52 protein-coding genes and 3 pseudogenes (1 of these 55 only partly in view) are annotated in these 55,413 nt (G+C 72.8%); 27 read left to right on the top strand and 28 right to left on the bottom strand.

The annotated features are described in order from the left end of the window. From hisD to ACZ63F_RS24220, 4 genes are all read left to right on the top strand, one after another. On the top strand, positions 1–1,272 hold the 3' portion of the coding sequence (gene hisD, locus ACZ63F_RS24235) for a histidinol dehydrogenase (RefSeq protein ID WP_469713648.1). It extends 81 nt beyond the left edge of the window; 1,272 of the gene's 1,353 nt are visible here — the last part of the coding sequence; its start codon lies off the left edge, out of view; the stop codon is at positions 1,270–1,272. Beyond that, entirely contained in the window at positions 1,257–2,030 is a 774-nt protein-coding gene (locus ACZ63F_RS24230) for an SDR family NAD(P)-dependent oxidoreductase (RefSeq protein ID WP_469713647.1), read from the top strand. Before hisD ends, ACZ63F_RS24230 begins: the two co-directional genes overlap by 16 nt. A gap of 280 nt (positions 2,031–2,310) precedes the next feature. Further along, positions 2,311–4,224: a hypothetical protein gene (locus tag ACZ63F_RS24225; protein WP_469713645.1), complete on the top strand. Its 1,914-nt coding sequence runs from the start codon at positions 2,311–2,313 to the stop codon at positions 4,222–4,224. A 68-nt stretch (positions 4,225–4,292) separates the two neighbouring features. Then, a complete protein-coding gene (locus ACZ63F_RS24220; RefSeq protein ID WP_469713644.1) occupies positions 4,293–5,042 on the top strand; it encodes a class I SAM-dependent methyltransferase in 750 nt (249 codons plus the stop codon). On the opposite strand, the gene ACZ63F_RS24215 is transcribed toward ACZ63F_RS24220, so the two are convergent. From ACZ63F_RS24215 to ACZ63F_RS24185, 7 genes are all read right to left on the bottom strand, one after another. Then, positions 5,012–5,755 (bottom strand): GntR family transcriptional regulator, encoded by a 744-nt coding sequence (locus ACZ63F_RS24215; protein ID WP_469713642.1) that lies wholly within the window; start codon positions 5,753–5,755, stop codon positions 5,012–5,014. The genes ACZ63F_RS24220 and ACZ63F_RS24215 overlap by 31 nt on opposite strands. A 182-nt stretch (positions 5,756–5,937) precedes the next feature. Further along, positions 5,938–7,128, bottom strand: a complete 1,191-nt coding sequence (locus tag ACZ63F_RS24210) for a serine hydrolase domain-containing protein (protein ID WP_469713640.1) — start codon at positions 7,126–7,128, stop codon at positions 5,938–5,940. A gap of 87 nt (positions 7,129–7,215) precedes the next feature. Further along, a complete protein-coding gene (locus ACZ63F_RS24205; protein ID WP_469713638.1) occupies positions 7,216–7,620 on the bottom strand; it encodes a nuclear transport factor 2 family protein in 405 nt (134 codons plus the stop codon). Positions 7,621–7,633: 13 nt separating this feature from the next. Then, complete coding sequence (locus ACZ63F_RS24200) at positions 7,634–8,602, bottom strand: acetylxylan esterase (RefSeq protein ID WP_469713636.1); 969 nt, start codon at positions 8,600–8,602, stop codon at positions 7,634–7,636. Positions 8,603–8,939: 337 nt separating this feature from the next. Next, positions 8,940–9,527, bottom strand: a complete 588-nt coding sequence (locus ACZ63F_RS24195; RefSeq protein WP_352360604.1) for an Rv1733c family protein — start codon at positions 9,525–9,527, stop codon at positions 8,940–8,942. A 210-nt stretch (positions 9,528–9,737) separates the two neighbouring features. After that, a complete protein-coding gene (locus tag ACZ63F_RS24190; RefSeq protein ID WP_469713635.1) occupies positions 9,738–10,511 on the bottom strand; it encodes a ferredoxin reductase in 774 nt (257 codons plus the stop codon). Then, positions 10,504–11,109, bottom strand: coding sequence for a sulfite oxidase-like oxidoreductase (locus ACZ63F_RS24185; protein ID WP_469713633.1), 606 nt, complete (start codon positions 11,107–11,109; stop codon positions 10,504–10,506). The genes ACZ63F_RS24190 and ACZ63F_RS24185 overlap by 8 nt, the downstream gene beginning before the upstream one ends. A gap of 170 nt (positions 11,110–11,279) precedes the next feature. On the opposite strand from ACZ63F_RS24185, the gene ACZ63F_RS24180 reads away from it, so the two are divergent. Further along, positions 11,280–12,203, top strand: coding sequence for an NADP-dependent oxidoreductase (locus ACZ63F_RS24180; protein ID WP_469713632.1), 924 nt, complete (start codon positions 11,280–11,282; stop codon positions 12,201–12,203). Next, the gene (locus ACZ63F_RS24175; protein WP_469713630.1) at positions 12,200–12,949 is read left to right on the top strand and encodes a GNAT family N-acetyltransferase; all 750 of its coding nucleotides are present in this window, start codon (positions 12,200–12,202) and stop codon (positions 12,947–12,949) included. Before ACZ63F_RS24180 ends, ACZ63F_RS24175 begins: the two co-directional genes overlap by 4 nt. Here ACZ63F_RS24175 and ACZ63F_RS24170 read toward each other — a convergent pair. Then, positions 12,910–13,311 carry a MarR family winged helix-turn-helix transcriptional regulator gene (locus ACZ63F_RS24170; protein WP_469713970.1) on the bottom strand — a complete coding sequence of 134 codons (402 nt, stop codon included), beginning with the start codon at positions 13,309–13,311 and terminating at the stop codon, positions 12,910–12,912. The genes ACZ63F_RS24175 and ACZ63F_RS24170 overlap by 40 nt on opposite strands. 140 nt (positions 13,312–13,451) lie before the next feature. On the opposite strand from ACZ63F_RS24170, the gene ACZ63F_RS24165 reads away from it, so the two are divergent. Both ACZ63F_RS24165 and ACZ63F_RS24160 read left to right on the top strand, forming a co-directional pair. Next, positions 13,452–14,534: an ABC-2 transporter permease gene (locus tag ACZ63F_RS24165; RefSeq protein WP_469713629.1), complete on the top strand. Its 1,083-nt coding sequence runs from the start codon at positions 13,452–13,454 to the stop codon at positions 14,532–14,534. A gap of 34 nt (positions 14,535–14,568) precedes the next feature. Next, positions 14,569–15,360, top strand: a complete 792-nt coding sequence (locus ACZ63F_RS24160; RefSeq protein ID WP_469713627.1) for a putative protein N(5)-glutamine methyltransferase — start codon at positions 14,569–14,571, stop codon at positions 15,358–15,360. A gap of 322 nt (positions 15,361–15,682) precedes the next feature. Here the strand turns inward: ACZ63F_RS24160 and ACZ63F_RS24155 are convergent, their stop codons facing one another. After that, positions 15,683–16,429: a hypothetical protein gene (locus ACZ63F_RS24155; RefSeq protein ID WP_469713626.1), complete on the bottom strand. Its 747-nt coding sequence runs from the start codon at positions 16,427–16,429 to the stop codon at positions 15,683–15,685. A 162-nt stretch (positions 16,430–16,591) separates the two neighbouring features. Then, on the bottom strand, positions 16,592–18,670 hold the full coding sequence (locus ACZ63F_RS24150) for a SpoIIE family protein phosphatase (RefSeq protein WP_469713625.1): 2,079 nt from the start codon (positions 18,668–18,670) through the stop codon (positions 16,592–16,594). A gap of 273 nt (positions 18,671–18,943) precedes the next feature. On the opposite strand from ACZ63F_RS24150, the gene ACZ63F_RS24145 reads away from it, so the two are divergent. The 4 genes from ACZ63F_RS24145 (at position 18,944) to ACZ63F_RS24130 (ending at position 22,998) form a co-directional block, all read left to right on the top strand. Then, positions 18,944–19,816: a hypothetical protein gene (locus ACZ63F_RS24145; RefSeq protein ID WP_469713624.1), complete on the top strand. Its 873-nt coding sequence runs from the start codon at positions 18,944–18,946 to the stop codon at positions 19,814–19,816. A gap of 118 nt (positions 19,817–19,934) precedes the next feature. Beyond that, a complete protein-coding gene (locus ACZ63F_RS24140) occupies positions 19,935–20,303 on the top strand; it encodes a hypothetical protein (RefSeq protein WP_469713623.1) in 369 nt (122 codons plus the stop codon). Positions 20,304–20,408: 105 nt separating this feature from the next. Next, positions 20,409–22,424 carry an NADPH-dependent 2,4-dienoyl-CoA reductase gene (locus ACZ63F_RS24135; protein WP_469713622.1) on the top strand — a complete coding sequence of 672 codons (2,016 nt, stop codon included), beginning with the start codon at positions 20,409–20,411 and terminating at the stop codon, positions 22,422–22,424. Positions 22,425–22,446: 22 nt separating this feature from the next. After that, positions 22,447–22,998, top strand: coding sequence for a PadR family transcriptional regulator (locus tag ACZ63F_RS24130; protein ID WP_351956358.1), 552 nt, complete (start codon positions 22,447–22,449; stop codon positions 22,996–22,998). Positions 22,999–23,040: 42 nt separating this feature from the next. Here ACZ63F_RS24130 and ACZ63F_RS24125 read toward each other — a convergent pair whose 3' ends face one another. Both ACZ63F_RS24125 and ACZ63F_RS24120 read right to left on the bottom strand, forming a co-directional pair. Beyond that, positions 23,041–23,616, bottom strand: a complete 576-nt coding sequence (locus tag ACZ63F_RS24125) for a hypothetical protein (protein WP_469713620.1) — start codon at positions 23,614–23,616, stop codon at positions 23,041–23,043. Positions 23,617–23,796: 180 nt separating this feature from the next. Continuing rightward, a complete protein-coding gene (locus ACZ63F_RS24120) occupies positions 23,797–24,759 on the bottom strand; it encodes a fibronectin type III domain-containing protein (RefSeq protein WP_469713618.1) in 963 nt (320 codons plus the stop codon). Positions 24,760–25,145: 386 nt separating this feature from the next. On the opposite strand from ACZ63F_RS24120, the gene ACZ63F_RS24115 reads away from it, so the two are divergent. Continuing rightward, complete coding sequence (locus tag ACZ63F_RS24115; protein WP_469713616.1) at positions 25,146–25,832, top strand: glycoside hydrolase family 75 protein; 687 nt, start codon at positions 25,146–25,148, stop codon at positions 25,830–25,832. A gap of 31 nt (positions 25,833–25,863) precedes the next feature. On the opposite strand, the gene ACZ63F_RS24110 is transcribed toward ACZ63F_RS24115, so the two are convergent. Beyond that, positions 25,864–26,625 carry an SDR family NAD(P)-dependent oxidoreductase gene (locus ACZ63F_RS24110; RefSeq protein WP_469713614.1) on the bottom strand — a complete coding sequence of 254 codons (762 nt, stop codon included), beginning with the start codon at positions 26,623–26,625 and terminating at the stop codon, positions 25,864–25,866. A gap of 164 nt (positions 26,626–26,789) precedes the next feature. Here ACZ63F_RS24110 and ACZ63F_RS24105 point away from each other — a divergent pair, with 164 nt between their 5' ends. Further along, positions 26,790–27,425, top strand: coding sequence for a TetR/AcrR family transcriptional regulator (locus ACZ63F_RS24105; protein ID WP_352367308.1), 636 nt, complete (start codon positions 26,790–26,792; stop codon positions 27,423–27,425). Here ACZ63F_RS24105 and ACZ63F_RS24100 read toward each other — a convergent pair. Continuing rightward, complete coding sequence (locus tag ACZ63F_RS24100) at positions 27,422–31,492, bottom strand: discoidin domain-containing protein (RefSeq protein WP_469713613.1); 4,071 nt, start codon at positions 31,490–31,492, stop codon at positions 27,422–27,424. The two genes, ACZ63F_RS24105 and ACZ63F_RS24100, sit on opposite strands and share 4 nt — an antisense overlap. 468 nt (positions 31,493–31,960) lie before the next feature. Between ACZ63F_RS24100 and ACZ63F_RS24095 the strand changes: the two genes are divergently transcribed. Next, positions 31,961–33,391, top strand: coding sequence for a cytochrome ubiquinol oxidase subunit I (locus tag ACZ63F_RS24095; protein ID WP_469713612.1), 1,431 nt, complete (start codon positions 31,961–31,963; stop codon positions 33,389–33,391). Continuing rightward, positions 33,391–34,425, top strand: a complete 1,035-nt coding sequence (locus tag ACZ63F_RS24090; protein ID WP_469713968.1) for a cytochrome d ubiquinol oxidase subunit II — start codon at positions 33,391–33,393, stop codon at positions 34,423–34,425. The genes ACZ63F_RS24095 and ACZ63F_RS24090 overlap by 1 nt, the downstream gene beginning before the upstream one ends. Before the next feature lie 55 nt (positions 34,426–34,480). Here ACZ63F_RS24090 and ACZ63F_RS24085 read toward each other — a convergent pair whose 3' ends face one another. From ACZ63F_RS24085 to dhaK, 3 genes are read right to left on the bottom strand one after another with little or no spacing between them, the layout of a single operon-like run. Then, the gene (locus ACZ63F_RS24085) at positions 34,481–34,891 is read right to left on the bottom strand and encodes a PTS-dependent dihydroxyacetone kinase phosphotransferase subunit DhaM (protein WP_382718618.1); all 411 of its coding nucleotides are present in this window, start codon (positions 34,889–34,891) and stop codon (positions 34,481–34,483) included. After that, positions 34,884–35,483, bottom strand: a complete 600-nt coding sequence (gene dhaL / locus ACZ63F_RS24080; RefSeq protein WP_457687166.1) for a dihydroxyacetone kinase subunit DhaL — start codon at positions 35,481–35,483, stop codon at positions 34,884–34,886. Before dhaL ends, ACZ63F_RS24085 begins: the two co-directional genes overlap by 8 nt. Before the next feature lie 59 nt (positions 35,484–35,542). Beyond that, positions 35,543–36,535: a dihydroxyacetone kinase subunit DhaK gene (dhaK, locus tag ACZ63F_RS24075; protein ID WP_469713610.1), complete on the bottom strand. Its 993-nt coding sequence runs from the start codon at positions 36,533–36,535 to the stop codon at positions 35,543–35,545. Between the two features lie 605 nt (positions 36,536–37,140). Here dhaK and ACZ63F_RS24070 point away from each other — a divergent pair. Continuing rightward, a pseudogene (locus ACZ63F_RS24070) lies at positions 37,141–37,376 on the top strand (aminotransferase class V-fold PLP-dependent enzyme); the annotation flags it as partial. A gap of 24 nt (positions 37,377–37,400) precedes the next feature. Here the strand turns inward: ACZ63F_RS24070 and ACZ63F_RS24065 are convergent. Continuing rightward, a complete protein-coding gene (locus ACZ63F_RS24065) occupies positions 37,401–38,141 on the bottom strand; it encodes a dienelactone hydrolase family protein (RefSeq protein WP_469713609.1) in 741 nt (246 codons plus the stop codon). 319 nt (positions 38,142–38,460) lie between these two features. On the opposite strand from ACZ63F_RS24065, the gene ACZ63F_RS24060 reads away from it, so the two are divergent. From ACZ63F_RS24060 to ACZ63F_RS24050, 3 genes are all read left to right on the top strand, one after another. Then, positions 38,461–39,654: an amidohydrolase gene (locus ACZ63F_RS24060; RefSeq protein WP_469713608.1), complete on the top strand. Its 1,194-nt coding sequence runs from the start codon at positions 38,461–38,463 to the stop codon at positions 39,652–39,654. 135 nt (positions 39,655–39,789) lie between these two features. Next, the gene (locus ACZ63F_RS24055; protein WP_469713607.1) at positions 39,790–41,253 is read left to right on the top strand and encodes an aminotransferase class I/II-fold pyridoxal phosphate-dependent enzyme; all 1,464 of its coding nucleotides are present in this window, start codon (positions 39,790–39,792) and stop codon (positions 41,251–41,253) included. Between the two features lie 516 nt (positions 41,254–41,769). Continuing rightward, a complete protein-coding gene (locus ACZ63F_RS24050) occupies positions 41,770–42,174 on the top strand; it encodes a hypothetical protein (RefSeq protein WP_469713606.1) in 405 nt (134 codons plus the stop codon). A 96-nt stretch (positions 42,175–42,270) separates the two neighbouring features. On the opposite strand, the gene ACZ63F_RS24045 is transcribed toward ACZ63F_RS24050, so the two are convergent. After that, positions 42,271–42,924 carry a response regulator gene (locus tag ACZ63F_RS24045; RefSeq protein ID WP_469713604.1) on the bottom strand — a complete coding sequence of 218 codons (654 nt, stop codon included), beginning with the start codon at positions 42,922–42,924 and terminating at the stop codon, positions 42,271–42,273. Further along, the gene (locus tag ACZ63F_RS24040) at positions 42,912–44,099 is read right to left on the bottom strand and encodes a sensor histidine kinase (protein WP_469713602.1); all 1,188 of its coding nucleotides are present in this window, start codon (positions 44,097–44,099) and stop codon (positions 42,912–42,914) included. The genes ACZ63F_RS24045 and ACZ63F_RS24040 overlap by 13 nt, the downstream gene beginning before the upstream one ends. A gap of 144 nt (positions 44,100–44,243) precedes the next feature. On the opposite strand from ACZ63F_RS24040, the gene ACZ63F_RS24035 reads away from it, so the two are divergent. Next, positions 44,244–44,552, top strand: coding sequence for a hypothetical protein (locus tag ACZ63F_RS24035; protein ID WP_469713601.1), 309 nt, complete (start codon positions 44,244–44,246; stop codon positions 44,550–44,552). A 30-nt stretch (positions 44,553–44,582) separates the two neighbouring features. On the opposite strand, the gene ACZ63F_RS24030 is transcribed toward ACZ63F_RS24035, so the two are convergent. Then, positions 44,583–44,786 carry a cold-shock protein gene (locus ACZ63F_RS24030; protein WP_469713599.1) on the bottom strand — a complete coding sequence of 68 codons (204 nt, stop codon included), beginning with the start codon at positions 44,784–44,786 and terminating at the stop codon, positions 44,583–44,585. Between the two features lie 255 nt (positions 44,787–45,041). Between ACZ63F_RS24030 and ACZ63F_RS24025 the strand changes: the two genes are divergently transcribed. Beyond that, positions 45,042–45,440 carry a hypothetical protein gene (locus ACZ63F_RS24025; RefSeq protein ID WP_469713598.1) on the top strand — a complete coding sequence of 133 codons (399 nt, stop codon included), beginning with the start codon at positions 45,042–45,044 and terminating at the stop codon, positions 45,438–45,440. Between the two features lie 30 nt (positions 45,441–45,470). On the opposite strand, the gene ACZ63F_RS24020 is transcribed toward ACZ63F_RS24025, so the two are convergent. Continuing rightward, positions 45,471–46,316: a helix-turn-helix domain-containing protein gene (locus ACZ63F_RS24020; protein ID WP_469713596.1), complete on the bottom strand. Its 846-nt coding sequence runs from the start codon at positions 46,314–46,316 to the stop codon at positions 45,471–45,473. Positions 46,317–46,429: 113 nt separating this feature from the next. Then, positions 46,430–47,035, bottom strand: coding sequence for a TetR/AcrR family transcriptional regulator (locus ACZ63F_RS24015; protein ID WP_469713595.1), 606 nt, complete (start codon positions 47,033–47,035; stop codon positions 46,430–46,432). Positions 47,036–47,104: 69 nt separating this feature from the next. Here ACZ63F_RS24015 and ACZ63F_RS24010 point away from each other — a divergent pair, with 69 nt between their 5' ends. Continuing rightward, positions 47,105–47,998: an NADP-dependent oxidoreductase gene (locus ACZ63F_RS24010; RefSeq protein ID WP_469713594.1), complete on the top strand. Its 894-nt coding sequence runs from the start codon at positions 47,105–47,107 to the stop codon at positions 47,996–47,998. 121 nt (positions 47,999–48,119) lie between these two features. Here the strand turns inward: ACZ63F_RS24010 and ACZ63F_RS24005 are convergent, their stop codons facing one another. Beyond that, entirely contained in the window at positions 48,120–49,049 is a 930-nt protein-coding gene (locus tag ACZ63F_RS24005; protein WP_469713593.1) for an SMI1/KNR4 family protein, read from the bottom strand. A 69-nt stretch (positions 49,050–49,118) separates the two neighbouring features. Further along, complete coding sequence (locus tag ACZ63F_RS24000; protein ID WP_469713591.1) at positions 49,119–49,544, bottom strand: HIT family protein; 426 nt, start codon at positions 49,542–49,544, stop codon at positions 49,119–49,121. Between the two features lie 267 nt (positions 49,545–49,811). Between ACZ63F_RS24000 and ACZ63F_RS23995 the strand changes: the two genes are divergently transcribed. Further along, complete coding sequence (locus ACZ63F_RS23995; RefSeq protein WP_469713590.1) at positions 49,812–50,519, top strand: SDR family oxidoreductase; 708 nt, start codon at positions 49,812–49,814, stop codon at positions 50,517–50,519. Between the two features lie 58 nt (positions 50,520–50,577). On the opposite strand, the gene ACZ63F_RS23990 is transcribed toward ACZ63F_RS23995, so the two are convergent. Further along, a complete protein-coding gene (locus ACZ63F_RS23990; RefSeq protein WP_469713588.1) occupies positions 50,578–51,459 on the bottom strand; it encodes an SCO2400 family protein in 882 nt (293 codons plus the stop codon). Between the two features lie 288 nt (positions 51,460–51,747). Between ACZ63F_RS23990 and ACZ63F_RS23985 the strand changes: the two are divergent. Together ACZ63F_RS23985 and ACZ63F_RS23980 are read left to right on the top strand one after the other, a co-directional pair. Continuing rightward, a pseudogene (locus ACZ63F_RS23985) lies at positions 51,748–51,933 on the top strand (MMPL family transporter); the annotation flags it as partial. A gap of 239 nt (positions 51,934–52,172) precedes the next feature. Beyond that, positions 52,173–53,621, top strand: coding sequence for a Fic family protein (locus ACZ63F_RS23980; RefSeq protein ID WP_469713966.1), 1,449 nt, complete (start codon positions 52,173–52,175; stop codon positions 53,619–53,621). A gap of 15 nt (positions 53,622–53,636) precedes the next feature. On the opposite strand, the gene ACZ63F_RS23975 is transcribed toward ACZ63F_RS23980, so the two are convergent. After that, positions 53,637–54,458 (bottom strand): class I SAM-dependent methyltransferase, encoded by an 822-nt coding sequence (locus ACZ63F_RS23975; RefSeq protein ID WP_469713587.1) that lies wholly within the window; start codon positions 54,456–54,458, stop codon positions 53,637–53,639. Positions 54,459–54,905: 447 nt separating this feature from the next. Between ACZ63F_RS23975 and ACZ63F_RS23970 the strand changes: the two genes are divergently transcribed. Next, on the top strand, positions 54,906–55,262 hold the full coding sequence (locus ACZ63F_RS23970; RefSeq protein ID WP_469713586.1) for a 5-carboxymethyl-2-hydroxymuconate Delta-isomerase: 357 nt from the start codon (positions 54,906–54,908) through the stop codon (positions 55,260–55,262). 40 nt (positions 55,263–55,302) lie between these two features. Here ACZ63F_RS23970 and ACZ63F_RS23965 read toward each other — a convergent pair. Beyond that, a pseudogene (locus tag ACZ63F_RS23965) lies at positions 55,303–55,413 on the bottom strand (esterase); the annotation flags it as partial.

Raw genomic sequence — 55,413 nt, 5'->3', positions numbered from 1 at the left:
GTCATCGCCGACATCCGCGAGCGCGGTGACGCGGCCGTCCGTGAGTACTCCGAGAAGTTCGACAAGTGGAGCCCCGGCTCCTTCCGGCTGAGCACGGAGGAGGTCGAGAAGATCGTCGCCTCGGTGCCGCAGCAGGTCATCGACGACATCACGTTCGTGCAGGAGCAGGTCCGGAACTTCGCCCGCCACCAGTACGACTCGATGGGCGAGTTCGAGGTGGAGACGCTGCCGGGCGTCAAGCTGGGCCAGAAGCACATCCCCGTGCAGGCGGCCGGTGCCTACATCCCGGGCGGCCGCTACCCGCTCACCGCCTCCGCCCACATGACCGTCGTCACCGCCAAGGTGGCGGGCGTGCCCCGGGTGGTCGCCTGCACCCCTCCCACCCGCCGCCCGACCGCCGCCCCTCAAGGACGCGCTACGCGCGGCTGGCTGGATTCCGGCGAGATCCCCGCCGCCACCGTCGCGGCCATGCACCTGGCCGGCGCCGACGAGATCTGGCTGCTCGGCGGCGTCCAGGCGGTGGCCGCGATGGCCGTGGGCACCGCCACCATGGAACCCGTCAACCTCATCGCGGGCCCGGGCAACGCCTACGTCGCCGAGGCCAAGCGCCAGCTGTTCGGCGAGATCGGCATCGACCTGTTCGCCGGGCCGACCGAGATCCTGGTCCTCGCCGACGACCAGGCCGACCCGTTCGTGTGCGCGGTCGACCTGCTCTCGCAGGCCGAGCACGGCCCGGACTCTCCGGCCGTCCTGATCACCACCTCCCGCGAGGTCGCCGAGCAGACCATCGCGGAGGTCGAGCGCCTTCTCCCCGGCATGCCCACCCGCGACTACGCGGAGCCCGCCTGGCGCCACCACGGCCAGGTGCACGTCGTCGGCTCCATCGACGAACTGTACGAACTCGCCGACACGTTCGCCTTCGAACACGTCGAGGTGCTGACCGCCGAACCGCGCCTCGCGCTGGAGCGGATGACCCAGTACGGCGCACTGTTCCTCGGCGAGGGCACCTGTGTGTCGTTCGGCGACAAGGTCATCGGCACGAACCATGTGCTGCCCACACGTGGTGCCGCCCGCTACACCGGTGGCCTGTGGGTGGGGAAGTACCTCAGGACAGTCACCTACCAGGAGGTCACCGACACCGCCTCGCAGGCCCTGCTCGGGCGGCTGTGCGGGCGCGCGTCGCGGGTCGAGCTGTTCGAGGGCCACGCCCGCTCGGGTGACGTACGGGCCGCGCGGGCCGCGGGCGACGCGCTGCCGTGGCACGAGGCGTGAGCCTGGAGGGCCGTACGGCCCTGGTCACCGGCGGGGGCGGTCCGCTCGGCCGGGCCTTCGCGCTGGCGCTCGCCGACGCCGGGGCCCGGGTGATCCTCGCCGGCCGCGACGAGCGGGCCCTCGCCAAGGCCGCGGCCAAGGCCGGCGCGGCGGCCCGTACGGCCGTGTGCGACGTCTGCGACCCCGACTCCGTGCGCGCGCTCGCCGCCGGACTCGCCGACGAGGACGTGTCGTTGCTCGTCAACAACGCCGGCGTCGCGGGACCGGTGCGACCCCTCGTCGACATCGAACCGGGCGAGTGGGACGACGTGTTCGCCGCCAACGTCCGGGGCGTCTACCTCATGTGCCGGGCGTTCCTGCCGCCCATGCTCGCCGCCGGCCGGGGCGACATCGTCAACGTCGCCTCCGTCAGCGGCAAACGGCCGCTGCTCAACCGCACGCCGTACACCGCCTCCAAGATGGCGCTGATCGGCCTCACCCGGACGCTGGCGGGCGAGGTGGGCCCGCGGGGCGTCGCGGTCAACTCCCTCTCCCCGGGCCCGGTCCGCGGACCCCGCATGGACCGCAACTTCCGGCTCACCGCCGAACTCACCGGCTGCACCGTCGAGGAGGCGGAACGGGACTTCGCCTCCCGGGCGGCCCTCGGCCGGCTGGTGGAGGAGGACGAGGTCGCGCGGGCCCTGCTCGCCATGCTGGCGATGCCCGGACTGTGCGGGGCGGACATCGACCTGTCGGCGGGGATGATCGCCCCGGCGTAGGCGAACGGCGCACCAGGCGGGCGGACGGCGCGCGGGCCGTCCGCCCCGCCGGCGTGCGCGCCCGCCGCCGGGGACTGTGGCCACTCTGTGTGAGTGCCATGAAGTGGGCCGCCCGATCCGAGGCATCGGGTTCCGGGATGCGTGTGTGCAAGGCCTGTCCCGGTTCTACCGGGACTGATTCACTCCACCCTGCGCACCCCCGGTGCCTTCGTCGCCCTGGTTCCGACCGGCGGCCCATTACTCTGCGCGACGGCGCACTCCCTCCGTGGAAAGGCCTGCAATGACGCTGACATCCCGACGCTCGTTCCTGATCGCCGGTTCCGCCGCGACCGCGGCCGTGCTCGTTCCGGTCGCCTCCGGCACCGCCACCGCCACCGCCGCGCCGAAGGCGGCGGGCAGGACGATCTCCGTCGCCGCGGGGGAGACCTACGAGCTCGCCGCCACCACCCGGGTGAGCCGGCTGACCATCGGCGACGGCGGCAGGATCGTCGCCCCGGACGGGTACGACATCAGCCTCACCGTGGACGGCGTGGAGACCGGCCAGCTGCTCACCGCGACCGGCGCCACCGGCACCCTCATCCAAGCCGGCACCTACGACGGTGACGTCGTCCTCACGGTCGCCGAGTCCCACGACGTCACCTACCAGACGCTGACCTTCCCGTTCCGGCAGGCCCTGTACGTCGGTTCGGACGGAGTCGACTCCGCGAAGTCCGTGCTCTCCGCCGTGCGCGGCGGCAAGGTCACCGACACCGCCGCGCGCCACGTGTCGATCGCGTCCACCGGCGAGTGCTTCAACGGCGTCTACGTCGAGAGCGGCGACTACACCCTCCAGAGCCCCACCATCACCCTCGACGGCAACGGCCGCTCGGACTTCGCCGGGTACGGAGCGGCCGTGGTCGGCGACGGCTCCGCGACCAGGCTGGTCGTGGACGGCGCCCGGATCAGCAACAAGGGCGTGGTCCGCACCACCGTCATAGCCGACGGCGGCGCCAACGTCCTCGTCAAGGACTCCTTCCTGCGCGCCCGCAACGGCGTCCTGCCGGCCGACTACCAGGCCACCGTCGAGACCCCGTACATGGAGTCGGTGCCCTGGATGCTGGGCCTGGACGGCAACGTCCGCGCCACCAACCTGATCGGCGCGGGCAGCATCGCCACCTACCTCAACTCGACCGTGTTCTCCGAGACCTGGGGTGCCCTGTCGGTCGAGGGCGGCAGCGGCCTGAAGCTGACCGCGATCAACAGCCACGTCGGCAACACCGGCGACTACGGCTACGGCACCTACGCCATCGGCGACGCCACCGTCCGCGTCCTCGGCTCCCGCTTCGACGTCGGCTCCTACGCGACGATCATCGCCGGGCCGGCCGCCGTCGTGCACTACGGCGACAGCACCCGCGACGCCGTCGCCGCCCTCAACGCCGAGCTGGAACTCGGCCTGTCCGAAAGCGAGGTGCGGAGCATCCCGGAGCGCAGCACGGTGGTGAACTCCGGCCGCTTCGGCTACATGTTCTTCGGTGCCGGACAACTCACCCTGGACGGCGGCACCGTCGTCAACTCAGAGCGGGCCACCTTCCTCAACAAGGGCCAGCAGACCGCCATTTCGGTGGACGGCTCGCACGGCGCCCGGCTCAACCCGCGGGACGGCGTCATCCTCCAGATGATCGAGCTGGACGACCCGGGCCCGGTCAACGTCAATGGCAGGATGATGAACATCGGCGTCTACACCGAGCCCACCACCGACCCGGTGAAGAACACCTCGTTCGACGTCACCGCCGTCCACTCCACCGACGGCGCCGCCACCTTCAGCGCCATCGGGCTGAAGGGTGACTTCTACAACGGCATGCGGAGCGGCAAGAACATGGTCCTCACCTTCGAGGACTCGTCCGTCGAGGGCGTCATCTCGGCGACCAGGGCCAGGCACCGGGTCTCCTCGATCGACTCGTCCACCTTCTACGAGCTGGGCATCGTCACCAACACCGTGCAGGCGGCCGTCAACAACGGCGTGGTGGTGAAGCTGAACAGCGGCTCCACCTGGACGGTCACCGGGACGTCGTACCTGACCAGCCTCACCCTCGCGGCGGACGCGGCCGTGCGGGCGCCGCGCGGCCGGACCGTGAAGCTGACGGTCGACGGCACCGAGACGGCGATCACCGCGGGCTCCACCTACACGGGCGCCCTCACGCTCACCGTGGCGTGACACCGCACGGCACGGGCGCGGCCCCCGACGGGCCGCGCCCGCGCCGTGCGCTCCCGTAAGCTGGCCGGATGTTCAGCCCCGAAGGCCCGAGCCTCCGTGAACTCGCCGTCCAGGCCCTGTCCTCGGTCGAGCGCGGCTACGACCTGCTGGCCCCGAAGTTCGACCACACCCCGTTCCGGACGCCCGACCCGGTGCTGGACGCGGTCGCGAAGGCGCTCACCCCACTCGGCCCCTTCGAGGACGGCCTCGACCTGTGCTGCGGGACGGGAGCCGGCACCGGCGTCCTGGCCCGGGTGTGCCGGCACGGCGTCACCGGTGTCGACTTCAGCGCCGGCATGCTGGAGATCGCCCGCCGGCAGCCCCCGCCCGAGGGCCCGGACATCACCTACGTGCGCGCCGACGCCCGGGCCCTGCCGTTCGGGCCCGACTTCGACCTGGTCGTCAGCTTCGGGGCGTTCGGCCACTTCCTGCCCCGCGAGCTGCCCGGCCTCTTCGGCCAGGTCCACGCGGTGCTGCGGCCGGGCGGTGCCTTCGCCTTCCCGGTGCTCGCGCCGCCGCGGCCCAGCAGCCCCGGATACTGGATGCTGCTGGGCTTCGACGCCGTGATGCGGGTCCGCAACGCCCTGTGGCGGCCCCCGTTCGTCATGTACTACCGGGCCTTCCGGCTCGGCGCCGTACTGGCGGAGCTGGCGCGGGCCGGATTCACCGTCGAACTGTCCGCGCTGCCCGAGTTCGGCCAGCGCGGCGACGGCAGCCCGCGTGCCCGGCTGGTCGTGGCCCGGAGCGGTCAGCTCGCGGCGGGCACCGTGAACTCGTAGACCAGCGCGTCCAGCTGGGCGTCCACCACCAGGTCGGTGATCTCCAGCGGGCGGGCGTACTGGTCGTGCACCCGGCGGGTCACCCGAACCGAGGACGCGTCCGCGACCTGCGTGATGGAGTCCCGGTGGTGCAGGGTGAGGCCCGCCTTGCGCATCCAGTCGTAGGCCCGGCGCAGCTGCGCGGCGGCACAGCCGTCGGCCCGGTCCCGGTAGCGGCCCAGTTCCTCGACCTCGGTCAGGGCCACCACCGAGAACGAGGTCACGGCGGTGCGCAGAGCGTGACCGTCGGGGGAGGCGGACTCGTAGCGGTGCACCAGGGTCGGCCGGTGCGGGGCCAGCCCCAGCGCCGCCGCGTGTTCGGGCGGCGGCTCCTCCCAGGTCACCGTGGCCCGGTCGACCGCGCCGTGTTCCGTGGGCCCGGCACCCACCGGGAAGGCCAGGGAGACCGGGCTCTCCACCGGACGGCCGTGCAGCGTGGCGTGGCTGCCGCGCCGGTCGGTGGCCACCAGCCCGCTGTGCCGCAGCACCTCCAGCGCCTGCCGGACGGTCTCCCGGCTGACCCCGAAGTGCCGCGCCAACTGCCGTTCCGCCGGCAGCCGTTCCCCGGGCGGCAGGGTGCCGTCGCGCAGTTCGCCGAGGAGTTGTGTCGCGATCCGCCAGTACAGGGGCTGTCCTTCGCTCTCGGAGTGGTCGTGGGGGGTGGTGCGGGCCATGCCGCGCCTCCTGAAGGTGACAGGGCTTGGTCACCGGGGCCCGGGGGCGAGCAGGCTGGGGCTCGCCGCCGGGCCATGATGACAAGACGTAGCCGTGCGGGTTCGTTCCGCGACCACATCTAGCATTGGTCTAAACCATCAGGGAAGAGCGGCCGACGGGTTCGGCCGAAACCGTGCGGGCCTCACAGACACGCGTAAACGGCGTTGACCAGGGCGGTCTTCCTCGGGTCGTCCGCGATCCGCGGCCCCATGCGGTTCATGACATATCCGAGGGAGACCCCCGCTTCCGGGTCGGCCAACCCGCAGGAGCCACCGAACCCGTCGTGCCCGAAAGCCCGCGGGTTCGGCCCGTACGAGCCGTTCGGCCCGCTCAGCCAGAGCCCCAGCCCGACCTCGGTCTCGTGCTCGAAGCCCGCCCCCAGCACCAGGTCACGGCAGCTTCCCTGGCCCTCCCGCACCCGCTCGGCCGCCTCCGGCGACAGCACCCGAAGGCCGCCGTACGCCCCGCGGCCCGCGAACACCCCGTACAGCGCCGCGACCGCCCGGGCCGTGCCGTGCCCGTTGGCCGCCGGGATCTCGGCCGCCCGCCAGGCGGGGGTGTTCGCCGCGGCCGCGCCCACTCCCGGGTTGGCCAGGGCGGCGACCGCGGCGGGCGCCAACTGGCTGAAGATCGCAGCCTGTTCGCTGTCCGACACGACCCGGGGATGCACCAGCTCGGCCGCCCGCCCGGACTCCTTCTCCGGCAGCCCGACCGTGAAGTCGATCCCCAGCGGCCCGGTGACCTCCCGCTCCAGGAACGCCCCCGGCAGCAGCCCCGACACCCGCCGCACCACCTCGCCGACCAGGAAGCCGTAGGTCAGCGCGTGGTAGCCGGACCTGGTCCCCGGCTCCCACCAGGGCTCCGTCGCCGCCAGCCGGGCGGTCGTCAGCTCCCAGTCGTACAGGTCCTCGAGCGAGTGCGGCTCGCGCAGCCCGGACAGCCCGGCCCGGTGCGAGAGCAGGTGGCGGACCAGGACCCGCTCCTTGCCGGCCGCCGCGAACTCGGGCCAGTAGTCGGCCACCGGGGCGTCGAGATCGAGCAGCCCCCGGTCGGCAAGGACGTGGGCACACAGGGCCACCGGGCCCTTGGTGGTGGACCAGACGTTGACCACGGTGTCCCGCTCCCACGCCCGGCTGCGCGCCGGATCCGCCCAGCCGCCCCACAGATCCACCACCGTCTCACCGTCGGCCGTCACCGCGACGGCGGCGCCCAGCTCCTCCCGGTCCCGGAAGTTCTCCTCGAACGCCTTCCGCACCGCCGCGAACCGCGGATCGCAGTGGCCGTGGACCTGGACTTGGGGCTGTGACTGCGGCTGTGGCTCGTGCTGGGACATGCGCCCTCCGTCGTACGCCGGAAACCGGACCGCGACGCTGCGGCCCGGGCACCCCGAACGTACCGACTGGTCGGACTGGAGGGAAGGTCAGAGGAGGAAGAGCCGCCCGGCCGGTTCCTGGTGCCCGTCCGCGGTGTGCCAGTAGTCCCGGGTCTCCACCGCGAGCCCCCGCCCGTCGAAGCGCACGAAGACGCACCCCGCCAGCGTGACCGCCGCACTCTCCTCCTCGGACCGCACCCAAAACTCCGCCGCCGCGGTCCCGTCCGGGCCCACCAGCGGTGCCGAGAACCTGACGTCCGTCACCCGCTCCGCCTCGAACGACCAGCGCAGATAGGCGGCGAGTTCGTCCCGGCCCCGGTGCGGGGCGCGAAACGGCATCGAGCGGTGCACACAGTCCTCGGCGTACAGGGCGAGCAGCGCGTCCACGTCGTGCGCGGCCCAGCCCCGCTCCCAGACCCTGACGAACCGCTCCGCGGCCTCCCGCGTGTCCAATTCCGCCGCCTGCTCAGACGTACGAGCGCAGCCAGCGCGCCTTGGCCGCCTCGTGGTACGGGCCGCCGCCCTCGTGGTCGTTGAAGTCGTACACCTCGATGGTCTTGTCCCCGTGCGCCCAGGAGTTGAAGGCGGCGAAGACCGTGGAGGGCGGACAGGTCTGGTCCTCCAGGGCCGCTGAGAACAGTGCCGGGGCCCGGCCGCGCGCCGCGAAGTGCACCCCGTCGAAGTAGGACAGGGTGTGCTGCACGTCCGCCGAGCGGCCGCGGTGCGTCTTCAGGAACAGGGCGATCTCGCGGTACGGGTGACGGTCGGTCAGCGTGGTGGCGCGCGGGAAGTCGCACAGGAACGGCACGTCCGGCGCGACCGCGACCAGGTCGGGCACCAGACCGCCGACGGCGATGGTGATCCCGCCGCCCTGGCTGGCGCCGAGCGCCACGGTCCGCGCGGCGTCGGTCAGCGGATGCGAGCGGGCCGCCTCCACCGCGCGGACCGCGTCCGTGTACACCCGGCGGTAGTAGTAGTTCTCGGGCGCGTCGATGCCCCGCGTCATGAACCCGGGGTAGGCCGGCCCGCCGCCGACCGGGTCGGGGGTGCCGCCCCCGCCGCCCCAGGCGCTGCCCTGCCCGCGGGTGTCCATCGTGAAGTGCGCCCGCCCCGTCGACGCCCACAGCAGGTTCTCGTGCGCCAGCCCGCGCCCGCCGCCGTACCCGACGAACTCCACCACCAGCGGCAGCGGTTCGGTGGTGCCGGCTGGCAGCCGCAGCCACCCCTTGACCGGATGGCCGCCGAACCCGGCGAAGGTCACGTCGTAGACGTCGACCGTGGACAGCCCGGCGTCGACCGGCTCGAAACGGGCGCCGAGATCGTGTGCGCGGGCTTCCTGGAGCGTCTTGGACCAGAAGGCGTCGAAGTCGTCGGGCGCCACGGACGTGCTGCGGTACTCGCTCAGCTCGTCGAGGGGCAGGTCGAACAGGGCCATCAACAACCGCCTTGGAGAAGGGTAGGTGCGGATGATCACACCGTACGTGGGTGATCCGATGAATCGCCAGGCCTCTGCGCCGTCCGAAAACTGCGAAAAAGATCCTGCCGTCAGCTCTTCAGCCGCTGGTCAGGTACGCCGGGCCGGCAAGCGTGGACGGGGGGCGGAGGAGTTCCGCACCGCCGGGCGGCGAGGGCCGGTGGTCGGGTCACCTCGTGGTCGGGTCACCTCGATCGCAGGGGCGGCCACAGAGTCCGGCGCCCGGACGCGGACGAGGGCGGTGGCGGGACGGGGAGGGACGCGGATCGGTCCACGCGGGCGGCACGGGCGGGGTGTCTCAGGCCCGGCCGCGGGTCCAGTCCGGTCCGGTGCGCGCCCACTCCTGCTCCCACTCGGCGAGCCGGTGGCGCAGCGCCACCCGGCGCACGATGCCGTGCCCGAGCAGCACCACGGCCGCCGCCCCGCTCGCCCCGCACAGGCCCACGGTGACCGTGTGCTGCCACACGGCGACGTCGTCGGGCGGCGGGGCGACCGCGTGCCCCTGCCGGTCGAACCACACGTCCACCGCGTCACCGGTCCGCGTGCCCGCCGGCACCCGGGCCAGGGCGGTCTGCGTGCCCTCGCCGGGCACGGTCCAGCGGACATTCGTCTGGTAGGCGTGCGCCTGGTCGCCGCCCTGCACCGACGGCAGCTGCTCCGGGGTGCCGCCGACGACCACGGCCCGGACCATGTGCCGCTCGGAGCGCTGCACCGCCGCCACCGACTGCGCCTGCCCATGGGCCCAGAGCCCCGCCAACGCACCCACCAGCGGCCCACCCACGCACAGGAGGACGGCCACGGCCAGCGCGATCCACGCTTCCACCACGTCTGACCTGCGCCGCAGCGGGTTGTACCGCCAGCGCCAGCCACGCACCCGGGTACGCATGTCGACCTCCTCGCCGCCACAAGAGCCGGAGGGCCGGACAGCCGGTCCGCAGCTCCCAGCGTGCCCCCGCTCGCATGCGAGCGTCCACAGGGGACTGGTACCCCGTACGGAGCACCTCGCCCACCGCCGGAGGGACGGATGCGGCACCGGCTGAAGCACGGGTTCCGGCGCGCGCCGCCCACCCGTGCCGGCGCCCCGGCACGCCGCCGCTCAGCCGAAGCGCTCGATGCGGATCCGGTCCACCGGCTGCCCGGCGGCCACGAGCAGTCGTGAGGCATCCTCGGCGAACCCGTTGGAGCCGCACACATAGGCCTCCCACCCGCCCTCGGGCTGCTCGGCCAGGAGCGGGGCCACATGGGCGGCGGACACACGTCCCACCGGCACACCCCGGGGTGCGGCGCGGGTGAACACGGTCGTGGTCTCCGCGCCGAGCTCCCGCGCGTAGATCAGCTCCTCGGGGGAGCGTGCCGACACCACCATGCGCAGCGGCACGTCCAGGGCCCGGTTCCGGTGGTGCCGGACCATCGACATCAGCGGTACGACCCCGGAACCGGCGCCGAACAGCAGCGCGGGCCGGTCGCCTGGCCAGGCGAAGAAGCCGCTCAGCGGGCCGCGCACCTCGACGGTGTCGCCGGGCCTGGCCACCGTGTGGAACCAGCCGGAGACCTCGCCGCCCGGGACGTGGTCCAGGGTCAGCTCGATGTGCCCGGAGCCGTCCGGCGCCGAGGCGAGGGAGTAGTGACGCTGGGCCGTGTAGCCGTCGGCGGCGGTCAGCCGCAGCATCAGGTGCTGCCCCGGCAGATGCCCCGCCCAGGCCGGCACCGCGAACCGGAAGGTCGCCGCGTGCGGGGTCTCGCGCCGTATCCCGGTGAGGGTGGCCGGCTGCCACTCCGCGGCGGCCTGCCCGCCGACCTCGATGCGGCCGGGGACCGCGAAGCGCGTCGGGGGAGCGAAGGCGGCCCTGGTGGTCCTCGTCTCAGTCACCGGCGTACCTCTGCTCCTGCCACGGGTTGCCCCGCGCGTGGTAGCCGTTGCGCTCCCAGAAACCGGGTTCGTCGTGGTCGAGGAGGGTGAGGCCGGCGATCCACTTGGCGCTCTTCCAGAAGTACAGGTGGGGCACCAGCAGCCGTGCCGGGCCGCCGTGCTCGGCGGGCAGCGGCTCGCCCTCGTACTCGAAGGCGATCCAGGCCCGCCCGCCGGTGAGGTCCGCGAGCGGCAGGTTGGCGGTGTAACCCGTGTGCGAGTAGGCGACGGCATGTGTGGCGGACCCATGGGGGCGCACCACATCGAAGAACGCGTCCAGCGAGACGCCGCCGAACCGCACCCCGAACTTCGACCAGCTCGTCACGCAGTGGATGTCACCCTCGTAGGCCGACGCGGGCAGCGCGTGCGCCGCGTCCCAGTCCCAGGTACGGGGCTCGGCCACCAGACCGTCGATCCGCAACGACCAGTCGCCAGGCGCCAGTTCCGGCGTCACCTCGGCGGACAGCACGGGCCAGTCGTCGCCCGTGTCGTACTGGCCGGGCGGCAGTCCGGCGTTGTGGACTCGGGGGCGGCCTGCGAAGCCTCGGGTGACGTTCATGCTTCAACCGTACGGTGTCCGGCCGGGTGCTCCCGCCCAGGTCAGGCCGCCGATCATTGCGGCCGTATGAACGATCCGCGGATGCGGGAATAGCCGTCGTGCGCTGATCCTTGCCGCTGAGTGCCGCTGCCGGGGACACCGGCGACAGCACCAGAGAGCGAGGAAACAGGATGCCCAAGGCGTACGTCTACACCAGGCACGGCGGGCCCGAGGCCGAGGCATTCGCCGAGCTGGACCGGCCCGTTCCCGGCCCCGGCGAACTGCTGATCGCGGTCCGTGCGGCGGGGGTCAACCCCGTCGACTGGAAGCTGCGGGGCGGTTTCCGCCGCCCCGGCGAGGGGGAGCCGCGCTTCCCGGTCGTCCTCGGCAGCGAGGCAGCCGGTGTGGTCGTGGAGACCGGTGAGGGCGTCACCGGCTTCGCGGCCGGCGACGCGGTCTTCGGCAACACGTCCGGCGGCGCGTTCGCCGAGTACGCCCTGCTGACGGCGTCCGTGACGGCGCACAAGCCCGCCGCGCTGTCCTTCGCCGACGCCGCGACCCTGCCGGTCGCCGCGGCCACCGCCTACGACGGCGTGCGCCAGCTCGACCTGCCCGAGGGCGCGACCCTGCTGGTCACCGGCGCGGGCGGCGGGGTCGGCGCGGCCGTCCTGCAGATCGCGCACGCCTGGGGCCTGCGGGTGGTCGGTGTGGCGAGCGAGGCCAAGAAGGATCTCGTCGAGTCGCTGGGCGCCGTGCACGTGGCCTCCGGCCCCGACCTGGCCGACCGGGTGCGGGCCGTCGCACCCGACGGCGTGGACGGCGTCTACGACCTGGTCGGCGGGGAGGTGCTCGCCGAGGCGGCCGGTCTGCTCGCCGACCGCACCAAGCTGATCACCGCGGGCGCCGCGCCCGAGACCGTGGCCGCACTGGGCGGTTCCCGGGTGGCACGCGCCCGGACCGCCGCCGTCCTGGACGAGGTGGCCGAGCTCGTCGTGGCCGGTGAACTCGACCCGCACGTCTCGCGGACCTTCCCGCTGGACCGGGCCGACGAGGCGCTGCGCGCCGTCGAGGAGGGGCACGCCCTCGGCAAGATCGTGATCGAGGTCGGCGTATGAGCGTCCCGCAGGCCCGCGAGGACGCTCCGCACGTCCTGGACAACCCGGCCCGCGCCTCGCTCACGGGCCCGCACGCCCGCTTCGCCGAGCGGCGCGGGCGGATCCTGCGCTATCCGGTCGACGTCTCCCCGTGGCTGGCGCTGCCCGACGATCCCGACGCCGACGACTGGGCGGACCTCGCCGCCCTGGCCGGCCCCGGCGCGGAGGTCCCGCTGCCCGGCTACCGCGGCGCACTCCCCGAGGGCTGGGAGCTCACGATGAACATCGCGGGCGTCCAGCTGGTGGACGAGGGCATGGCCGCCGTCCCGGAGCCGGCCGCGGTCCGGCTCGGGCCGGCCGACGTACCCGAGATCCTCGACCTGATCGAGCGCACCCGCCCCGGCCCGTTCCTGCCCCGCACCATCGAACTGGGCACCTACCTGGGCATCCGCCGCGACGGCAGGCTGATCGCGATGGCGGGGGAGCGGCTGCACCCGCCGGGCTGGACCGAGATCAGCGCGGTCTGCACCGACCCGGCACACCGCGGCGAGGGCCTCGCGACCCGGCTGATCCGCGCCGTCGCGCACGGCATCCGGGAACGCGGCGAGACACCCTTCCTGCACACCGGAGCCCAGAACACCACCGCGATCCGGCTGTACGAGTCGCTCGGCTTCCGCCTGCGCCGCCGTACCGCCTTCGTCGCGGCCAGGGTGCCGGAGCCGCTCGGTCAGCCGTCGGCGGAACCGGCCGGGGTACCGGCGTTGTAGCGCTCCAGGTATCCGGCGAACCTGACCAGGTCCGCCTCCGGCCAGTCCGCCAGCCGCTCCCGGAAGGCGGCCCGGCGGCTGTGCGTGACCTGGGCCAGGATCTCCTCGCCCGCATCCGTCAGATGCAGCACCTGGACCCGGTGGTCCTCCGGGTCCAGGCGCCGCTCGATCAGCCCCGCCCGTTCCAGTGCCGCCACCTGCCGGCTGACCGTCGACTTGTCCAGCGCGTAGTGCGTGGCCAGGTCGGTCGCCCGGCAGCCGCCGCGCTCCTCCAGGTGTCCGAGCAGCGTGTACGACACCAGCGACAGCTCGGGGTGCATGCGCCCGGCCGAGGCCCGGGCCCGGCGCGCGAACGCCGTCATCTCTCGCTGGATGGTCTCCACTGCCGTCTCCGCCGTTGTCACGGGAATACCTCCTCCGACGGTCTAGTTGTATAGTACAACTTGACAGTGAGCTGTATAAGCCAACCAGTTTGGCCGGAAGGTTCTGGAGGTCGTACGCGATGAGGTCGCCGGCGCTGCGCCATGTACTCACGCACCTGATCACCCCGCTGCTGATGTGCCTGGGCATGGGGCTCGCCTATATGGGCGCGTTCGTCCACCCGGAGCCGAACCACATGCCGGTGGCCGTGGTCGGTGCCGGACCGCAGGCGAAGGTGTTGGCGCAGACCATCAAGGACGCCGCCGGTGACAAGCTCGACGTCCGAACCGTTCCCACCCGTGCCGCGGCCGTCGACCTGCTCAGGTCCCGTACCGTGACCGGCGCCTACGTGCCGAGTGCCAAGGCCCCGGAGCTGATCGTGGCGACCGCCGCCTCCGACACGGGCGCCACGGCCGTCGAGCAGGTCTTCACTCCGGTCGCCGGCAAGGAGGGCGCCGTCCTCAAGGTCACCGACGTCGCCAAGCCGGTCGCCGACGACCCCACGGGACAGGGCCTCTTCTTCCTGCTCATCGCCGTGAGCATCGGCTCCTACGCCTCCGTCGCAGCCCTCGGCGCGGCCGGAGCCGCGCTCCCCATGCGGATACGCGCCCTGCTCGCGCTCGGCGTCTCGGCCGTCGTCAGCGGCATCGGCGCGTTCCTCGCCGGACCGGTGTTCCACCTCGCCCAGCACGACCTGGCGGGCGTCTGGGGCATGGCCTGGCTCTACTCCGCGGGCATCCTGCTCATCGGCGTCGGCCTGCACACCTTCCTCAAGCGGTGGACCACGCTGACCATGATGGTGCTGTTCGTGATGCTCAACTTCACCAGCTCCGGCGGGTTGTTCCGCCCCGAACTGCAGAACGGCTTCTTCGGCACCCTGCACGCCTTCTGGAACGGCGCCGGTTTCGTCGAGGGCGTGCGCAGCCTGCTCTACTTCGGCAGCGACGGCCTCGGCCGCAACGTCTGGACCCTCGCGGTCTGGCTGCTGGCCGGCCTCGCGGTCACGGTGATCGCGGCGGCCTACGAGCGGACCAAGGCGGCGGCCGCCCCCGCGGTCGTACCGCAGGTCCCTGCCGGACGGGCCGTCGAGGCGGCGGAGGCCGACACGGGGGCCGAGGCCGAGACGGAGGCCGAAGAGGAGGCGGAGGAGACGGTCGGCGTCTGACCGGTGGGCCGGCGCCCGGATAGGCTCGCCCGTGATGACCTCACTCTCCGATTCCGACACCACCACCGCCGTCGTCTCCGCGCTGCGCGCAGCCGGCTGCGTCTTCGCCGAGGACGAGGCGGAGCTGATCCTCACGACCGCCGGCACCCCGGACGAACTGGCCGCCATGGTGGCCCGGCGCGCCGCCGGACAGCCCCTCGAACACGTCCTCGGCTGGGCGGAGTTCCACGGGCTGCGCATCCTGGTGGAACCAGGCGTGTTCGTACCCCGCCGCCGTACCGAGTTCCTGGTCGACCAGGCCCTCGCCCAGGCGCCCGGGGCGGCCGTCGTCGTCGACCTGTGCTGCGGCTCCGGCGCGGTCGGCGCGGCCCTCGCCGCCGCCCTCGGGGACGCCGAGCTGTACGCCGCCGACATCGACCCGGCCGCCGTCGCCTGCGCCCGCCGCAACATCGCCGCCTACGGCGGCCACGCCCACACCGGCGACCTGTTCGACGCCCTGCCCGCCGCGCTGCGCGGCCGGACCGGCATCCTCGCGGCCAACGTGCCCTACGTCCCCAGCGGCGAGGTGGGACTGCTGCCCGCCGAGGCCCGCGAGCACGAGCCGCTGGTCGCCCTCGACGGTGGTGGCGACGGACTCGACGTGCTGCGCAGGGTCGCCGCGGGAGCCCGCGAGTGGCTCGCGCCGGGCGGCTGCGTCCTGGTCGAGACGAGCGAGCACCAGGCCGAGGACGCCGTGCGAACGTTCCGGCGCGCCGGGCTGACCACCCGGCTCGCGGTCTCGGAGGAGCTGTACGCGAACGTCGTGATCGGGGTGCGCGCCGACTAGACGCTGCGCTGGGCCGCGATCTGCTCGAAGGGCCTTGATCTGCCGTCTGCCGTCTGCCGTCTGCCGTCTGGCGTGCGCCGTCCGTCGTCTGCGGCGCCGTCGTGGCTGGTCGCGCAGTTCCCCGCGCCCCTTTGGGGCGCTTCCCAGCCGTAGCGGCCCAAGGGGGCGCGGTCCGACGGCAGCCGGCAGGGGGCGCGGCCCCGCCGTAGCGGCTCAGGGGGGCGCGGTCCGATGGCAGCGGCCAGGGGGTGTGCCCCGCCGTAGCGGTTCAGGGGGCGTGGCCCGGTCGTCGCGGCTCTGGGGGTTGTTCGGCCGTGGTGGGTCAGGTGGTGGCTCCGTTGCCCGAGGGGCTCGGGGATGGTGAGCGGTCGCCGGGGTGGTGCCAGGGGCCGCCGTGGTCGTGCACGCGGGAGCCGGGGCCCATGCCGGTGAGGTCGCCCGAGAACGCGGCGGACGCGGTCCGCCTGCCGTCGGCGCCGCGGGTGCCGACCAGGAACGCCTTCGCGTGCTTCTTCAGCGTGTCGGAATCGCCCCGCACCGTGACGTCCGAGCCCACGGTCCATGTCCACGCCGTGCCGTCGTCGCTCTGCACGGTGACCTGGTCGCCGTCCACGTTCTCGACCGTGCCCCGCTGCCAGATCCGTACCACGTACTTGCCGGTGTCCGGGTCCTTGACGGTCGCCTCGCCGTGCACGCCGATGCCGCCCATGCCGAACCAGCCGTGCCCGGGCCCGCGCCCGTCCGGCGCGGAGGGCGCCGGCGAGGCACCGGAGGCGGCCGGGGACGCGGCGGAGCCGCTGCTGCCGGAGCCTGCGGCGAACGCCACCGTGCCGCCCAGGGCCAGTGCCCCGGCGGCCAGCGCCACGGTCACCGCGCGCACGCGGAAGGACTGGCGGCGCCACCGGTCGCGCAGCGGCGCGCCCGGCTCCCGGTCCGGTCCCGCCAGGACTTCCGGCGGGGTACCCCACTCCGGGGCGGCGCCCTGCGGGGGGCGGTCGGGCATCGGCGGGATCGGCGGTTCGGTTCCGTCGACGTCACGGCGGTTTTCCTGCTCCGGTTCGTGCGTCACGGCTCGCTCCCATCGGCGAACGGCGGCACGCGGCATCGCGCGACGCATGCCTCTCTGTGAATTGTGGGAGGTTGCCGATAAGAACCCGGTAATCAGTTCCTGTGAATTCGATGAATCCGCATCGGGGCAGGAGCTGCGTCCCGCGCCCCGGCAGCCTCCCGGCTACGGCAGTTCCCGGGCCCGCGCGATGAGCAGTGCCACGTCGTCGTGGTTGTCGGGGTGGTGCAGCTCCCGCAGCAGCAGGTCGCAGACCTCCTCCAGCGGGCGGGCCGGTCCGTCGAGCAGGGCCAGCAGTTCGTCGAGGCGTTCGTCCAGGGAGTGGCTGCGCGTCTCCACCAGGCCGTCGGTGTAGAACACCAGCTCGTCGCCGGGCTCGAAGTCGACGGACGTGGTGGCGAAGGCGACCCCGCCGACGCCCAGCGGGACCCCGGTGGGCAGGTCGAGGAGCTCCGGCGGACGGCCGGGCCGGATCCGCGCCGGGGGCAGGTGGCCGGCGTTGGCGATCCGGCACCGGCGCAGTTGCGGGTCGTAGACGGCGTAGACGCAGGTCGCGATGGAGTGGTCGAGGCCAGACGTGGTCTTGTCCAGGTTTTCCAGGAGGACCGCCGGGTCGAGGCCCAGCGCGGCCAGGGTGGTCGTCGCGGTGCGCAGTCTGCCCATCGTCGCGGCAGCGTTGATGCCGCTGCCCATCACGTCGCCCACCACGAGTGCCGTTCGCCCGCCGTCCAGCGGAATGACGTCGAACCAGTCGCCGCCCACCTCGACGGTGGCGCCCGCCGGCTGGTAGCGGGAGGAGACCTCCAGGCCGGGGGTGACCCGGGGGTGGGCGGGCAGCAGGCTGCGCTGGAGGGTCAGCGCGGTGGTGCGGGCGTTCTCGTACCAGCGGGCGTTGTCGATCTGGACGGCCGCGCGCGCCGCCAGTTCCCGGGCCAGCAGCAGATCGTCGTCGTCGAAGGACGCCGGATTGCGGGTGCGCTTGAGGTCGAGCGCGCCCAGAACCTCGCCGCGCGCGATGAGCGGCACCGCCAGATACGAGTGCACTCCGGACCGGCCCAGCAGCACCGAGGCCTCGGGGGAGGGGGCGATCCGCGCCAGGTCCTCGTCCTTGGCCTGCGGGACGACGACGGCCTCCCCGGTCCGTACGCACGCCGTGATCAGGCGGTCCGGCGCGTACCGGGCGACCGTCCCCGGCGCGTCCGCGGCCTGGACCGCGTCCGCCTTCTGCTCCGCGCGCACGGCGAGGGCCCGCAGCACGGCGGGCTCGGCCGGGCCGAGGGTGCCGCTGCGGCCCTCGACCACCGCGTCCAGCAGCTGCACGGCCGCCACGTCGGCCAGCTCCGGCACGGCGACGTCGGCGAGCTCCCGGGCGGTGCGCTCCAGGTCCAGGGTGGTGCCGATACGGGTGGAGGCGTCCGCGATCACGGCCAGCCGGCGGCGCGCGTTCTCGGCCTCGACACCGGCCCGGTACGGCTCGGTGATGTCCACCACCGAGGTGGCCACGCCCAGCACGTTGTCCAGCGCGTCGTCGAGCCGGTAGACCGACACCGACCAGATGTGCTCCACGTCCGGATCGGCCGGCGTACGGCCCACCGCGGACTGGTCGATGACCGGCTCACCGGTCCGCAGTACCCGCAGGTAGGCAGCCTCCAGCGCGTCGGCGTCCAGCGAGGGCAGTACCTCGCGGATGGTCCGCCCCACGTGCTCCTCGGCCGGGACCCCGTTCATCCGCTCCATCGCCGGGTTGACCGACACGAAGCGCAGGTCCGTGTCGAAGACGGCAAGACCGATCGGCGACTGCTGCACGATCCGTTCGGACAGCGCCACGTCCTGCTCCAGCCGGCGCACCGTCGACTGGTCGGCCGCCAGGCCCAGCGCGAACACGTCGCCCTTGTCGTCCATGAGCCGCATGTTGCGGAACTCGACCACATGGGTGGAGCCGTCCTTGTGGCGGATCGGGAAGCCGCCGGCCCAGCTCCGCCCGGTGCTCATCACGTCCGCGAACAGCTTGCCGACCAGTTCGATGTGGCGTTCGTGCACCATCAGCCGGGCCGCGTACTGGCCGAGCGCCTCCTGTGCCGAGTAGCCGAACAGCTCCTCGGCCTGCGGGCTCCACAGCGCGATCCGGCCCTTGGCGTCCAGCACGACCGAGGCCACGTTCAGGACGTCCAGCAGCCCGCCCGGCCGCACGGGCCCGCGCACGGGCTCCCGGCCCCCCGGCACCGCGGCCTCGGCTGGACTCATCGCAGGCACCGCCTTCGGACTTCCGCACGGCACGCCGTCCCCCGTGCGGACTCTCCTCGTTCTATCGCGCTCACCCCCGACTCTCCGATGCCACCGCCGACCTTTCCACCATCTCTCACCACGACGGCATCCGTACCGCGAAACGACCACAGGGACGGCAGAGGCGTGAGTTCACCTTCCCGACCCGTCATTGGTCTGTACATGCCCATCAGGTCGGCGCCAGACTGGCCGGCGCACGCGCGTCCCACCCCCGATACCGAGGAGTAGGCTTCCATGCCCGCGTCCACCCGGCAACGTTGTCGCGCAGGCCTGACCGCCCTGGTCGCCCTCGCCACCACCCTGGTCCTCGCGACCGCCGCCCCGGCCTCCGCGGCCGACACCTGGACCGAGACCGGCTCCGACCACGCCGATGCGCTCCGTGAGAGCCAGGGCCTGACCTCGGTCGAGGTCCCGGCCGGCAGCCCCAACCGGTACACCGGTGCCGGCACCATCCCGCTCGACGTCTACTCCCGCGGCTGGAACCACGTCGGCGACCCCGACGAGTCCTACGACGGCTACTACGTCGAGCCGTACCAGGCGGACTCCAGCACCTACAAGATGTACCGGGTGCAGGCGCCCGACGGCACCTGGTCGGAGTACGTCCACACGCTCGTCTCCGGCGAGGCCCTCAACAACTCCTGGTCCGCCATCACGCCCGACAGCCAGTACATGCTCTCCGGCGAGTACGGCACGATGACCCGCTTCCTTGTCTTCCCGACGCCGGGCGCCAACAAGAGCACCTCGCCGTCCGCGAACCTCCCGCTGGCGTCCGTCGTCAACCTGGACCACGCCGTGCGCGACGTCCAGGGCTGCGACTTCTCCAGCGCCACCACGCTCCTGTGCTCGTCGGACGACCCGGACGGCAGCCTCTTCGGCTACACCAAGCCGCTGCTGCAGATCGACCTGTCCGCGCAGCCCGGCTCCACGAACGTCACCGGACACGTCACGGCGCTGCGCCAGCTCCCGCTGCGCAGCTCCTGCTCGGGCACCTTCGAGGCCGAGGGCATCGACTACGACCGGCGCACCGGCATCCTGCGCGTCGTCGTGATGTCGCCCGGCTTCTGCGTCCTCACGGACAGCATGACCTACAAGTTCACCCGGAGCTGAGCCCGCGGCCGCCGGTGGCGGGTGGTGCAGGGCCCGGAGATCGGTGCTTTTCTGTTGGCATGGCGCGGTGCGCGGGGAGCCGTGGCACCGCGCCATCGCCATGAGAGGAGCGATCACGATGGACCGTGTGCCCACGCACGAGGAACCCGTCTCCCTCGAGATCAGTGGATGCAACAAGGAGGACGCCCGGATCGTGTTCGACGCGCTGCGCCAGTGCTTCGAGTCCGACCGGGCCGCCGACGACGTGCCGCAGCAGCTCCACGAGACCCGCCCGATGGTGTGGCTCGGCACGTTCGAGGTCACCGACACCCACGAGTGCACCCCGCCGCCCCGGCTCTCGGCCACGGTCGAGGCCGACGCACAGGGCGGTTACTGGGCCATCAGCCGGCTGCACAGGACCCTCGACTCCCTGTTCACCGTGCGGAACCTGTCCTCGGCGTCCGGGGACCAGGAGAGGGAACTGCACGTCCTGCTCGAAAGCCGGTGAGCGGTGATCTGGGACACGTAACCCCGAGGGTGTTGTGCAACTAGTTGCATAATCCGTGCGCGGTCCTCTACAACTACGGTGACGACACCGCGCACGGAGGCCCCCATGAGCCGTTACCCGAACCTGCTGAAACCCCTCGACCTCGGTTTCACCACACTCCCCAACCGGGTGCTCATGGGCTCCATGCACGTGGGCCTGGAGGAGGCCGAGCGCGGCTTCGAGCGGATGGCGGAGTTCTACGCGGCCCGGGCCCGCGGGGGAGTCGGCCTCATCGTCACCGGCGGCATCGCGCCCAACGACGAGGGCCGGCCGTACGAGGGCGGCGCCAAGCTCACCACCGACGAAGAGGCCGCGCAGCACCGGGCCGTCACCGAGGCCGTACACCGCGAGGGCGGCCGGATCGCGATGCAGATCCTGCACTTCGGCCGGTACGCCTACCACCGCGACCTGGTCGCCCCGAGCCCCCTCCAGGCCCCGATCAGCCCCTTCGCGCCCCGCGAGCTGACCGACGCCGACGTCGAGCGCACCGTCGGCGACTACGTCCGCGCCGCCCGCCTGGCCCGGCAGGCCGGTTACGACGGCGTCGAGATCATGGGCTCCGAGGGCTACCTGATCAACGAGTTCATCGCCGCGCAGACCAACCACCGCACCGACCGCTGGGGCGGCTCCTACGAGAACCGGATGCGGTTCCCCGTCGAGATCGTCCGCCGGGTGCGCGAGGCCGTCGGCGACGACTTCATCATCGTCTACCGGCTGTCCATGCTGGACCTGGTCCCCGGCGGGTCGACGCTGGACGAGGTCGTCACGCTCGCCAAGGCCGTCGAGGCGGCCGGGGCGACCATCATCAACACCGGCATCGGCTGGCACGAGGCCCGCATTCCCACCATCGCCACCTCGGTCCCGCGCGGCGCCTACACCTGGGTCACCAGGAAGCTGATGGGCGCGGTGTCCGTCCCGCTGGTCACCACCAACCGCATCAACACCCCGGAGGTCGCCGAGGAGCTGCTCGCCGAGGGCTTCGCCGACATGGTCTCCATGGCCCGCCCGATGCTCGCCGACCCCGACTTCGTCAACAAGGCCGCGGCCGGCACGCCCGAGGCCATCAACACCTGCATCGGCTGCAACCAGGCCTGCCTCGACCACACCTTCAGCGGGAAGATCACCTCCTGCCTGGTCAACCCGCGCGCCTGTCACGAGACCGAACTGGTCCTCGCCCCGACCCGGCTGAAGAAGCGCGTCGCGGTCGTCGGCGCCGGACCGGCCGGCCTCGCCTGCGCGGTGTCCGCCGCCGAACGCGGCCACGAGGTCACCCTGTTCGACGCGGCGGCCGAGATCGGCGGCCAGCTGAACGTGGCCCGCAAGGTCCCCGGCAAGCAGGAGTTCGACGAGACCCTGCGCTACTTCCGCCACCAGCTCGACGCGCACGGCGTGGACGTACGCCTGAACACCACCGTCGAGTCCGCGGACGTCACCGGCTACGACGAGGTCGTGGTCGCCACCGGCGTCACCCCGCGCACCCCCGACATCCCCGGCGCCGACCACCCCCGCGTCCTCGGCTACCTCGACGTGCTGCGCGACAACGCCCCCGTCGGCGACCGCGTCGCGATCCTCGGCGCGGGCGGCATCGGCTTCGACGTCGCCGAGTACCTCACCGACGGCGGCGACAAGGCGAGCGAGGACCCGGCGACGTACTTCAGGCACTGGGGCGTGGACATGGAGTACCAGGGCCCCGGCGGCCTGGCCGCCCCCGAGCGCCCGGCGCCCCCGCGCACCGTCCACCTGCTCCAGCGCAAGACCAGCAAGGTCGGCGCCGGACTCGGCAAGACCACCGGCTGGATCCACCGCACCGAACTCAAGCACCGGGGCGTCACCATGGTCCCGGGCGTGCAGTACGACCTGATCGACGACGCCGGACTGCACGTCACCGTCGACGGCGAGAGCACCGTCCTGGAGGTCGACACCGTCGTGCTGTGCACCGGGCAGGAACCGCGCCGGGGCCTGTACGAGGAGCTGGTCGCCGCCGGCCGCAGCGCGCACCTCATCGGAGGTGCCGACGTCGCCGCCGAGCTGGACGCCAAGCGGGCCATCAAGCAGGGCACCGAGCTGGCCGCCGCCCTGTAGCGCCCGTCCCTAGGATGAGCCCATGTCACTCCCGCACGCGATCCTCACCGCCCTGCTCGAACGGCCGTCGTCGGGGCTTGAGCTGACCCGCAGGTTCGACAGGTCGATCGGTTACTTCTGGTCGGCCACGCACCAGCAGATCTATCGCGAGCTCGGCCGGCTGGAGGCCGAGGGCTACATCCGCACGCTGCCGGCCGAGCAGCCGGCCCGTGGGCAGAAGAAGAGCTACGAGGTCCTGCCCGCGGGCCGCGCCGAACTGGCCCGCTGGACCGCCGCCTCCCAGGACCCCAAACCGCAGCGGGACGTGCTGCTGCTGCGGCTGCGCGCCGCCGCCGTCGTCGGCACCGCCGGCCTCGAGGCCGACCTGCGCCGCCATCTCGAGCTGCACCGGCGGCAGCTGGCCGAGTACGAGGAGATCCAGCGCCGCGACTTCCCGCCGGGCAAGGACGCCCCCGAGGACCGGCTGCGGCACCTGGTCCTGCGGGCCGGCATCGACCTGGAGACGTTCTGGACGCAGTGGCTCGGCCATGCCCTGGAGGAGTTCGGCGAACTGCCCGGCCCGTCCCGGTCCTAGGGGCCCTGCCGTCCCCTTCGCGGCCGCCCCGGGGCAGCACGTCTAGAGCCGGTACGGCTTCGAGCGCTTGCGCAGGTACCAGCCGGTGGCGATGACGCCGGAGCCGACCAGGGCGGCGCCGATGCCCAGCGTGAGCGGGCCGTAGTCGCGGGCGGCGCCGCCCAGGCCGCCCATCACCCCCCGGGCGGGGGCGGGCACGGCCGGCTTGGCGGCCGAGTTGACGGTCGAGTTGGCGGTGGAGGAGGTCGTCGGTGCGGCGGGGGCGGACGAGACGATCACCGACTGGGTGCCCGCCGTACCGCCGTTGGAGCAGACGACGACCACCGTGTAGGTGCCCGGCGACACCCCCGACCAGGCGGCGGACTGGCTCACCGTGGTGCCCGCCAGGGCCACCTGCCGTCCCTGGGCGAAGGCGGTCTGGCCGCTGTTGAGCAGCGAGGCGTTGCCCCAGCTGCCGTTGGACTGGGTGCAGGCGCTGGTGACCACCGACACCGTGGAGCCGATGGTGCTCACCGAGATGCCCGAGAGCGCGGCGGACGGGCCGGCGAACCAGGTCGGGAGAGCGGCGGCGGCCGCCAGGGTCAGGCCGGAGCGGAGGAGGAGTCGGGTAGTGCGCATGGTCTGCCCTCCGGCGGCACGGTCGGCGGTACGTCCCGTGCGCCGCCGAGGGTGGGGGAAACGCCCGTGCTGCCTCAGGTTCAGCGAAAGGGGCTCCGGTACGTCCCGCACCCGGAGGGCGACCGGCCAGGTGACGTCTTCCTCCGCCCGGCCCACGCCGAAGCGCGCGCCCGGCTCTCGTCAGGCCCCGGTCGTCCCGGTCCGCTCCGCCGACCAGCCGCCCCAGGTGCCGTCCGGCAGCCGCGCCCGGAGTCGCACCTGGTGCCGGACCCCGTGGTCCCGGCCCACATAGAAGCTGTAGGTCGAGCGTCCCTTCGGCGGAGTGCCGCCCCACACCAGCGAGGTGGTCGTACCGGCGTCCAGCCGGATCTGGTATTCGGTGACCACACCGTCCACCTGCGGTGGGTCCCACGCCAGATCGAGGTAGTAGGCCCCGCTCTGCTCGTGGGTCCGCGCCGTGAACGCGGTCGGCGCGGTGTCGCGGCCGTCGCCGCTGCCGGGCGTGGTGAGGCGTACCGCCGTGCTGGCGGGCGAGAGGTTGTCGGCCGCGTCCCGGGCCCGGACGGTGAAGACGTAGCGGGTGCCCGGCCGCAGCCCCATGACCACGGCCGCGGTCTGGTTCCCGCCCACACTGTGGATCTTGGCCCCGCCCTGCCAGATGTCGTACGACACCACGGCCCGGTCGTCCGTCGAGGCGCCCCAGGACAGCTGTACGGCACGGCTGCCCACGGCCCGGCCCGCCGGCCGCGGGGGCCGGGTCGGCGCGGAGCGGTCGGCCGCGACCATCGCGGGGGTGGTCGCCCGCACCGCACGGCTGCGCGGCCCGAGGCTGCCGTCCCCGCCCCGGGCCCGCACGGTGAACACGTACGCCGTGGACGGCCTGAGCCTGGTGACGTCCACCATGTGCTGGGAGCCGGGCACTTCCTCGACCTTCGTGGTGCCGCGATACACCTCGTAGGCGCGGATCCCGGAACCCTCCGGCAGCTCGTTCCACATGACGTGCACGCTGGTGGCGCTCCCGGCGGCCGCGGTCACCCCCGTCGGGGCACCGGGCAGCCGGCCGCTGTCGCCGTCGGCGGCCCGGCCCCAGCCGCAGGACGTCACGAACAGCAGGGCGCAGACCACGACGGCAGCTCGGCGCACGGTTCCGCCTCCCTCGGGGACGGCAGCACGGCAATGGTCCGGACCAATATGACCGCCCTGGGTGCGGACATCAAGAGGGCCGTCTTGCAGACGCCGGGGGAAAGTTACGTATGCTGAGGGTCCTGCGGTCGAACTTCCCCGGAGAACAGGGGAGTTCGCGTCTGTGGCGCGGAACGCTGTCGTCGCTGATCCCGCGCCGGCACGGGCGGCCGGGGCGGTCCGGGCCGGTACCGGCCCGGCGCCCCGGTCCTCGGCGGCCGCTCACGAAGTGTCAGTTTCGTTGCGCCGAACGGCCCTGTACAGCCTCCATGTGCTGGCCCGGCCGCCGGACCCGCACCATCTTGTTCCGGGTGACTCCATGTCCCCCACGAAAAGGGTCCCTCATCGTGCGTGTCCAGTCGCTGACGCTGGCCGCGGCCGGCGCCACCCTGCTCGCCCCGGCCACACTGCCCGCCCCCGCCGCCTCGTACGCGGCCCCCGGTGTCCGGCACCGGATCTCCGCCACCGACCTGCTGGCCAGGGTGCGGGAGTGCACCCAGGTCTCCAGGGGCCGCTTCCGCTCCGATGCCAACACCGCCGCCACCGTCCCCGTGTGCGGCACCCGGCAGGCCGTCTTCTGGAAGGCCGACCTCGACATCGACTGCGACGGCCAGCGCACCGCCCACTGCAACCGCGCCGCCGACCCGGCGTTCACCGCCGCCACCGCCTACCAGCAGTCCAACGGGCGTCAGCTCAACGCCGAGAAACTGCCCTACGTCGTCGTACCCGGCCCCAGCCGTCGCTGGAACCACCGGAAGTCCGGTGTCCGGGGCGGTGCGATCGCCGCGGTCATCTACAAGGGCCGGGTCCAGTACGCCGTCGTCGGCGACACCGGACCGCGTGACATCATCGGCGAGGCCTCCTACGCCACCGCGAAGGCGCTCGGCGTGAACCCCGACCCGCGCGTCGGCGGGGTGGCGTCCGGCGTCACCTACATCGTCTTCAAGGACTCGGCGATCCGGCCCATCGAGGACCGCGAGGCGGCGGAGGCGGAGGGGGAGCGGCTGGCGGAACAGTTCACCGGGGGCGGCTGACCCGGGGACCCGGCCGCCCCTGCGGTGCGGGTCAGACGGCCGCCCAGCCGTTGTCCACCGGCAGGATCGCGCCGTTGATGTTGCTCGCCGCGTCCGAGGCCAGGAACACGATCGCCGCCGCCTGCTCCTCGGGCTCGGAGACCTGGCCCACGTTGCCGAAGTACGGTCCGAGCGCGGCCGGCCCGTGCGCACCGTCCTCCAGGTCGACCTGGATGCCGGTCCTGGTGCCGCCGGGAGCGATCGCGTTGGCCCTGATGCCCTGGTTGCGGTACATCACCGCCAGGTTCTTGGTCAGGCCGACGACGCCGTGCTTCGAGGCCGTGTAGGCGGCGCCCGCCGCGCTGCCGCGCAGGCCGGCCTCGGAGGCGGTGTTGACGATCGCGCCCCGGCCCGCGGCCAGCATGTGCGGCAGCACCGCCCGGGTGAGCAGGAACGGCGCGGTGAGGTTGACCCGTATCACCCGCTCCCACTCCGCGTCGCTGACATCCGCCAGCGCGGACATCCGGTCCATGATCCCGGCGTTGTTCACCAGGACGTCCACCCCGCCGAACCGCTCCACCGCGGTCGCCACCACCTCGTCCACCACGGACTGCTCGCCGAGGTCACCGGTGACGGCCACGGCCGTACCGCCCGCCTCCTCGATCTCCGCCACCGCCGAGCCCGCGGCCTCGGCGTTCAGGTCGGCGACCAGGACCCGGGCCCCCTCCCTGGCGAAGGCCAGGGCGGCGGCCCGGCCGATCCCCGATCCCGCGCCGGTGACGATGACGCCGCGCCCGTCGAGTCCGCTGGCCATGTGGTGCTCCCATCAGGTGGTTCAAGGGCGCTCGGCGCCCGGTGCGGCACACACCATACGACTTAATGTCTGCGAGTGACATAAAGTCGTGGCCTGAATTTTCCGTCACCCCGCCGCCTCGGGGACAATCTCGGTGCAGCGGCAGACCGGCACGGGAGGGACAGATGACCGCAGGGGGACGCACGGGACGCCCGCCCCTGACCGAGGAGCGCAAGGCCGAGACCAGACTGGAGATCGCCCGCGCCGCGGTGGACCTGTTCGTCACGCAGGGGGTGTCCGCGACCACCGGCGAGCAGATCGGGCAGGCGGTCGGCGTCTCGGCGCGCACCGTGTGGCGCTACTTCCCGAGCAAGGAGGCCTGCGTGCGGCCGCTGTTCGCGGCCGGCATCGAAGCCGTCGCCGACTGCCTGCGCGCCTGGCGCCCCGGCCAGCCGCTGGAGGAGGCGTTCGAGGACGCCGTGCCGACCGACAGCCGGCTGGTGCGCAGTCCGGACCGCGCCACCATGGGTGCCCTGGTCCGGCTGACCCGCGACGAGCCGGGCCTGCGCGCGGAGTGGCTGCAGTCCTACGACGAGGCCGAACCGGCGTTCGCCCGCGCCCTCGCCGAACGCTCCGGGCTGCCCGCCGACGGCCTGCGGCCCACCATCCAGGCGGCCATGTTCAACGCGGCCCTGCGCGCGGCCGTCGAGCACTACGCCTGGCGCGTCGCCGACGAGACCACGGACCCCGCCACGGCGGAGGCCGAGCTCACGGCGACCATGCGCTCGGCCCTCGCGGTGGCGGCGGAGGGGCTCGCCTAGGGACGGCTGTTGTACGCCGCCGCCCGCAGCGCCGGGCGGCCCGCGGACAGGGCCCGCGACGGCCAGGACACGGTGACCGTCTGTGCTTCTCCGGGCAGCAGCCACAGGTAGTTGTGGCTGTAGAGCGTCGGCAGCACGCGGTCACCGTTCGCCTCGTCCACCAGGGACAGCCGGACCATGGCGGCGACGGCCGAGCCGCGGTTGCGGACGGTGGCCGTCAGCGTGCGCCGGTCTCCGGACCGGGACGGCTGCCCTGCCGAGACGGACACGTTCACCCGCGGGGCCTTGCCGAGTGCCTGGAGGTCGGCGGGGTCGCGGTGACGCCAGTACGTGTTGCGCGACAGCTCCCTGCCGTCCGCGTCCGCCAGGGTCAGCCGCAGCAGGTGCAGGTCGGGCAGGTCGTCGGTCCATCCTGCGGTGAACGCCTCGGCGGTGGCGGCCCGTGCCACGTCCACCTGTGCGGTCCGGCCGCTGCCGAGCTGCCGGCCGGACAGGTCGTACAGCCGGGCGGTGACGGTGGCGCCGTGCAGGTCCGCGCGGGTGTGGTTGACCGCGAGGACCCGCCACTGCACCGGATCGGCCTGGACGTGCAGCGGCTCGCAGGCCGAACGGGCGCCGTAGTACGTGCCGTTGACGTCGAAGTCGTAGTCGTAGGTCTGCCAGACGGTGCTGTGCCAGGCCGGGTGGGACATCCACAGCATCAAACCGGTGGCGTTGTCCCAGAGGTTGGCGTTCCAGGCCTCGAACATCGCGCGGGTGTTCTCGAAGTTGACGAACTGCGCCTTGCGGGCGAAGTCGTCCAGGTCGGTGGCCGCGCCCAGGCGGGTCTCGACGGCCGCCCTGTAGTTCTGCGGCGCCTGGTTCCCGTGCTCGCTCCAGTCGTGGTAGTACCAGGCGCCGCCGATGGGCCACTCCGGCTCGTCGCCCGTCAGGTTGCGCAGGCTCGCCGCTGTGGAGACGACCGGCATGCCGATCTCGGTGTGGAAGCCGAAGTCCTTGCTGCCGTAGGTGGCGGGGTCGAAGTACTTCTCCGGCTCCACCCACCCGTAGGGCCCGCCGCCCGTGACGATGCCGCCCGCCGAGTTGTTCTGGTACAGCAGCCCCGGTACCTGCTGCTCGACGGCCTCGCGCATGCCCTGGTCGATCGCCGCCGGCGGGTTGCCCTCGTTCGCCCCGCACCAGACCGCGACACAGGGATGGATGCGGTACCGCAGCACCGTGTCCCGGGCGACCGAGTTGAAGGCGTCGTGGTCCGGCGGGTCCATGCCCCAGGCGTTCGGGAAGTCGTTCCAGACGAGGATGCCGTGCCGGTCGCACGCGGCGAAGAACTCCTCCCGGTCGCTGCTGCCGACCCAGTTGCGGATCATCGTGAAGTTCATGTCGCGGTGCATCCGCACCGCCGCGTCCATCCGCGCGGGGGGCATCCGGCGCAGCAGCTCGTCCCAGCCCCAGTTGCCGCCGCGGGCCAGCACCGGCACGCCGTTGACCGTGATCCGCAGCGGATCGGGGGCGTTCGACACGGACTTGACGTCGGTCCACCGCTCGCCGTCGGAGGACACCTGGATGACGTACGACTTCGGGTACGCCGTCTCCCAGACGATCGCCACCCGGTCGAAGGACTGCGCGGAACCCAGGTCCACCTGGATCCACTGGTGGTCCTCGTACTGCGAGGACCAGCGGGTGCCCTGGTCGCCGTCGGTGGCGTTCGAGGCGGGGTGGTCGGACTCCTCGGTGGAGGCCGTCGCCGTCCGGTTGAGGGCGAGGTCGGTGCCGGGGCTGCCGCTGTCGATGACGCCGAGCGACCACAGGGAGTTGCCCCAACTGGTGTTGCGCAGGCCGCAGTCGATGCGGACGTAGCGGGCGGTCTGCCGGTCGAAGTCCTCGACCTGGAGGCTGGCGTTGCCGTCGTTGAACGGCAGCGGCACGGCCGAGTTGTCCACCGCCTGGACGTCGGTCCACTCGGTGCCGTCGGCGGAGACCTGCACCACGAAGGTCCTCGCGTAGGCCCGCTCCCAGGTGAGGTCGACCTGGTCGAAGGACTGCGCCGAGCCCAGGTCGACGCTGATCCACTGGTCGTCCTCGTACGCCGAGGACCAGCGGGTGCCCGGGTCGCCGTCCGTCACGTTGGCCGGGCCGTGGTCGTCGCCGTCCGTGCTGGAGGCGTCGGCGGACGCGTGCAGGGCGAGGTCGATGGACTGCCGGGTGCTGTCCCGCACCGCCAGGGTCCACAGCGAACTGCCCCAGGAGGTGGCCCGGGTACGGCAGCTGACGCGGACGTGCCGGGCCTGCCGCCGGTCGAAGGTGACGGTCTGGGTGTACGCGTCGCCGGACGCGGTGAACGGCAGCGGCACCCGGTACTCGTAGCCGAACCGGCGGATGCCGAAGCGGGTGGTGCGCCGGTCGCTCTCGGCGCCGTCGACCGACGCGGTGAGCGTGAGGTCGTGCAGGTCCGGCTCGCCCACGCCGTTCGGCCACCACAGCCGGGGGTTGTGCAGCCGCAACTGCTTGAAGGCGTCCGGGGCGAAGACGACGTCCACGCTGCCACCGGCGGGCACGGCGACCGTCCTGGACACCCGGACGTCGCCGAACGCCGCGGTCACCGTCGCCGTGCGGTCCGCGGTGTCGGCGTTGCGGACGGGGACGACGACGGTCAGCTCGGCCACGGAGACGTCCGGCAGGTTCGGCAGGTCCGTGTCCACACGAGGGTCGCCGATGACGACCTGCCCGGTGGATCTGAGCCGGACGTGGTTCCAGATGCCCGCCGCGCGGTCGCGGACGGCCGGCATCCAGTCCCAGCCCGAAGCGGCCAGGTAGGTGGGGGAGTTGAGGTTCATCTGCCCGGCGCCCGCGTCCACCCACGACTCGCCGAGGGGGCCCTTGTCGCCGGGGCTGCCGGGCACGGGCATCGGCGTGATCCGCACGGCCAGCGCGTTCGCGCCGTCCGTGGCGAGCAGCCGGGTCACGTCGTGCGAGGAACGGGCGAACGGGTAGGTCAGGCCGCCGACATGCTCGCCGTTCAGCCAGATGTCGGCCGTGTGGTTGACGCCGTCGAACTCCAGCCAGATCCGGCGGCCGGCCCCCGTGCGCAGGCCCCGCGGCAGCTCGAAGTCCCGCTTGTACCACCAGGAGTGCCGGGACAGCGCCTCGGGGATGCGCAGGTTGTTCAGGCCGGACACCGGGTCGGGCAGTCTGCCCTGGTCCACGAGGGAGCCCAGGACGGTACCGGGGACGGTGGCGGGCAGCCAGCCGCTCGTGTCGACGCCGGACGTCGACAGACCCGCACCGTCCGCGCCGGCCCAGTCGTCCAGGGTGAGCCGCCAGCCCGACTCCACCGGCACGGTGCCGTCGTCGGCCACCGTCAGCGCGGGCGCCGCGACGTGCCGGGTGCCCCAGTCGGTCCAGCCGCTCGCCGCGGGGCGGTGCCCCTCGGGGGTGCCGTACACCTCGAAGGAGTTGAGGCCCAGCGGCAGCGGGCTGGAACGCCTGCGGCACGTCATCCGCACCCAGCGCGCCGCGACCGGCCGGGGCAGCTGGACGTCCACCACACCGCCGGTGCCGGCGGTCGTGCGGTGGACGCTCGTCCAGGACTTCTGGTCGAGGGACGTCTCGACCAGGAAGTCGAGCGCGTAGCTCGACAGGATCTCCTTGCCGGTGGTGCCGTCGGCGGGGTTTCCGGTGGCAGGGGGCGTGAACACCGGGTCGGCGGCGTCGGCTTCGAAGGTCAGGCGGATCCGGGTGACCTCGCAGGCCGCCTGCAGGTCCACTGCGATCCACTGCGGGTCGCCGTCCCCGGCCCGCCAGCCGCTGCCCCGCACACCGGGTGCGGTGAGGCCGTCGACGGCGAAGGACCCCGGAGTGGCGGCGTAGGCGGTCGAGGAGACCGAGACGGGCCGGTAGAGGGCGAGTTCACGAGGCGCGGTGGGCTGGGCCTGCGGGCCGGCGGAGGCGGCGGCCTGTGCGGGCACCGGGAGTACCGTGCCGAGTCCGAACCCGGCGAGCAGGGTGGAGCCCGTGGCGACTATGGAACGCCGCGACGGTCTGCGCGACGGAACCGGCTGATCGGTCATGATTCTGACGTCCCATCAGAAAGCGGCGGAGCGGACCGAATCGGCTCCGGGTACTCCGCCTCGAGCACAATGACAACGTTGCCAAAGGCTGTGTCGCCGCGAGCCTCCTGTCAATACCTGAGGCGTGGATCGACAGCTGTCCGGCAGGTGCGCGGTCGCGGCGATGCGGGTGAGGGGTGCGGTCGGTTTGGTTCGCGTACGTGAAGTGGGTGTCGGTGGAGGGGTGGGGCCGGACCTCCGGCAGGCCGTGCGCGGGCCCGGCCCGGATGCGGCGCCGGGTCGTCCGATGGGGTGGCGGTCACCGAGGTGACGGAGCGACAGCACGCGAAGCGGGTACACCAAGCCGGAGCGACGGACTTCGTGCAACCCGGCGGTGGTCGAGGCGATGACAGTTACAGACGTGAACGAGCCCGGCCGCAGGACGCCCGGCGCGTCGGGCCGTCGGCGTGCCGAAGGACGGCTCGCGCCGTGACGGACACGCTGGACGTGCTCGCGCGCTGCCTGGCCGCGGCCGGCGATCCGCCGCAGCTCCTTCCAGCCCGCCAGCAGATGGCCTTCACTCTGGGGTTCCACATCATCCTGGTGCCCTTCGGTGTCGCGCTCACCACGCTGATGCTCGTCGCCAACCACCGCGGCCTGCGCCGGGGGGACGCCGATGCCCTGCTGCTGGCGCGGCGCTGGTCCAAGGTCGCCGCCGTGCTGTTCGCCGTCGGCGCCATCACCGGCACCGTCCTCTCCTTCGAACTGGGCATCCTCTGGCCCGGCCTGATGGGCCGGTACGGCGCGGCCTTCGGCTTCCCCTTCGCGATCGAGGGGTTGTTCTTCTTCCTCGAAGCGATCTTCGTGTCGATCTACATCTACGGCTGGGACCGGCTCTCGCCGTGGGCACACTTCTGGACCGGGGTCCCGGTGGCGCTGTCCAGCATCGGGGGCGCGGCCGCCGTGATCGCGGCCAACAGCTGGATGAACCAGCCCGGCGGATTCACGCTGCGCGGCGGCCGGGTCGTCGCCGTACGGCCCGCCCAGGTCTTCTTCAACGGGGCCTTCTGGTGGGAGTTCCTGCACATGCTGCTGGCCGCCTACATCGTCGCGGGCTTCGTGGTGGCGAGCGTCTACGCGGTGGGCATGCTGCGGGGCCGGACGTCCCGCTACCACCGCACCGGCTTCCTCGTCGGCTTCGTCACCGCCGCCGTGGCGCTGCCCCTCCAGGTCGTCGTGGGGGACACCATCGCCCGGTACGTCTTCCAGTCGGAGCCCGCCAAGTTCGCGGCCGTCGAACTGCTGCCGGCCACCGGCACCCATGTTCCCGAGACCCTGGGCGGCGTCCTCGTCGACGGCCGTGTCCGGTACGGGATCCCCGTGCCCGACATGGCGTCCCTGCTCGCCGGGTTCCGGCCCGCCACCCGCATCCTCGGGCTCGACACGATCCCGGACCGGGTACGCCCGTCCGACGAGGCCGTCAGCACCGTCCACCTCGCCTTCGACGTCATGGTGGGGCTGTCCTTCGCCCTGCTCGCGCTGGCCGTGTGGTTCCTCTGGCTGTGGTGGCGCCGGCATCCGCTCGCGCAGCAGCGCTGGTTCCTGCGCTGTTGCGCGGTCAGCGGTCTCGCCGCGCTGGCGTGCCTGGAGACCGGCTGGATCGTCACCGAGGTCGGCCGCCAGCCCTGGACGGTCGTCGGGTACCTCCTGACCCGGGACGCGGCGACCACCCGGGGCAACCTGTGGTTCCTCTTCGCCGCGGTCCTCGTCATCTACGTGGCCGTGGGGGCCGGCGCCGTCACCGTGCTCCTGTCGATGAAACGCCGGTGGGAGGCCGAGGGCGACGACAGTGTGGCCGTCCCCTACGGACCCGGCTCCGGCTCCGATGCGGCCGGCCTGCCCGCGGGAGCCGGGAAGTGATCGCGAACCTCGTCGCCGTCTTCCTGTTCATCGGCGTCATCGCCTACAGCCTGCTGGGCGGCGCCGACTTCGGTGCGGGCTTCTGGGACCTGACCGCGGGCGGAGCCGAGCGGGGCCGGCGGCCGCGGCATCTGATCGACACCTCGCTCGGCCCGGTGTGGGAGGCCAACCACACGTGGCTGATCTACTGCCTGGTGTTCCTGTGGTCGGGCTTCCCCACCGCGTTCACCGCCATCACCACCACGCTGTACCTGCCCCTGGGCATCGCCGCCCTGGGCATCGTCCTGCGCGGCGCCGGCTTCGCCTTCCGCAAGGCCACGCTGCGCACCCGTGAGCAACGCGTGTACGGCGCGGCGTTCGCGGCGTCCTCCGTGCTGACGCCCTACTGCTTCGGTTCCATCGCCGGTGGGATCGCCTCAGGACGGGTGCCCACGGGGGGCGACGGCGACGCCGTCGGCAGCTGGCTGAACCCCACGTCGGCGCTCGGCGGCGTGCTGGCCGTTCTGGTCTGCGCCTACCTCGCCGCCGTCTACCTGAACGCCGCCGCCCGGCAGCAGGGCGCTCCGGCTCTGCAGCGCTACTTCCGCGACCGTGCCCTGCTCGCCTCGGTGCTGACCGGGGCCGTCAGCATCGCGGGCATCTTCGTCCTCCGGCAGGACGCCCCCCGCCTCTTCCACCAGCTCAGCCACCGCGCCCTGGCACTCGTCGTGCTCGCGGCACTCTGCGGCATCGCCACCGTGCTCCTGCTGCTCCGCGACCGCAGGACGGGGCTGCGCGTGCTCACCACCGCGGCGGTCGCGCTGGTCGTCCTCGGCTGGGGCGTCGCCCAGTACCCCTACCTCCTCGGCACCCACCTGCGGATCGACGCCGCGGCCTCACCGGACGCGACCCTCAAGGTGACCATCGGCGTGGCGATCGTCGCGGGGCTCCTCATCTTCCCCTCCGTCGGGCTCCTTCTCCTGCTCGCCGGACGGGGACGGCTCCGGCCGGCGGCGCAGGAGGACCTGCCCGGCCCGTCATCCCGCGACTCCTGAACCCGGCCGGCGTCACCTCCGAGACCCGCGGGATCCCACCGCGACCTGCGTGCGCTCAGACCTTCCGGTAGGTGTACGCCTCGGCTGCCGCCGCCTCCACGGCGTCGAGGCCCGCCCCGGTGCTCGCCGTGACCACCGCGGCCACCGCGCCCTCGACGAACGGCGCGTCCACCAGGCGGGTGCCGTCCGGGAGTTCGTCGCCCTCGGCGAGCAGCGCCTTGACCGTGAGCACCGCGCTGCCCAGGTCGGTGAGGACGGCGACCCCCGCCCCCCGGTCCACGGACGCGGCAGCGGCGGCGATCAGCTCGGCGCTGGTGCCGAGGCCGCCGCCCTCGGTGCCGCCCGCCGGGGCGACCGGCACCGCCGCGGCACCGCCCGCCAGCCCCTTGGCCAGCTCCGCGACGGACGCCGCGACCTCCGCGCTGTGCGACACGAGTACGATCCCGACCAGCTCGCCGTCACTCACCGGCCGCCTCCGCGAGTCCCGCGACGAGCAGCGCCGACGAGGTGGCCCCCGGGTCCTGGTGGCCGATGCTGCGCTCACCGAGGTAGCTCGCCCGGCCCTTGCGGGCCTGCAGCGGGATCGTCGCCTCGGCGCCCTGCTCGGCGGCGGCCCGCGCCGCACCGAAGCCGTCGCCGAGCGCGTCGACCGCCGGCACCAGGGCGTCGATCATCGTCTTGTCCCCGGGCGCGGCCCCGCCGAGCGCCATGACCTTGTCCACCCCGGCCCGCAGCGCCTCGGCCAGCTGGGCCTCACTGACCTCGGCCGCGTCGCCGAGCGCCTTGCCGGTGCTGCGCAGCAGCGTGCCGTACAGCGGCCCGGAGGCGCCGCCCACCGTGGAGATCAGCTGCCGTCCGGCGAGCGTCAGGACGGCGCCCGGGGTGGCGGGCGCGTCCTTCTCCAGCGCGGCGGTCACCGCCTTGAACCCGCGCTGGAGGTTGCTGCCGTGGTCGGCGTCCCCGATGGGCGAGTCGAGGGCGGTGAGCCGCTCCGCCTCGCGGTCGACGGAGGCGGCGGTCGCCGCCATCCAGCGGCGGAAGAAGTCGGCGTCGAGCACTGGATCTCCTTGCGTAGCGGTACGGACGCGGGTCGGTGCCGGTCGGTGTCGTGCCTTCCTCACATGCCCCAGCGCAGGGCCGGTGTCCGCACCGGCGCGTCCCACAGCCGCAGCAGTTCCTCGTCGACCTGGCAGAGCGTGACCGAGGCACCGGCCATGTCCAGAGAGGTGACGTAGTTGCCGACCAGTGTGCGGGCCACGCTCACCCCGCGCTCGGCGAGCACCCGCTGCACCTCGGCGTTGAACCCGTACAGCTCGAGGAGCGGGGTCGCGCCCATGCCGTTGACCAGGACGAGGACCGGGTCGCGCGGGGGCATGTCCTCCAGGACGGCGTTGACCGCGAAGTCGGCGATCTCGCCGGACGTCATCATGGCGCGCCGCTCCCGGCCCGGCTCGCCGTGGATACCGATGCCCAACTCCAGCTCGCCCGGCGGCAGATCGAAGGTCGGGGTGCCCTTGGCCGGGGTGGTGACGGCGCTCAGCGCGACACCGAAGCTGCGGGAGTTCTCGTTCACCCTGCGCCCGACGGCCTCCACCCGCTCCAGCGGCTGCCCCTCGGCGGCGGCCGCACCGGCGATCTTCTCGACGAACAGGGTGGCGCCGGTGCCGCGCCGGCCCGCAGTGTAGAGACTGTCGGTGACGGCCACGTCGTCGTTGACGAGCACCTTCGCCACCTGGATGCCCTCGTCCTCGGCGAGTTCGGCGGCCATGTCGAAGTTGAGCACGTCACCGGTGTAGTTCTTCACGATGAACAGCACACCGGCGCCGCTGTCCACGGCCGCGGCGGCCCGGGCCATCTGGTCGGGGACGGGGGACGTGAACACCTCGCCCGGACAGGCCGCCGACAGCATCCCGGGGCCCACGAACCCACCGTGCAGCGGCTCGTGGCCGGAACCGCCGCCCGAGACCAGCGCGACCTGCCCCGCGACGGGTGCGTCCCGCCGTACGATCACCCGGTTCTCCACGTCCACGGCGAGGTCGGGATGCGCCGCCGCCATGCCCCGCAGCGCGTCCGCCACCACGGTCTCCGGGACGTTGATCAGCATCTTCATGGGTGCCTCCTGGCGATGTTAGCAGATGGGCCTCTGACGTGAGTCATTGCTGGTCAGGACGGGTGAAGCCGATGTGCGATCTTGGCCGTTGGTGGCGGCTGCAAGCGGGTCCTGGCGGTCCAGATGCTGACTCGATGCCGACTTTCCTGATGAGGTGTCAGGTATCCGTGGGTGATCGGTGGCGGGTGCGGTTGTCATCCTGCTGTCGGCAGTATCGACCTTGCAGCAGCGAAGGTCACGCCGAGTGGAGCGGATGCCCGCGAATGACTTCTGGTGGCGTCGGCCGGTCGCAGTTCGGGGTCGGCACCGCGAGTGATCTTGAGGCGGATGCGAGACACGTCAGCCTGGCGATGCAGAGGCGAGAAACGATCCGGCTCATGTGGTGGCACCAGGCCAGGCCGGGCTCCACAGGGCGAGCGAGTGACGTGAGCGCCATCGACGAAAGACCTGGTCGGGCGATACTCGTAACGAATATCCCGAATATCCACCCCATACCCGGCGATCGGCCTTCGCAGCGCTGCTGACCCGGATGGGCCACCCCGACGTGCGCAGCCTCCCGGCGGCGTCATCGCCTGGCGGGACGCGGGCGCGCCGCTGATACGGGAATGAGCGTCGCGCATCGCGGCTTCGGGGAGGAGCGGGCCGAGGTGGCCTGGCAGCGCGAGATGCGGGAGCAGTTCCCCATCGTCACCGCGCACCCCGACCTGGCCTGCCTCGACAGCGCGGCCACACGCAGAAGCCGCGGGCGGTACTGGAAGCGGTCCAGTCGTATCTGACGACGTCGAACGCCGACGCGGGGCGGGGCACCCACCCGTGGGCCAACCGGCCCACGGGTACCGTCTGCTGGGGGTCTGACGGCCCGGCGTCACTTCAGGTGTCGGGTGAAGAACTGGGCCGCGGCGTCCCCGGCGAACTGCGGGACGCCGGTGTGCCCGCCCATATTGGCGTGCAGCGTCTTCTCCTCGGAGCCGAAGGCGTCGAACAGGTCCAGGGCCGCCTGCCGGTCGTTGCCTTCGTCGTCCCACTGCAGCAGGACGTGCAGAGGAATGGTGACCTGGCGGGCCTCCTCGAAGATGGCGCGAGGGACGAAACTCCCGGCGAACAGAACAGCAGCCGAGATGCGCGGCTCGACCACCGCCAGCCGGGTCCCGATGGAGATCACTCCCCCCGAGTACCCGACCGGGCCGCCGATCTCGGGCAGCGGCAGGAGGGCGTCCAAGACGGCCTGCCATTCCGGGACGGCGTGGTCGACCAGGGGGAGGACGAGGGCGTCGATTGTCTCGTCGCTGACCGGCTCGCCGGCCTCCATAGCCCGGCGCAGGCCGGCGCGGGCCTGCTCGGCGGCGGGCAGGCGGGGCCGGTCGCCGCTTCCGGGGAGCTCGATGGTGGCCGTGGCGAAGCCTTCCGCCGCGGAGTGCCGGGCTCGGGCCACCAGTCGGGGGTACGTCTTGCGCAGCCCGAGAGGAGGGGGGCCGAGCAGGATCAGCGGCGCCGGTGCGGAGGTGGATGCGGATCCGGGCGTCCACAGGATGCCTGGGATCTCGCCGAGGGTGAATTCGCGCTCGAGGACAGCGTCGTCGAGACGCCGTTCAGAAGTGAATCGCATGGTCGTGCCTTTCGGGAGTGCCATGGAACGGCGCTCCCGGACGACCTATCGCCCGACCGTGACCCCGGAGGGGAGCACCCATGTCGATACGTTCACGGGTACCACCTCCTCGCTCTCTTGCACGGCCTCCGGAAACGTAGCAGCGGCTGCCGTGGTTCCGCCAGCGGGTTTCGTGGAGGCTCCGTGGCCGAGCACCTGTGCCGGGCCTTTCGCCGCAACGACTGGCTGCGAGGCCGGAGTGTGGTCCGCGCGTACGGCGGAACCCGGATGCCCGAGGGCGCCGAGAAGGCGATCCCGACTCGCGGACCGCGGAGGATTCGTGACCCGGACAGCTGACGCCGTGTACCGGCGCATCCACGCTGAAGTCATCGGCCGGGCCGATGACTTGTGGCGGGTGGCGACGACGCTGCACGGTGATCCGGAACTCGCCTTCGCCGAACGGCGCGCCGCCGCCCTGCTGAGCGGTGAACTGCAGCACGCGGGTTTCCGGGTGCAGCAGGGCACCGCGGGCCTGCCCACGGCGTTCGTGGCCCGCGCGGGGGAGGGCCGGCCGGCGGTCGCGCTGCTGCTGGAGTACGACGCCCTGCCCGGGCTGGGGCATGCCTGCGGCCACAACCTGATCGCCGCCGCCGGCCTGGGAGCGGCGCTCGCCGCCCGCGCCGCGCTGCCCGTCGAGGAGGGATCGGTACTGGCCGTGGGCACCCCGGCCGAGGAGGGCGGCGGCGGGAAGGCCCTGGAGGCCGAGGCCGGGGTGTTCGACGACGTCGACGCCGCGCTCATGTTCCACCCGGGCGTCCACGACTGGGTACACGCGCCCCTCACGGCCCAGGAGCAGTACCGGGTCGGCTTCCACGGACGGGCCGCCCACCCCACGGGCAACCCCGAGGAGGGCATCGACGCCCTGGCGGCCCTCATCGAGTTGTTCAACGTGCTGTCCGCGCTGGGGCGCCGGCTGCCGGAGGCCTCCCACATCCAGGGCATCGTCACGCAGGGCGGCACGGCCACGAACCTCGTCCCCGCCTACGCGGAGGGCCTGTTCGGGCTCCGCGCCGCCACCACCACGGCGCTGGACGGCCTGGCCGAGCAGCTCGGCACCTGCGCCACCGGCGTGGCCCGGGCCACCGGCACGACCGTCACCGTCGAACGGGCCACGGTCCGCTACGAGCACTTCCGCGACAGCCGGCCCCTCTCCGACCGCTTCGCGGTGCACCTGGCCAGGGCGGGGGGCATCGCCCTGACACCGCCCGAGCCCGGCGTGTACCTGGGCTCGTCCGACATCGGGAACGTCAGCGGACGGGTTCCGGCCATCCACCCCTTCGTAGCGATCACGGACGAGAGCGGCTCCGACCACACCCCCGAGTTCGCCCTCGCCGCGGCGTCCGCGCGGGCCCGGGACGTCCTCCTCGCGGCCACGGAGGCACTGGCCTGCACGGCCGCGGACATCCTCGGCGACGTGAGGCTGCGCGAGTCGGCGTGGCAGGCGCACGGGTCGGCCGGCGCCGGCCGGCGCTGAGGTCCGCCCGTCCGCCGGACCGGCTTTTCCGCTGGTTGCAGGTCTGGTGCCAGGGGTACCCGTCGGGCCCGTGGCCCACGGCCCGGACGCACCCTGATGAGCGCGACACGGCGTGACATGGCTTGAGGAGGAAGGATGGACCACTCGCGAGCCCCCGTACTGGAGGCGCTGGCGGAGTTCCGGCGCCGTGGAGACGTGCCCTTCGGACCGCCCGGCCACAAGCAGGGCCGTGGCGTGGACCCGCGGGTCGCCGAGATCCTCGGCATGGACGTGTTCCGGTCCGACGTCCTCTCCCTCAACGGGCTGGACGACCGCCGGCAGTCCCAGAACGTGCTCGGCCACGCCCAGGAGCTGATGGCGGACGCGGTCGGCGCCGAGCAGACGTTCTTCTCCACCTGCGGCAGCTCGCTGTCGGTCAAGACCGCCATGCTCGCCGTCGCCGGCCCCGGCGAGAAGCTGCTGCTTTCCCGCAACGCCCACAAGTCCGTGATCGCCGGTGTCATCGTCAACGGTGTCGAGCCGATCTGGGTCCACCCCAAGTTCGACGGCGAACGGCATCTCGCCCATCCCCCGGAGCCCGACGACGTACGCGACCGGCTGCGTGAACATCCGGACGCCAAGGGGATGCTGCTGATCACCCCCACGGAGTGGGGGACGTGCGCCGACATCCGCGGCGTGGCCCACGTCTGCCACGAGTTCGGTGTCCCGCTGATAGTCGACGAGGCGTGGGGCGCCCACCTGCCGTTCCATCCCGACCTGCCGCCCTGGGGCATGGACGCCGAAGCGGATCTGGTCGTCACCAGCGTCCACAAGATGGGCAGCGCCGTCGAGCAGAGTTCCGTCTTCCACCTCCAGTACGACCGGGTGTCGCCCGAGGCCCTCAAGCAGCGCGAGGACCTGCTCGGCACCACCAGTGCCTCCTCTCTGGTGTACGCCTCCCTCGACGGCTGGCGACGGCAGATGGCCGAGCAGGGGCACGAGCTGCTGGAGGCGGCGCTGCACCGCGCCGGCCGGATCCGCGAGACGATCGCCGAGCTCCCCGGCGTGCGGCTGCTGGGCCAGGACGTCGTCGAGGAGGGGCACGCCGCGTCCTTCGACCCGCTGAAGCTCGTCATCGACGTACGGGGTCTGGGCATCAGCGGCATGCAGGCCGCCGAGTGGCTGCGGGCCGAGCGGCACGTCGATGTCGGAGGCTCCGACACCTGCCGTATCAGCGCCTCCGTCACCCACGCCGACGACGACGAGACCGAGAAGGTCCTGCTGGACTCCCTGCGCGCGCTCGTCGACGAGGCCGAGTCCTTCGAACGGCGGCCGTCGGTGCACCTGCCTCGCCCCGGGGCCCTCGAGCTGGAACAGGCGATGCTGCCGCGCGACGCGTTCTTCGCACCGGTCGACCACGTTCCGGCGGAACGGGCGGCAGGGCGCATCGCCGCCGAGATGATCAGCCCCTACCCGCCGGGCGTGCCCGCGGTCGCGCCCGGTGAGGTGATCACCGAGGAGGTACTCGACTACCTGCGCACCGGTGTGGACCACGGCGTCCTCATCCCCGACGCGTCGGACCCGTCGGTTCGCACCCTGCGGGTGGTGGCCCGCTCCTGAGAGCGGGCCCGGGCCGCAGCAGACATGATCCACCAGTTCTCCGGGCCGGCAGAAATCTTCCGGACGGGCCGGCGCGGCCGGCGTGCCGCCGCGTGTGCCGCACCCCGCCCGGATCCGGGCCGGTCTGCACGTCAGGGACTTCCGTGGCACCGGCCTCTACGTGCAGACGACGCCCTGGCCCCCTTCCTGGCACTGGGTCACCGACAACCCGCCACGGCGACCGAGGAGTTCGGCCGGTCCCGGCGGGACCTCTTCCGGCACCCTGCGGCGGCGCTGGCTGATCACTTCGCCGTGAGTTGACCCGGCCCGGCAGGCTCCTCGCGAGCAGGTTGCGCTGTGCGGGCGGGGCCGCCGGTGCCGGCCGGTGGTGAAGCGGCCTACACCACGGACCCGGGAGTGGGCTTCCTCGTGCCGGTGAGCGGGCGCCGGGATCGTGGAGGCGGGAGATCGGCCGAGGTCACAACGGACCCGCCGGTCGCACCGTCCCGCCGCATCCCTCTACCGAAGGACAGTTCCATGCACCCGCTCGCCCGTGTGAAGGCGTTCGTCTCCGATCTGCTGCTGTGGTCGTGCTTCGCCGGCGGACTGGCGGCGAGTTCCGCCTCCGGCGCCGTCCTCGACGGCACCCAAAAGGACGTCGCCACCTGTGTTGGTATCGGCGTCTCGCTCCTGACGGGCTCGCGCATCGCGAAGAAGCCGAGGATCAAGGCGTTCCTGGCACGGCGGGGCACACTCTGGTTCCTGTTCCTGTTCAACGGAGCCACCGCCGTCGCCCTGTACGTCGCCATGGACGGGGTGAAGGGGATCATGGGCGCCGCGTGCATGGGCCTGGTGTCCCTGGGCGCCGCCGGCGGCCTGCTCGCGAGCCGCCGCAAGCCGAAGCCGGGCAGGGTCAGGGCGGCCGACCAGCCCTGGTCCTGAGTACCGCGACGACCCCCTGCGGCGCCCTCGCCGTCCGTACGGCGAGGGCACCGCAGGGGGTCGCTGCCGAGCGGCCCTCCCGCCGCCCGGCCCTGCTCACACCCGTGGCGCGTGGGCCAGGTAGGCGAGGACGGCCAGCACCCGGCGGTGGCCGCTGTCGCCAGGCGGCAGGCCGAGCTTGAGGAAGACGTTGCCGATGTGCTTGTGAACCGCGCGTTCGGTGACGACGAGGGTGCCGGCGATCGTCGCGTTGTCGTGGCCCTCGGCCATCAGCCCCAGCACCTCACGCTCGCGGGGCGTGAGCGAGTCAAGCGGCGAGTCCCGGCGGCGGCTGAGGAGTTCGGCGACCACCTCGGGGTCCAGCGCCGTACCGCCGGCGGCCACCCGTTCCAGCGCGTCGAGGAACTCTTCGACCCGGCCGACCCGGTCCTTGAGCAGATAGCCGATCCCGCTGGTGCCGCCGCCCAGCAGCTCACTCGCGTACGACTCCTCGACGTACTGCGAGAGCACCAGCACCGGCAGCCCGGGGATCCGCTCCCGGGCCTCCAGCGCCGCCCGCAGCCCCTCGTCCCGGAAGTCCGGGGGCATCCGCACGTCGAGGACGGCGATGTCCGGGCGGTGCTCCAGGAGGGCGGGCATGATCTCGGGCCCGCTCCCGGCGACGGCCACGACCTCGTGCCCGGCCGAGCCGAGCAGCAGGACCAGTCCCTCCCGCAGGAGGGCGTTGTCCTCGGCGATCACCACACGCACGGCAACTCCACATCGATCACGGTCGGCCCCCCGGCCGGGCTGGACACTTCCATGGTTCCGTCGAGCGCGGCGACCCGCCGCCGCATGCCCAGCAGCCCCGAGCCGCCGGCCTCGTCGGCGCCGCCGCACCCCTCGTCGCGGACCCTGACCCGCAGGCCGCGCCGGACCCGGCCGAGGCGGACCTCGGCCCGGGACACCCCGCTGTACTTGGCGACGTTGGTCAGCGACTCGGCCACCGCGAAGTAGGCGGCGGCCTCCACCGCCGCGGGCGCCCGCACGCCCTGGCCGAGGCCCCCGTCGTCCACGGTCACCTGCAGTCCGCCCCCGCTCCCGGCGTCGCCCGAGCGGGGGGATCCCCAGCTCGCCGCCAGCGCCCGTACCGCGCCGGTGAGACCGCGGTCGCTCAGGACCGGCGGATGGATGGCGCGGACGACGTGCCGCAGTTCGGCCAGCGCCTTCTCGGCCTGTTCCTGGGCCTCGTCGAGGAGCCGGAGGCCGGTGTCGCGGTCCCCGCCGTAGGCACGCCGCGCGAGCCCGATGCGCACGGACAGGGCCACCAGCTGCGCCTGCGCGCCGTCGTGCAGGTCGCGCTCGATCCGGCGCAGTTCGGCCTCGTGCGCGGCGACGGCGCCGGCGCGGGTCGCCGCCAGTTCCCGGACCCGGGCCGTGAGCTGTGCCTGCGGGGACGGTTTGAGCAGCGCGGTCGACCAGTCGGCCTCCAGGTCCGCGAGCCGCACGATCAGCGGCAGGACGACCGCCTCGCGGCGCAGCAGCCCGCACCACAGGCCGTCGACGACCAGGCCCACCGGCCACAGGGGCAGAGCGAGCGCGAGCAGCGCGCCGTAGAACCAGTGGGCGGCCATCCAGCGCGCGTCGGTCCTGGTGCCGGGGTCCCTTACCGCCGTGACCACCCGTTCGCGGACCGTCCCGGTCAGGGGCCGGTAGGCCTCGGGGATCCGCACCCCGGTCCGGGCGGCGGTCAGGCTGCGCTTGGCCCCCGCGATCCGCCGGATCAGCAGCACGGTCTCGGGCAGCAGCCAGACACCGACGACCGCCACCGTGCCGACCGCGGTGATCAGCAGGACGGTGATGAAGATCCACGTTCCGAACGCCATCGCGGCCGCCAGGAAGAGGTGGACCGTGGCCCACCAGGCGCGCCGAACCGATTTCCACATGAAAGGAAGCTAAGGGTTTTGCTTGAGTCAAGCAAGTTTCTGCTGGTGGCACCGCGTGGACCGGAAGCCGGGGTTGACCTCAAGTCCGGTTGAGTTTCTAGCTTTGGCGGTGTCGATGCCGGCCCGGCTGGAGAGGAAACAACCATGAGGACACTGGTGCTCGGACGGACGCCCGCCAGGGTGACGGCGGTCCTGGCCACGCTGCACGCGGACGGCTTCGACGCGGAAGGGGTGAGCACCGACGAGGAGGCGCTGAAACTCCTGGCGACCGAGGAGTTCGGAGTGCTGATCATCGGCGGGGGAGTGGGGCCCGAGTCCCGCGTCGCGATCAAGGAGTTCGCGGCGGAGCACCGGGTGCGGCACGTGATCGACGGCGCGCTGTCGGCGCCGTTCGACGTCTACGTGCGACGGGAGTTCGAGCCGCTGATCCGCAAGGCCGCCGCCGAGAGGTGACGGCCTCGCGCCGCGCGTCCCTGACAGCCCCTAGACCGCCCGGACCTGCTGCGCCTGCGGGCCCTTGGTCCCCTGGCCGACCTCGAACTCGACGCGCTGCCCCTCGTCCAGGCTCCGGAAACCGCTGCCCTGGACCTCCGAGTAGTGCACGAACACGTCAGGACCGCCGCCGTCCTGCGCGATGAACCCGAACCCCTTCTCCGCGTTGAACCACTTGACGCTGCCCTGAGCCATGCGTGTTTCCCTCGTCTCGTTGCCACGGCCCGGAACGTCGCGGACCCCGACGATCCTCCCCGCACACCGGGCGGGGAAACGCCGTCGCGCGGCAACCACCCGGATGGGTCAGGCCCGCCCGGGCCGGACACGGTGGAGCAGACTGCACCCCGGGTCCGGGGGCCCGCTCCCTCGTCACCGGGTGCGGCCGACGGAATCGTGGTCGGTACAGACCGCCGGAGCGCCGAGCTCCCGCCGCCAGAAGGGACCGACCCCATGGCCGTCGAACGACGCCGACGTACCACAGCCCTCGCCACCGCCGCAGCAGCCGTCGCCCTGACCACAGCCCTCGCCACCGCGTGCACCCCTTCCGGCGCCTCGCTGGACTGCCTCACCGAGGCCGACTCGGTCGCGGACGGCATCACGGCCGTCGACCGGGCGGCCGCCGACGCGGTCAACGACCCGGCGCGGACCGCGGAATCCATCACCACCCTCGAGAACGACCTGGACAGGATCAAGGACAGGACGGACGACGGGAAGGTCGGCAGAGCGGTCGACGACCTCGACAAGGCGGTCCGGGACTACGACAAGGCCGTCCTCGCCGGAGACACCGATCCCGACCCGGGCAGGATCGACGCCGCGGCGGACCGGCTGAGGGAGCTCTGCACGCCGTGACATGACGCGCAGGGGCCCTGCGGCGCTCCGTCAGTGCTTTCCGGCCAGGCTCTGGGTACCGAGCACCGAGATCAGCTCCAGCTTCTCGGCGGCCTCGGTGCCCGGCTCGGCCGAGTACACGAGGATGCGCAGGTCGTGCTCCTCGACCCGGAGATGGTCGCAGTCCAGCGTGAGAACGCCCACCTGCGGATGCACGACCGTCTTCCGCGACGCCTCGAGGCGGCCCACCACCCCCGCGTCCCACAGCTCGGCGAACCGCCCGCTCTGCGCCCGCAACTCGGCGATCATCCGCCGCAGCTGACGGTCGGCCGGATAGCGGGCGGCCGTCGAGCGGAGCTCGGCGACCATGCCGGCCTCGAAGGCCCGCCGCTCCTCGGGGGTGTGCCGCACCCGGGTCGGCCGGCCGAGGAAGTTGCGCCACACGCCGTTGCGCTCGAAGCCGCGCAGCCCGGACGGATCGCCCATCAGCGCCGCGTACATCGGGTTGGTCACCAGCAGGGTCAGGGCGGCGTCGGACACCGCGACGGGCGTGCCCGCCAGCCGGTCGAGGAGCCGCTGGACGCTGGGCGTGAGGTAGGCGGGCACCACGTCCGGGCCCGGCGGCACCAGCCCCGCCAGCCCGAACAGGTATGTCCGCTCGTCCGCGGACAGCCGCAGCGCCCGTGCCAGCGCCTCGACCACCTGCACGGACGGGTTGCTCGCCCGGCCCTGTTCGAGGCGTGTCACGTAGTCCACCGAGATCCCGGCCAGCAGCGCCAGCTCCTCGCGCCGCAACCCCGCCGCGCGCCGCTGACCCCCGGCCGGCAACCCGGCCGCGTCCGGCGCGACGCGATCACGCCAGCGCCGCAGCGCCCGTCCGAGTTCCGTAGCCGTCATGCCTCCCAGTCAACACGGCCGGCCCCGGACGTGCCTGGTACCCGTAGTCCCAGGCTGCCGGGTCCGCCGCACCGCCTTTGCCCTTGTTGGCACGGGGCGGGGCCGAGTCCTGACTACCGTCTGGCCGTGCCGGTGGAGTTTCCGGAGGGACAGGCGACGGCCCAGGCCGCCTCGATCATCTGAAAGACCTCGCCCACCGCGGCCTGCGGATCGGTCGCCTCACGGGCCAGCGCATAGGCATCGATCACGAACCTCGCGATCGCCCGGGAGGCCGTCGGGGTCACCGACAGGTCCGGATCGGCAGCGATGGTCGTTGCCAGCGACTCCGCGTGGCGCAGCCGCATCGACTCTTCGTACTCCCGCAGGGCGGGTGATGCGTCGATCATGCGCCAGATCGGGGCGGCGCCCTCCGCTGTGCAGTGCCGCACCAAGGCCTGGATCTCGCGGCGCAGCGCGGGGATGAGCGGCTCGTGCGGCGCCCGGTCGGTGACCGCCCTCGTGAGGCGCTGCTCGAAGTCCTCGTCCTGCTCGAACACCAGGGCCTCTTTCGAGGCGAAGTGAGTGAAGAGGGTGGTGACGGCCACGTCTGCCTCGGCGGCCACGTCACGGATGCCCACCGCGTCGTACCCGCGCTCCAGGAAGAGCCGCAGGGCGGCGTCAGCGATCTTCTGGCGGGTCGCGGCCTTCTTGCGCTCACGGCGTCCGGTCGGCACGGTCATGCCCTCACACTATCAGGTGCAAATCTGTAACCGATTCAAAATACTAACGGTTAGTGTTACGGTCGCCGCATGAAGAAGGTGGGCTTCGCCGAATTCGGCGGTCCGGACGTTCTGCACCTCGTAGATGCCGAGGATCCCCATGCGGGACCCGGCCGGATACGCATCGCCGTACGGGCGGCAGGCGTGAACCCCGTCGACTGGAGACTCCGTGAAGGCCAGGTCCTGGGGGCCCATCCGATCGAGTTGCCCGCCGGAGTCGGGCTGGACGCCGCCGGGGTGGTCGACGAGGTCGGTGAAGGCGTCGAAGGGGTCGAGGTCGGCGACCGCGTCTTCGGCGAAGGCGCGAGCACGTATGCCGAGTTCGCCGTGCTGTCGGCCTGGGCCCGTATGCCCGACGGTCTGACGTTCGAAGAGGCGGCCGGCTACCCCTCCGTGGTGGAGACCGCGCTGCGGATCATCCGCGAGGTCGGTGTGCGGTCCGGGCAGACGCTGCTGGTCAGCGGCGCGTCCGGGGGAGTCGGATCGGCAGTGCTGCAGATTGCCCGCGACCGCGGTATCACGACGATCGGGACTGCTGGGGCCGCGAACCAGGACTACCTGCGCAGCCTGGGCGCCCTCGCCACGACATACGGCGAGGGCTGGGCCGAGCGGGTGCGACAGCTCGGCCATGTCGATGCGGCCCTCGACCTGGCCGGCTCGGGCGTGATCCGCGAACTCGTCGAACTGACCGGGGACCCGCAGAAGGTGATCTCCATCGCCGACCTCGGTGCGCCGGAGCTCGGTGTCCGGTTCTCCGGCGTGGCAGGGAGCGTGCCGGAAGCGCTCGCCGAAGCCGTCGGCCTCATCTCCCGGGGAAAGCTCCACATCCCGGTCGAGAAGTCGTACACGCTCGCCGAGGCCGCGGCGGCGCACATCGACAGCCAGGCCGGTCATACCCGCGGGCGCCGGGTCCTGGTCATCTGAAAACAGCTGCGCATCGTCACCAAGCGGGAACTGAGGCTGACTCCCAGCACCGCGAACAGGGCGGGCAGGTGTTGGCGCACCAGCCTCGGCAGAAGCCGATGCCCCGCCCCCTGCGGCCACGTCAGGCTGAGAGTGCTCTCTCAATGGAGTCGCGCACCGCGTCGTCCGTCTCGTTCGCCAGGTGCCGGCTGAGGGCCTCGCGTCGCTGGGCGGGTAGCCGGCGGCCTTCCGGAACGCGCGTCGTCATCAGGGTGGCCGCGAGGGATCGGATGCCGGGGACCGGATCGGTGAGTGCCGTGGCGAGTAGATCCCTGCCGTGCTCCCCCTGTGCGGCCAGGGCGCGGAGGATCGTTTCCCGGACGGCTGGGTGAGTCTCGGTGGTCAGTGCCTGCAGCAGCGTGCCGGGCAGGTCGACGCTCGGGTCCGGGTGGGTGATGAACGTACAGGCGGCGGCTCGCCGCCTTGCCGGGAGTTCGTCATCCAGGAGCGTGGCCACAAGCTGGGCCTCGTCGCCGGACATCTGATCGGCGAACCAGGTGAGAGCCCGGTGTCCGGTCAGGACGAAGTCGAGCCACCGCTCGTACCAGGACAGGAAGTCGGAGTCGGTGTGAAAGCGGGGAGGGAAGAATCCCTCCCCGTTGACCTCGACCAGGCGCCCGCGACCGGGGCCTGTGACGACAAGCAACGTGAAGTCGCTGCACCCTCGGTGGACGACCCTGATGGTGCCGGGAAAAGAGCCTGTGAACCCGCCCTGGTCATCGCGGCCTTGGAAGATGTCCCGGTCGGGGACGACTGGGAACGACTCGGCGAGCTGCCCCACGCCGGCCTCCCGGCTGACCCACTGCTCCATTGTCAGCAGCCCATAGGTGGGGCCATATCCGCCGTGGCCGATCCGCGTGAGGAACTGGCGGAACTCCTCGGGCAGCCGGACCCCGTGGCTGTTCTCGAAATCCGAGAGCTGTGCTTCGGTGAGCGGGGGGCCGAGTACGGCCTGCTCCGTTGCCTGCAGGACGGCGAGTTTGGTCTGGATCCGGGTGATCCTGGCGTTCACCGGTACGTCTTCTCATGTCGGACGAAGGTTCGAGGCGACCATAGTGCATGATCGGGCTGCCTGGTTGGCTCACCTTCTGTGGTGCTCACCGGCGGACAGTGCCCCGGCGAGTCGCACGGCCGGGTCGCCGGCGAATCGATGCTGCGACTGTCCGGTCGGCCAGGTGGAGATGCCATCGTCGGGCCATCGAGGAACGACGTGGAAGTGCAGGTGGCGTACCGACTGTTCGGAACCGGGACCGCTCGCGTTGAGGACGTTCACCCCCGTCGCGTTCAAACCGACGCGCATGGCCCTTGCCAGACGCCGGACCAGGTCGACCGTCTCGGCCAGTACCTCGGCGGGTGTGTCGAAGACGTCGGCGTGATGAGCCGTCGGCACCACCAGGGTGTGCCCGGGAGCAAGAGGGGCGAGCGGGGTGAAAGCACAGGTGGACGGTTCACGGGCCACCCACTGCGCACTGTCTTCGCGGATGAGTCGGCAGAAGGGGCACGGCATGCGGTCGACCCTGCCACAAGCCGGCGGTTCGACATACAGGTGAGCTCGCCGGGGACCGCCAGCAGGACACGCCACAAGTCGGAGAACCTCCGTGGTGATGAAGGTGGGAGCGACTGCGCTCGTTCGCCACACGCCGCCTCGCGCAGGTACGCGTCAAGGCGAAGGTACGGCCGCGTGATCACTTCGGAGGGGTGCGACGGTGGTACCCGCAGTCCCAGGAAGAAGGGTCTTCTGGCTGCTCCCGCGGCCCGGGAGCAGTCTTGAGGCATGACGACAACACTGATCACCGGAGCCAACAAGGGCATCGGTCGCGAAACCGCCCGCCAGCTCATCGCCGCAGGTCACACCGTGTACATCGGGGCCCGGGACGCCGAGCGCGGACGCCGGGCCGCCGAGGAACTGGGCGCCCGGTTCGTCCTGCTCGACGTCACCGACGACGCCTCGGTCGAGGCCGCGGCCCAGCGGATCGAGGCCGACGGCGGCCTCGACGTCCTGGTCAACAACGCCGGGATCGAGAGCCGGAACGCGGACAACAGCGTCCCCACGGCCCGGACCGTGACCGCCGACCAGATGCGCAACACCTTCGAGACGAACGTCTTCGGTGTCGTCCGCGTCCTGCACGCCTTCCTGCCGCTGCTGGAGCGCTCGGCGGCACCGGTCGTGGTCAACGTCAGCAGCGGCCTCGCCTCGCTGACGGCCCTCTCCGACCCCGACCACCCCGCGCACTTCTACCCGGGCATCGCCTACCCGACGTCCAAGACCGCGGTCAACATGCTCACCGTGCAGTTCGCCAAGGCCTTCCCGGCCCTGCGGATCAACTCCGTCGAGCCGGGCTTCACCAAGACGGACCTGAACGGCAACACGGGCACCCAGACCGTGGAGCAGGGCGCCGAGATCATCGTCAGGATGGCGCAGATCGGCCCGGACGGACCGACCGGCGGCTACTTCGACGTCAACGGCCCGCTCGCCTGGTGAGTCAGGGCTGGACCGGCCGGGGCGCGGTCCCCTTCGTGGGCGGCAGCGCCCCGGCCGGTCAGCCGAGGCAGATCACGAGCAGGCAGAGGTGCGACGGCGAGGTCGGGGACGTGGTCGGCGCGGGGCTCGCCGACGACGAGGTGCCCGTGCTGGTGCTCGCGCCAGTGCCCGTGCCGGTGTCGGCGGACGTCGTCGTGGTGGCGGTGGGCGTGGCCGTCGGCTCGGCCGCCGTGCCGGTGGTGGTCCCGGAGACCGCCGCGGCGGAGTACGGCTGTGCGGCGGCCGAGGCCGCCGTGCCGGCCGGCGAGCTGCCGGCGTCCTGACCGGGCGTCGCCGTTGCGCGGGGCACGCCGGTGCTCTGCTCCCGCGGGGCGTTCGCGGTCGTCGTGCGGGCGGAGGGCACGGCGTCCGGGGCCCGGTGCCGGCCGGTCGGCACCGACGCCGCCTGGCCGGTGTCCGTGGCCGCCTCGTCGGCGAGACCCATGGGCCGGTTGTCGGGGGCCGTGGCCGCCTGGGCCCGGTCGCCGCCCTGCCGGTCCATGGAGGCGACGGTCAGCCCGCCGCCGACCAGGGCGACCGCGGTGGCCACCACGGCACGCCGCTGGTTCTTCTTCCAGCGGGCCCGCTGACGGCGCCGGGCCGCCCGGCCCTGCGAGGCGGGCGGTGCCGCGTCGGGGCCGTCGTACGGGCCTTCGGGGCCGTCGTACAGGTCCTCCGCGGCCTCATCGGCGTACGCGTCCGTACCGGACAGCGCGGGGTCGTCGGACCAAGCGATGTCGTCGGACCACGCGGTGTCGGCCGGGGCCGACTGCCAGGCCGCCGCGTGGGCCGGTGCCGGTGCCGGGACGGAGCGCGCGGCGATGTCCGGGGCGTAGGCGCCGCAACCGGGGCACGCCAAGGCGCCGTTGAGGTGCCGACGGCACGAGGAGCAGTAGTCCATCCGCGTCTTCCTGACTCGACTGCGCCGGCGGCAACCTGGGCCGTGGCCTGAACTCGATCGCACGTGGGATCGAATGGCCAGAACGGTAGCGACCCTTTGGCCAGGCAGTGTGCAGCCTGTGTGTCGCTTCTGCGCAGATGCCGTCCGCGTCCGCGCACAGCCAGTTTCGGACGGCGCCGGGGACTCCGCCCCGGAGACGGTTCCCCGGCGGAGCGGGGAGCGGCCGTCAGCGGCGGCAGGGCGGATCGGCTGGCACCTGATCCCGCTGGCGCTGAGGGGGAACGGCGTTCCAGCAGCACCGGCGCCCTGGCGATGACGCCGGGACTCGCCGTCGGCATCGACTGCGCGCTGTTCGTCGTCTCCCGCTACCGGGAGGAACGCGCCCAGGGCCGGGCGCCCCAGGAGGCGGCCGGGCTCGCGGTCGGCACGGCGGGGCCGGCGGTCGTACTCGCCGGCCTGACCGTGGTCGTCGCCCAGGTCCACCCTCAGCACGCCCGGCGGGGCACCCGCTGCGATACAGGCGTGACAGCGACCGGAGTTCGCCGCGAGCGCCCCGTCCTTGCGGCGGGCACGCATCGCGGCATCTCGTTCCGGGGGTCATGAACACCGGTCCGGCGCGCCGGAGGGCAATTCGGTTGCCCGGTCGCCGGACGGCCGTGGAAGCTTGCCCGGTGAGATCCGTGCTCTGGCCGTTCGATCTGTCCTGGGATGAGGTGGACCCCGCCCGTCATCCGTTCGACCACGCGGCGGCGGCGCGGGAGGTGCGCTCACTCGGTCCGGCCCGATGTGTCCCGATTCCTCCCGTCGTATCGGTCGTCGATCCGGCGATGAGCACCTGGAGCCACGGCGAGGGCGATCTCTGGGCGAGATCCATGTCGTACGCCCTGATGGAGCGTTACGGCCGCTGGGCCGTGGGCTGGCGCTGGGCGCACGACGAGGGCGACCTCGACGGCGGGCCCGTCGGGAGCTGGTGCTGCCCGCGGGACTCGATCACCACCCCCGAGGAGACACTCGACCGGGTCGTCGCCGCACTGCGCGAGTGGCGGGAATGGCTGGAGAGTCTCGCCGGGCGGTTCGACGCGTACCCGCTGGATCCGGCACGCCTCGAGGACCAGCGCATCCTGTGGGAACGCGCCGCCCGCAACCTGATCCTCCAGGTGGTCGACCGCACCGGCTGCGGCAGCGGCTGGTACGGGCACTGCGAGCAGGTGCTCCACCTGTTCCTCGACCGCTGGGGATTCGCGCCGGGCCACGCCCGCGACCTCGTCGACGAGGCGGTCGGCGGCCGGTTCCGCAGCTGGACCAGCCCCGACACCGTACTGGTCGACGACATAGCCGAGCGGCTCGCGCGGTCGTTGCCGCAGTCCCTCGCACCGCGGCCGCCCGCCGGTCCGGGCGTCGACCACCTCGCGCGGTGGCTCGCCGTACGCGAGACCGTGCCCTGGCAGGAGGCCTACGACCGTGGTGGGGAGGGACCGGTGACACCGGTGCGCGACGGCGCGGGCGAGGACATCCGCGTCTTCGACCATGCCCTGGACCCCGCCCGCGCCGAGGGACTGCTCACCGCCCTCGAACGGCTCCGGGCCGACGCTGCGCACGGCGCGCCCCTCGACTTCGCACTGCTCCAGAGCTGGCAGCAGCACGTCCTGGGCACCGCACGACCGCCCGCGTTCCGCACCCTGCCCGCCTTCGCCAAACAGGGCCGGGAACGCTACGGCATCGCCCCGGACACCCGGGCCCGCCTCGACGCCTGCCTGGCCGAGAGCGCCGGTAATACCGGGAGCGCCGAGCGTGCCGGGAGTGCTGAGCGTGCCGGGAGTGCTGAGCGGGCCGGGAGTGCTGAGCGTGCCGGCAGTGCTGAGCGGGCCGGGAGCGCCGGAGGTGCCGAGGACGCCGACGTGCCGCTCCGGCTGGCGGCCCGTGCCGCCCGCGCCTGCCTCGACGTCTGCTTCTTCCACCCGTTCGACGACGGGAACGCCCGCTCCGCCTTCCTCGCCCTGGTCTTCGTCCTCGCCCGTGAAGGCGTCACGCTCGACGGCGTCAGCCTGCTCCGCCGCGTCACCTTCCAGGCCGACCACCCCCGGGACGCCCTGGCGCTCACCAACTACGTCGACCTCCACCTCGCGGAGACCCGGCGCCGGGCCGCCGCCCCGGCCTCCTGACCCGGGCGCCCCGGCTCAGGGTGAGGTGCCCTCGCCCGGCTTCCAGCCCCAGGCGGTGAGCATGCCGGCCGACAGCGCGGCACATTCCTCGGAGGCCAGGTACCGGATCGCCGCGTCCACGGCCGCGTCGTCCACCAGGCCGGTGCCGAGCATCGCCGCCCGGCTCCGTTCCCAGGTGTCCGCCCAGAAGCGGCTGACGGGGCTGCCCGGCAGCAGCGGCGGCACATGGATCTCGGCGGCCACGGATCCGAGCCCCGCACCGCGCAGCAGCTGCGGATACGACGGCACCCACGACACGTCCGTGCCGATGGTGGCCCGCAACCCCTGCCACATGGCCCGCATCACCGTGGTGTACGGCGTGTCGGGCGTCCGGTCACTCGTCAGGTCGACCGCGTCGCCGAGCACCAGCACACCGCCGGGCGCGACGAGTTCGGCCAGCGCCGAGATCACGCGCTCGTGCTCGGGCAGGTGCATCAGCACGAAGCGCGCGTGGACGAGCCGGAACCGGCCGGGCACGAGGTCCGGGGCGGTGAGGCCGGCGGTGATGTCGGCCTCCAGCACGTCGAGCCCGGGCCGCCCGGCGAGGAACCGTACGTCGCGGTCCACGGCGAGCACGCTCCGCACCCCGGCCTCGTCCAGCAGCCGGCCGGAGACGGTGCCCGTACCGGCCCCCACATCGAGGCAACGCCACCCCGGCCCGACGCCGAGCGCCCGCAGCCGTGCCATGGTGACGTCGTCGTAGGTGAGGGCGCCGAGGTCGATGCGCCGGTCCTCGCCGGCCTGTTCGGGGCGGAAGACGGCCTCGCCGTAGCGGCCGCCGTCCGGCGCGGCGGTCACACCGCCACCCGGCGGACGCCCGGACCGCCGTCGGACCGGGACAACGGGAACAGCGGGGCGTCGAAGAGTCTCATCGCCGGGCCTTCGCAGGTGGTGAGCGGGGGGGGTGTACGGCCCTGTCCCGGGCCGTGGCCCCGTCCGGGGCCGTACGCCCCACCGATCCTGCACCGCCGCCCGCACGCAGGGCCGAGGCGCGCCGCGCGAGCGGCCGAGCGGCCGACCGGCCGCTCGGCCGAAGGGGCGAGCGCGTGATCCACGACCCGCCGGATGTCCTGACCGGACGGGCCCCTCCGGCGGATCCCCGGCAGGATCCCCGGCAGCTCCCCGGCAGATCGACGGCTGATACAACTAACTCCGCCGCACACGAGCACACGAGACGTGCCGGGGGTGACCGTCACAGCGGAACACGGTCGAGGAAGCCCGCCGGTCAAGAGGATCAGGGTCCCCATGCCGCACATCACCGTCGACTACTCCCCGCGGATCGCCGACTCCTTCGACCTGCGGGTCCTCGCGGCCGAACTGCAGCCGGCGGTTCTGGAGGGGAGCGGTTCGGCGGGCACCTGCAAGATGCTGTTCCGGCAGGCGGCGGGGGCCCGGGTGGCGGACCGGCACGGCGACGCGGCGGCCTTCGTGCACGTGGAGGTGGGGCTGCTCCCCGGGCGGCCCGACACGGTCAAGGCCGGGCTGTCCGAGGACGTGCTCCGGCTGCTGGAGAAGCACCTGGGGGTGGGCACGACCCCTCCCGTGGTCTGCTCCGTGGAGGTGCGTGAGCTGGGCGGCTCGTACCGTCTGCGGACCTTCTGAGCCGCGCTCGACATGCCGCCGGACGTCGAGTGGAGTGACGTCAGGCGGTGTGGAGTGCGGTGTGCAGGGTGCGTACGGCGAGGGTGATGGCGGCTTCGGCGGCGTGGGTCTCGCGCAGGGCGTTGAGCATGACGAAGTCGTGGATGATGCC

The sequence above is a fragment of the Streptomyces sp. NPDC104761 genome, from assembly GCF_055583445.1.
This window is presented reverse-complemented; position numbering and strand designations above follow the sequence as displayed.

Excerpts from the sequence above, each read along its gene's own strand:
- ACZ63F_RS24110 (WP_469713614.1), bottom strand. The coding sequence starts at position 26,625 with ATGGCCAGCGGACTCGACGGGCGCGGCGTCATCGTCACCGGCGCGGGA.
- ACZ63F_RS24130 (WP_351956358.1), top strand. The coding sequence starts at position 22,447 with ATGTCACTCCCGCACGCGATCCTCACCGCCCTGCTCGAACGGCCGTCG.
- dhaK (WP_469713610.1), bottom strand. The coding sequence starts at position 36,535 with ATGAAGATGCTGATCAACGTCCCGGAGACCGTGGTGGCGGACGCGCTG.
- ACZ63F_RS24125 (WP_469713620.1), bottom strand. The coding sequence starts at position 23,616 with ATGCGCACTACCCGACTCCTCCTCCGCTCCGGCCTGACCCTGGCGGCC.
- ACZ63F_RS24035 (WP_469713601.1), top strand. The coding sequence starts at position 44,244 with ATGAGGACACTGGTGCTCGGACGGACGCCCGCCAGGGTGACGGCGGTC.
- ACZ63F_RS24195 (WP_352360604.1), bottom strand. The coding sequence starts at position 9,527 with ATGCGTACCCGGGTGCGTGGCTGGCGCTGGCGGTACAACCCGCTGCGG.
- ACZ63F_RS23990 (WP_469713588.1), bottom strand. The coding sequence starts at position 51,459 with ATGGACTACTGCTCCTCGTGCCGTCGGCACCTCAACGGCGCCTTGGCG.
- ACZ63F_RS24040 (WP_469713602.1), bottom strand. The coding sequence starts at position 44,099 with ATGTGGAAATCGGTTCGGCGCGCCTGGTGGGCCACGGTCCACCTCTTC.
- ACZ63F_RS24025 (WP_469713598.1), top strand. The coding sequence starts at position 45,042 with ATGGCCGTCGAACGACGCCGACGTACCACAGCCCTCGCCACCGCCGCA.
- ACZ63F_RS24220 (WP_469713644.1), top strand. The coding sequence starts at position 4,293 with ATGTTCAGCCCCGAAGGCCCGAGCCTCCGTGAACTCGCCGTCCAGGCC.
- ACZ63F_RS23995 (WP_469713590.1), top strand. The coding sequence starts at position 49,812 with ATGACGACAACACTGATCACCGGAGCCAACAAGGGCATCGGTCGCGAA.
- ACZ63F_RS24145 (WP_469713624.1), top strand. The coding sequence starts at position 18,944 with ATGCCCGCGTCCACCCGGCAACGTTGTCGCGCAGGCCTGACCGCCCTG.
- ACZ63F_RS24150 (WP_469713625.1), bottom strand. The coding sequence starts at position 18,670 with ATGAGTCCAGCCGAGGCCGCGGTGCCGGGGGGCCGGGAGCCCGTGCGC.
- ACZ63F_RS24015 (WP_469713595.1), bottom strand. The coding sequence starts at position 47,035 with ATGACCGTGCCGACCGGACGCCGTGAGCGCAAGAAGGCCGCGACCCGC.
- ACZ63F_RS23970 (WP_469713586.1), top strand. The coding sequence starts at position 54,906 with ATGCCGCACATCACCGTCGACTACTCCCCGCGGATCGCCGACTCCTTC.
- ACZ63F_RS24165 (WP_469713629.1), top strand. The coding sequence starts at position 13,452 with ATGAGGTCGCCGGCGCTGCGCCATGTACTCACGCACCTGATCACCCCG.
- ACZ63F_RS24135 (WP_469713622.1), top strand. The coding sequence starts at position 20,409 with ATGAGCCGTTACCCGAACCTGCTGAAACCCCTCGACCTCGGTTTCACC.
- ACZ63F_RS24105 (WP_352367308.1), top strand. The coding sequence starts at position 26,790 with ATGACCGCAGGGGGACGCACGGGACGCCCGCCCCTGACCGAGGAGCGC.
- ACZ63F_RS24200 (WP_469713636.1), bottom strand. The coding sequence starts at position 8,602 with ATGGCCCTGTTCGACCTGCCCCTCGACGAGCTGAGCGAGTACCGCAGC.
- ACZ63F_RS24180 (WP_469713632.1), top strand. The coding sequence starts at position 11,280 with ATGCCCAAGGCGTACGTCTACACCAGGCACGGCGGGCCCGAGGCCGAG.
- ACZ63F_RS24030 (WP_469713599.1), bottom strand. The coding sequence starts at position 44,786 with ATGGCTCAGGGCAGCGTCAAGTGGTTCAACGCGGAGAAGGGGTTCGGG.
- ACZ63F_RS24000 (WP_469713591.1), bottom strand. The coding sequence starts at position 49,544 with ATGCCGTGCCCCTTCTGCCGACTCATCCGCGAAGACAGTGCGCAGTGG.
- ACZ63F_RS24225 (WP_469713645.1), top strand. The coding sequence starts at position 2,311 with ATGACGCTGACATCCCGACGCTCGTTCCTGATCGCCGGTTCCGCCGCG.
- ACZ63F_RS24065 (WP_469713609.1), bottom strand. The coding sequence starts at position 38,141 with ATGCGATTCACTTCTGAACGGCGTCTCGACGACGCTGTCCTCGAGCGC.
- ACZ63F_RS24160 (WP_469713627.1), top strand. The coding sequence starts at position 14,569 with ATGACCTCACTCTCCGATTCCGACACCACCACCGCCGTCGTCTCCGCG.
- ACZ63F_RS24020 (WP_469713596.1), bottom strand. The coding sequence starts at position 46,316 with ATGACGGCTACGGAACTCGGACGGGCGCTGCGGCGCTGGCGTGATCGC.
- ACZ63F_RS24055 (WP_469713607.1), top strand. The coding sequence starts at position 39,790 with ATGGACCACTCGCGAGCCCCCGTACTGGAGGCGCTGGCGGAGTTCCGG.
- ACZ63F_RS24185 (WP_469713633.1), bottom strand. The coding sequence starts at position 11,109 with ATGAACGTCACCCGAGGCTTCGCAGGCCGCCCCCGAGTCCACAACGCC.
- ACZ63F_RS24050 (WP_469713606.1), top strand. The coding sequence starts at position 41,770 with ATGCACCCGCTCGCCCGTGTGAAGGCGTTCGTCTCCGATCTGCTGCTG.
- ACZ63F_RS24210 (WP_469713640.1), bottom strand. The coding sequence starts at position 7,128 with ATGTCCCAGCACGAGCCACAGCCGCAGTCACAGCCCCAAGTCCAGGTC.
- ACZ63F_RS24170 (WP_469713970.1), bottom strand. The coding sequence starts at position 13,311 with ATGACGGCGTTCGCGCGCCGGGCCCGGGCCTCGGCCGGGCGCATGCAC.
- ACZ63F_RS24010 (WP_469713594.1), top strand. The coding sequence starts at position 47,105 with ATGAAGAAGGTGGGCTTCGCCGAATTCGGCGGTCCGGACGTTCTGCAC.
- ACZ63F_RS24100 (WP_469713613.1), bottom strand. The coding sequence starts at position 31,492 with ATGACCGATCAGCCGGTTCCGTCGCGCAGACCGTCGCGGCGTTCCATA.
- ACZ63F_RS24140 (WP_469713623.1), top strand. The coding sequence starts at position 19,935 with ATGGACCGTGTGCCCACGCACGAGGAACCCGTCTCCCTCGAGATCAGT.
- ACZ63F_RS24215 (WP_469713642.1), bottom strand. The coding sequence starts at position 5,755 with ATGGCCCGCACCACCCCCCACGACCACTCCGAGAGCGAAGGACAGCCC.
- ACZ63F_RS24175 (WP_469713630.1), top strand. The coding sequence starts at position 12,200 with ATGAGCGTCCCGCAGGCCCGCGAGGACGCTCCGCACGTCCTGGACAAC.